The 54,952-nt window shown below is 56.0% G+C and carries 62 protein-coding genes (2 of these 62 only partly in view); 10 read left to right on the forward strand and 52 right to left on the reverse strand.

The window, feature by feature from the left end:
* From der to RBB63_RS04335, 4 genes are all read right to left on the reverse strand, one after another.
* On the reverse strand, positions 1–901 hold the 5' portion of the coding sequence (gene der / locus RBB63_RS04320) for a ribosome biogenesis GTPase Der (RefSeq protein WP_309381448.1). Its footprint begins 578 nt before the window's first position; 901 of the gene's 1,479 nt are visible here — the first part of the coding sequence; it begins with the start codon at positions 899–901; the stop codon falls past the left edge of the window.
* Between the two features lie 94 nt (positions 902–995).
* Complete coding sequence (locus tag RBB63_RS04325; RefSeq protein WP_309381450.1) at positions 996–1,424, reverse strand: GxxExxY protein; 429 nt, start codon at positions 1,422–1,424, stop codon at positions 996–998.
* 31 nt (positions 1,425–1,455) lie between these two features.
* Entirely contained in the window at positions 1,456–2,646 is a 1,191-nt protein-coding gene (locus RBB63_RS04330; RefSeq protein ID WP_309381452.1) for an aminotransferase class I/II-fold pyridoxal phosphate-dependent enzyme, read from the reverse strand.
* Between the two features lie 116 nt (positions 2,647–2,762).
* Positions 2,763–3,245 (reverse strand): Lrp/AsnC family transcriptional regulator, encoded by a 483-nt coding sequence (locus RBB63_RS04335; protein ID WP_309381454.1) that lies wholly within the window; start codon positions 3,243–3,245, stop codon positions 2,763–2,765.
* A 152-nt stretch (positions 3,246–3,397) separates the two neighbouring features.
* Between RBB63_RS04335 and RBB63_RS04340 the strand changes: the two genes are divergently transcribed.
* Entirely contained in the window at positions 3,398–3,970 is a 573-nt protein-coding gene (locus RBB63_RS04340; RefSeq protein ID WP_309381456.1) for a hypothetical protein, read from the forward strand.
* Between the two features lie 5 nt (positions 3,971–3,975).
* On the opposite strand, the gene RBB63_RS04345 is transcribed toward RBB63_RS04340, so the two are convergent.
* Both RBB63_RS04345 and RBB63_RS04350 read right to left on the reverse strand, forming a co-directional pair.
* Positions 3,976–4,890, reverse strand: a complete 915-nt coding sequence (locus RBB63_RS04345; RefSeq protein WP_309381457.1) for a TerB family tellurite resistance protein — start codon at positions 4,888–4,890, stop codon at positions 3,976–3,978.
* A 240-nt stretch (positions 4,891–5,130) separates the two neighbouring features.
* Entirely contained in the window at positions 5,131–5,418 is a 288-nt protein-coding gene (locus tag RBB63_RS04350; RefSeq protein ID WP_343219119.1) for a cupin domain-containing protein, read from the reverse strand.
* A 181-nt stretch (positions 5,419–5,599) separates the two neighbouring features.
* Between RBB63_RS04350 and RBB63_RS04355 the strand changes: the two genes are divergently transcribed.
* The 3 genes from RBB63_RS04355 to RBB63_RS04365 all read left to right on the forward strand — a co-directional run bounded on the left by RBB63_RS04355 (position 5,600) and on the right by RBB63_RS04365 (position 9,198).
* Positions 5,600–7,738, forward strand: a complete 2,139-nt coding sequence (locus tag RBB63_RS04355) for an LPS-assembly protein LptD (protein WP_309381461.1) — start codon at positions 5,600–5,602, stop codon at positions 7,736–7,738.
* A gap of 87 nt (positions 7,739–7,825) precedes the next feature.
* A complete protein-coding gene (locus RBB63_RS04360) occupies positions 7,826–8,287 on the forward strand; it encodes a type II secretion system protein (RefSeq protein WP_309381463.1) in 462 nt (153 codons plus the stop codon).
* 47 nt (positions 8,288–8,334) lie between these two features.
* Positions 8,335–9,198, forward strand: a complete 864-nt coding sequence (locus RBB63_RS04365) for a segregation and condensation protein A (RefSeq protein WP_309381465.1) — start codon at positions 8,335–8,337, stop codon at positions 9,196–9,198.
* Positions 9,199–9,533: 335 nt separating this feature from the next.
* Here the strand turns inward: RBB63_RS04365 and proB are convergent, their stop codons facing one another.
* From proB to RBB63_RS04400, 7 genes are all read right to left on the reverse strand, one after another.
* Positions 9,534–10,676 (reverse strand): glutamate 5-kinase, encoded by a 1,143-nt coding sequence (gene proB, locus RBB63_RS04370; protein WP_309381467.1) that lies wholly within the window; start codon positions 10,674–10,676, stop codon positions 9,534–9,536.
* A 113-nt stretch (positions 10,677–10,789) separates the two neighbouring features.
* Positions 10,790–11,350 carry a ribosome recycling factor gene (gene frr / locus RBB63_RS04375; RefSeq protein ID WP_309381469.1) on the reverse strand — a complete coding sequence of 187 codons (561 nt, stop codon included), beginning with the start codon at positions 11,348–11,350 and terminating at the stop codon, positions 10,790–10,792.
* A gap of 86 nt (positions 11,351–11,436) precedes the next feature.
* Positions 11,437–12,186, reverse strand: coding sequence for a UMP kinase (gene pyrH, locus RBB63_RS04380; RefSeq protein ID WP_309381471.1), 750 nt, complete (start codon positions 12,184–12,186; stop codon positions 11,437–11,439).
* Between the two features lie 63 nt (positions 12,187–12,249).
* A complete protein-coding gene (locus RBB63_RS04385; RefSeq protein WP_309381473.1) occupies positions 12,250–13,344 on the reverse strand; it encodes an ATP-binding protein in 1,095 nt (364 codons plus the stop codon).
* On the reverse strand, positions 13,344–13,805 hold the full coding sequence (locus RBB63_RS04390) for a response regulator (protein ID WP_309381475.1): 462 nt from the start codon (positions 13,803–13,805) through the stop codon (positions 13,344–13,346). Before RBB63_RS04390 ends, RBB63_RS04385 begins: the two co-directional genes overlap by 1 nt.
* The gene (locus RBB63_RS04395) at positions 13,798–16,005 is read right to left on the reverse strand and encodes an ATP-binding protein (protein ID WP_309381477.1); all 2,208 of its coding nucleotides are present in this window, start codon (positions 16,003–16,005) and stop codon (positions 13,798–13,800) included. Before RBB63_RS04395 ends, RBB63_RS04390 begins: the two co-directional genes overlap by 8 nt.
* Positions 16,006–16,007: 2 nt before the next feature.
* Positions 16,008–16,604 (reverse strand): biliverdin-producing heme oxygenase, encoded by a 597-nt coding sequence (locus RBB63_RS04400; protein WP_309381478.1) that lies wholly within the window; start codon positions 16,602–16,604, stop codon positions 16,008–16,010.
* Between the two features lie 277 nt (positions 16,605–16,881).
* Between RBB63_RS04400 and RBB63_RS04405 the strand changes: the two genes are divergently transcribed.
* Positions 16,882–17,304: a hypothetical protein gene (locus tag RBB63_RS04405; RefSeq protein ID WP_309381480.1), complete on the forward strand. Its 423-nt coding sequence runs from the start codon at positions 16,882–16,884 to the stop codon at positions 17,302–17,304.
* A 60-nt stretch (positions 17,305–17,364) separates the two neighbouring features.
* On the opposite strand, the gene guaA is transcribed toward RBB63_RS04405, so the two are convergent.
* The 32 genes from guaA to rpsL form a co-directional block, all read right to left on the reverse strand.
* A complete protein-coding gene (gene guaA, locus RBB63_RS04410) occupies positions 17,365–18,906 on the reverse strand; it encodes a glutamine-hydrolyzing GMP synthase (RefSeq protein ID WP_309381482.1) in 1,542 nt (513 codons plus the stop codon).
* A 370-nt stretch (positions 18,907–19,276) separates the two neighbouring features.
* Positions 19,277–19,846: a 50S ribosomal protein L17 gene (gene rplQ, locus RBB63_RS04415; RefSeq protein WP_309381485.1), complete on the reverse strand. Its 570-nt coding sequence runs from the start codon at positions 19,844–19,846 to the stop codon at positions 19,277–19,279.
* Positions 19,847–19,886: 40 nt separating this feature from the next.
* Complete coding sequence (locus RBB63_RS04420) at positions 19,887–20,933, reverse strand: DNA-directed RNA polymerase subunit alpha (protein ID WP_309381488.1); 1,047 nt, start codon at positions 20,931–20,933, stop codon at positions 19,887–19,889.
* 82 nt (positions 20,934–21,015) lie between these two features.
* Entirely contained in the window at positions 21,016–21,624 is a 609-nt protein-coding gene (gene rpsD, locus RBB63_RS04425) for a 30S ribosomal protein S4 (RefSeq protein ID WP_309381490.1), read from the reverse strand.
* 82 nt (positions 21,625–21,706) lie between these two features.
* Positions 21,707–22,246: a 30S ribosomal protein S11 gene (rpsK, locus tag RBB63_RS04430; RefSeq protein ID WP_343219116.1), complete on the reverse strand. Its 540-nt coding sequence runs from the start codon at positions 22,244–22,246 to the stop codon at positions 21,707–21,709.
* Positions 22,247–22,264: 18 nt separating this feature from the next.
* Positions 22,265–22,636 (reverse strand): 30S ribosomal protein S13, encoded by a 372-nt coding sequence (rpsM, locus tag RBB63_RS04435; RefSeq protein ID WP_309381492.1) that lies wholly within the window; start codon positions 22,634–22,636, stop codon positions 22,265–22,267.
* A 73-nt stretch (positions 22,637–22,709) separates the two neighbouring features.
* Positions 22,710–23,495 carry a type I methionyl aminopeptidase gene (gene map, locus RBB63_RS04440; protein ID WP_309381494.1) on the reverse strand — a complete coding sequence of 262 codons (786 nt, stop codon included), beginning with the start codon at positions 23,493–23,495 and terminating at the stop codon, positions 22,710–22,712.
* A 30-nt stretch (positions 23,496–23,525) separates the two neighbouring features.
* The gene (gene secY / locus RBB63_RS04445) at positions 23,526–25,034 is read right to left on the reverse strand and encodes a preprotein translocase subunit SecY (protein WP_309381496.1); all 1,509 of its coding nucleotides are present in this window, start codon (positions 25,032–25,034) and stop codon (positions 23,526–23,528) included.
* A gap of 159 nt (positions 25,035–25,193) precedes the next feature.
* Positions 25,194–25,670, reverse strand: a complete 477-nt coding sequence (rplO, locus tag RBB63_RS04450; protein ID WP_309381498.1) for a 50S ribosomal protein L15 — start codon at positions 25,668–25,670, stop codon at positions 25,194–25,196.
* Between the two features lie 52 nt (positions 25,671–25,722).
* Positions 25,723–26,346, reverse strand: a complete 624-nt coding sequence (rpsE, locus tag RBB63_RS04455; protein WP_343219120.1) for a 30S ribosomal protein S5 — start codon at positions 26,344–26,346, stop codon at positions 25,723–25,725.
* A 21-nt stretch (positions 26,347–26,367) separates the two neighbouring features.
* Positions 26,368–26,733, reverse strand: coding sequence for a 50S ribosomal protein L18 (gene rplR / locus RBB63_RS04460; protein ID WP_309381502.1), 366 nt, complete (start codon positions 26,731–26,733; stop codon positions 26,368–26,370).
* A gap of 62 nt (positions 26,734–26,795) precedes the next feature.
* A complete protein-coding gene (gene rplF, locus RBB63_RS04465) occupies positions 26,796–27,335 on the reverse strand; it encodes a 50S ribosomal protein L6 (RefSeq protein WP_309381504.1) in 540 nt (179 codons plus the stop codon).
* Between the two features lie 25 nt (positions 27,336–27,360).
* A complete protein-coding gene (gene rpsH, locus RBB63_RS04470) occupies positions 27,361–27,759 on the reverse strand; it encodes a 30S ribosomal protein S8 (protein WP_309381506.1) in 399 nt (132 codons plus the stop codon).
* Between the two features lie 121 nt (positions 27,760–27,880).
* Positions 27,881–28,186 (reverse strand): 30S ribosomal protein S14, encoded by a 306-nt coding sequence (gene rpsN, locus RBB63_RS04475; RefSeq protein ID WP_309381508.1) that lies wholly within the window; start codon positions 28,184–28,186, stop codon positions 27,881–27,883.
* Positions 28,187–28,223: 37 nt separating this feature from the next.
* The gene (rplE, locus tag RBB63_RS04480; protein WP_309381510.1) at positions 28,224–28,808 is read right to left on the reverse strand and encodes a 50S ribosomal protein L5; all 585 of its coding nucleotides are present in this window, start codon (positions 28,806–28,808) and stop codon (positions 28,224–28,226) included.
* Between the two features lie 163 nt (positions 28,809–28,971).
* Positions 28,972–29,217 carry a 50S ribosomal protein L24 gene (rplX, locus tag RBB63_RS04485; protein ID WP_309381512.1) on the reverse strand — a complete coding sequence of 82 codons (246 nt, stop codon included), beginning with the start codon at positions 29,215–29,217 and terminating at the stop codon, positions 28,972–28,974.
* 20 nt (positions 29,218–29,237) lie between these two features.
* Positions 29,238–29,603, reverse strand: a complete 366-nt coding sequence (gene rplN / locus RBB63_RS04490) for a 50S ribosomal protein L14 (protein ID WP_309381514.1) — start codon at positions 29,601–29,603, stop codon at positions 29,238–29,240.
* A 44-nt stretch (positions 29,604–29,647) separates the two neighbouring features.
* A complete protein-coding gene (gene rpsQ, locus RBB63_RS04495) occupies positions 29,648–29,938 on the reverse strand; it encodes a 30S ribosomal protein S17 (RefSeq protein ID WP_309381516.1) in 291 nt (96 codons plus the stop codon).
* A 19-nt stretch (positions 29,939–29,957) separates the two neighbouring features.
* A complete protein-coding gene (gene rpmC, locus RBB63_RS04500) occupies positions 29,958–30,155 on the reverse strand; it encodes a 50S ribosomal protein L29 (protein ID WP_309381518.1) in 198 nt (65 codons plus the stop codon).
* Between the two features lie 36 nt (positions 30,156–30,191).
* Entirely contained in the window at positions 30,192–30,620 is a 429-nt protein-coding gene (gene rplP / locus RBB63_RS04505; RefSeq protein ID WP_309381520.1) for a 50S ribosomal protein L16, read from the reverse strand.
* Between the two features lie 89 nt (positions 30,621–30,709).
* A complete protein-coding gene (rpsC, locus tag RBB63_RS04510) occupies positions 30,710–31,345 on the reverse strand; it encodes a 30S ribosomal protein S3 (protein WP_309381522.1) in 636 nt (211 codons plus the stop codon).
* Positions 31,346–31,366: 21 nt separating this feature from the next.
* Positions 31,367–31,720 carry a 50S ribosomal protein L22 gene (gene rplV, locus RBB63_RS04515; RefSeq protein WP_269541537.1) on the reverse strand — a complete coding sequence of 118 codons (354 nt, stop codon included), beginning with the start codon at positions 31,718–31,720 and terminating at the stop codon, positions 31,367–31,369.
* Between the two features lie 13 nt (positions 31,721–31,733).
* Positions 31,734–32,297, reverse strand: coding sequence for a hypothetical protein (locus RBB63_RS04520; RefSeq protein ID WP_309381524.1), 564 nt, complete (start codon positions 32,295–32,297; stop codon positions 31,734–31,736).
* Between the two features lie 29 nt (positions 32,298–32,326).
* Positions 32,327–32,596: a 30S ribosomal protein S19 gene (rpsS, locus tag RBB63_RS04525; RefSeq protein ID WP_309381526.1), complete on the reverse strand. Its 270-nt coding sequence runs from the start codon at positions 32,594–32,596 to the stop codon at positions 32,327–32,329.
* A 40-nt stretch (positions 32,597–32,636) separates the two neighbouring features.
* Complete coding sequence (gene rplB, locus RBB63_RS04530) at positions 32,637–33,494, reverse strand: 50S ribosomal protein L2 (protein WP_309381527.1); 858 nt, start codon at positions 33,492–33,494, stop codon at positions 32,637–32,639.
* 117 nt (positions 33,495–33,611) lie between these two features.
* A complete protein-coding gene (gene rplW, locus RBB63_RS04535) occupies positions 33,612–33,902 on the reverse strand; it encodes a 50S ribosomal protein L23 (protein ID WP_309381530.1) in 291 nt (96 codons plus the stop codon).
* Positions 33,903–33,933: 31 nt separating this feature from the next.
* A complete protein-coding gene (gene rplD, locus RBB63_RS04540; protein WP_309381532.1) occupies positions 33,934–34,563 on the reverse strand; it encodes a 50S ribosomal protein L4 in 630 nt (209 codons plus the stop codon).
* A 29-nt stretch (positions 34,564–34,592) separates the two neighbouring features.
* Positions 34,593–35,234, reverse strand: coding sequence for a 50S ribosomal protein L3 (gene rplC / locus RBB63_RS04545; RefSeq protein WP_309381534.1), 642 nt, complete (start codon positions 35,232–35,234; stop codon positions 34,593–34,595).
* A gap of 197 nt (positions 35,235–35,431) precedes the next feature.
* A complete protein-coding gene (gene rpsJ / locus RBB63_RS04550) occupies positions 35,432–35,740 on the reverse strand; it encodes a 30S ribosomal protein S10 (protein ID WP_269541527.1) in 309 nt (102 codons plus the stop codon).
* Positions 35,741–35,781: 41 nt separating this feature from the next.
* Positions 35,782–37,947, reverse strand: coding sequence for an elongation factor G (gene fusA, locus RBB63_RS04555; RefSeq protein ID WP_309381536.1), 2,166 nt, complete (start codon positions 37,945–37,947; stop codon positions 35,782–35,784).
* 51 nt (positions 37,948–37,998) lie between these two features.
* A complete protein-coding gene (rpsG, locus tag RBB63_RS04560) occupies positions 37,999–38,472 on the reverse strand; it encodes a 30S ribosomal protein S7 (protein WP_309381538.1) in 474 nt (157 codons plus the stop codon).
* Positions 38,473–38,492: 20 nt separating this feature from the next.
* Positions 38,493–38,873 carry a 30S ribosomal protein S12 gene (gene rpsL / locus RBB63_RS04565; RefSeq protein WP_309381540.1) on the reverse strand — a complete coding sequence of 127 codons (381 nt, stop codon included), beginning with the start codon at positions 38,871–38,873 and terminating at the stop codon, positions 38,493–38,495.
* A gap of 381 nt (positions 38,874–39,254) precedes the next feature.
* On the opposite strand from rpsL, the gene RBB63_RS04570 reads away from it, so the two are divergent.
* Positions 39,255–39,479 (forward strand): hypothetical protein, encoded by a 225-nt coding sequence (locus RBB63_RS04570; protein ID WP_309381542.1) that lies wholly within the window; start codon positions 39,255–39,257, stop codon positions 39,477–39,479.
* Positions 39,480–39,592: 113 nt separating this feature from the next.
* Positions 39,593–40,921 (forward strand): arylsulfotransferase family protein, encoded by a 1,329-nt coding sequence (locus tag RBB63_RS04575; protein ID WP_309381544.1) that lies wholly within the window; start codon positions 39,593–39,595, stop codon positions 40,919–40,921.
* 5 nt (positions 40,922–40,926) lie between these two features.
* Here the strand turns inward: RBB63_RS04575 and RBB63_RS04580 are convergent, their stop codons facing one another.
* The 5 genes from RBB63_RS04580 to RBB63_RS04600 form a co-directional block, all read right to left on the reverse strand.
* Positions 40,927–41,217 (reverse strand): hypothetical protein, encoded by a 291-nt coding sequence (locus RBB63_RS04580; protein WP_309381547.1) that lies wholly within the window; start codon positions 41,215–41,217, stop codon positions 40,927–40,929.
* Complete coding sequence (locus tag RBB63_RS04585) at positions 41,214–42,620, reverse strand: radical SAM protein (protein ID WP_309381549.1); 1,407 nt, start codon at positions 42,618–42,620, stop codon at positions 41,214–41,216. The genes RBB63_RS04580 and RBB63_RS04585 overlap by 4 nt, the downstream gene beginning before the upstream one ends.
* Positions 42,590–43,378, reverse strand: a complete 789-nt coding sequence (locus RBB63_RS04590) for a prolipoprotein diacylglyceryl transferase (protein ID WP_309381551.1) — start codon at positions 43,376–43,378, stop codon at positions 42,590–42,592. Before RBB63_RS04590 ends, RBB63_RS04585 begins: the two co-directional genes overlap by 31 nt.
* 185 nt (positions 43,379–43,563) lie before the next feature.
* A complete protein-coding gene (locus RBB63_RS04595) occupies positions 43,564–45,987 on the reverse strand; it encodes an HzsA-related protein (RefSeq protein ID WP_309381553.1) in 2,424 nt (807 codons plus the stop codon).
* A gap of 205 nt (positions 45,988–46,192) precedes the next feature.
* Positions 46,193–46,693, reverse strand: coding sequence for a DUF3859 domain-containing protein (locus tag RBB63_RS04600; protein ID WP_309381555.1), 501 nt, complete (start codon positions 46,691–46,693; stop codon positions 46,193–46,195).
* A gap of 262 nt (positions 46,694–46,955) precedes the next feature.
* Between RBB63_RS04600 and rho the strand changes: the two genes are divergently transcribed.
* Both rho and RBB63_RS04610 read left to right on the forward strand, forming a co-directional pair.
* Positions 46,956–48,113, forward strand: a complete 1,158-nt coding sequence (gene rho, locus RBB63_RS04605; RefSeq protein ID WP_309381557.1) for a transcription termination factor Rho — start codon at positions 46,956–46,958, stop codon at positions 48,111–48,113.
* Positions 48,114–48,164: 51 nt separating this feature from the next.
* The gene (locus RBB63_RS04610) at positions 48,165–48,629 is read left to right on the forward strand and encodes a hypothetical protein (protein WP_309381559.1); all 465 of its coding nucleotides are present in this window, start codon (positions 48,165–48,167) and stop codon (positions 48,627–48,629) included.
* Positions 48,630–48,726: 97 nt separating this feature from the next.
* Here the strand turns inward: RBB63_RS04610 and RBB63_RS04615 are convergent, their stop codons facing one another.
* A complete protein-coding gene (locus tag RBB63_RS04615) occupies positions 48,727–51,879 on the reverse strand; it encodes an SUMF1/EgtB/PvdO family nonheme iron enzyme (RefSeq protein WP_309381561.1) in 3,153 nt (1,050 codons plus the stop codon).
* Between the two features lie 28 nt (positions 51,880–51,907).
* Positions 51,908–52,222, reverse strand: coding sequence for an FmdB family zinc ribbon protein (locus RBB63_RS04620; protein WP_309381563.1), 315 nt, complete (start codon positions 52,220–52,222; stop codon positions 51,908–51,910).
* 141 nt (positions 52,223–52,363) lie between these two features.
* Between RBB63_RS04620 and RBB63_RS04625 the strand changes: the two genes are divergently transcribed.
* A protein-coding gene (locus RBB63_RS04625; RefSeq protein ID WP_309381565.1) for an ATP-binding protein crosses the window boundary here: on the forward strand, positions 52,364–54,952 show its 5' portion. The gene runs 459 nt beyond the window's last position; 2,589 of the gene's 3,048 nt are visible here — the first part of the coding sequence; the start codon lies at positions 52,364–52,366; the stop codon falls past the right edge of the window.

Below are 54,952 nucleotides of genomic sequence, written 5' to 3' on the forward strand. Positions count from 1 at the left end.
CCACGACCACGAGGCCGACGCCGGCTTCGGCGATGTCGCCCGCAATCTTCTTGTCGTGCTTGGCCACGCCAGTCAGCGCATCGAGGACCAGGAATGCCACGTCGGTCCGCTCAATGGCGCCTGAGCTGCGCAGATTGGAAAAGTAATCCAGCGACGAGCCCAGCTTGCGATTCGGCTTCATGCCAGCGGTGTCGATCAGGCGGAAATTCCATTTTTCCCCGGTTCGTGATGTGTAGTCCAGCTCGTGCTCGATCGCGTCGCGCGTCGTGCCCGCAATATCGCTGACGATCAGGCGTGGGGCCTTCAGCAAAGCATTACCGAGCGAGGACTTGCCTACATTGGGGCGACCGCAGAGGCAAATTTTGATGCGGCGCCCTTCATCGACCACTTCCTTCTCCGGCTTGGGGCCAAGAAACTCGCAGATTGAGTCAAAGAGTTCGCGCGCGCCCTGCCCGTGCTCAGCGGAGACGCCCATCACGTCGCGAAAGCCCAACTTGTGGAAGTCCGCGTAGCTGTGCTCGCGCATGTTGTCGATCTTGTTGACGACGGTCATCACCTGCTTGCCGGAGCGGCGAAGCTTGTCTGCGATGTCGATGTCGATCGCGGTAACGCCCTCCGGCCCTTCCAGGACAAACAGCACTAGCTCGGCGGCCTCAATGGCGAGGTCAACCTGCTCTTCGGTGGCGTCGTGGATGGCGGCGGGGGTCATCTCCGGCTTGATGCCGATGCCACCGGTGTCGATGAGCAGGAAATTCTCGTCCACCTCGGCCATGGCAAGGTCGCGCGTCACGCCGGGCATGTCGTGCACGATGGCAATGCGTTTGCCGAGGATCCGGTTAAACAACCGGCTCTTGCCAACGTTAGGACGGCCGACGAGGGCCACGGTGCGGGTGGGATGCATGGGAACTGTGATCGATTAAATGTTATTTAGCCGCGGATTGACGCGGATAAAACGCGGATGCCAGCAGGATGATACGGATGGAAATAAGAATACGTTAGGGTTTTTGCGAACGAACGAAACGCTTAAATTCTACCTTGGATTTTCCAAAATTGATCAGGAGACCGACTGAAATTCCGGTAGCTTTGAGTTCATTCAATAGCTGAGGTTCGTCATTGGGATTGTATTTTTGCGCCACTTTCAGCTCAACGACAACGGATTCATTCACGAATAAATCTGCGAAATATTCACCAATAATTTCTCCTTTGTAATGGACCGTAATGGGAGCTTCAGCCGCCACCTTCACACTGCGTTTTTCGAGTTCCACCAGCATTGCACGCTGGTAGACCTTCTCCAGGAAACCATAGCCAAGCTCATTGTACACCTCGAATGCGGCTCCAATAATTTCCTTGGTAATCTCTTCAAGTTCCAGCTCCACAATACTCCTTAAATAACCCGAATTCGCCTCGCTGGCATCCGTGTTCAATCCGCGTTCATCCGCGGCTAAAAACAGCGTCCTATTTCGCCGCGGCCTCCGCGGGCTTCAGCGTGCCGACGAAGCGCTCGATGGCGTCGCTGGCCTTGATGAGTTGCTCGTAGCTGTTGGAGAAACTGGCGCGGAAGAAGCCTTCGCCGCTGGGACCAAACGCAGTGCCCGGGACGACGGCCACCTTCTCGGCTTTGAGCAGTTGCTGGCAGAAATCCATCGACTTCAGGCCCGTGCCTTGCAGCGAGGGGAACGCGTAGAACGTCGCGTTCGGCACGTGGCACTTCAGGCCAATTTCGTTGAAGCGGCGGGTAATGAAGTCGCGGCGCTGCTGATACTTTTCCTTCATCATCAGCACGGACTCTTCGCCGTTTTTCAAAGCTTCAATCGCGGCCTCCTGCGAAAGGATCGGCGCACACATCATGGCGTATTGGTGGACCTTCATCATCGCCTCAACCAGCTCCGGCGTGGAGCAGGCGTAGCCAATGCGGAATCCCGTCATCGCAAAAGCCTTGGAGAAACCGTGGAGGAAAATCGTGCGCTCCTTCATGCCCGGGAAGGACGCGATGGAGACGTGTTCGCCGTCGTAAGTGAGCTCGGCGTAAATTTCGTCGGCCAGGACAACGATGTCCTTCTCGGCGGCAAACTTAGCGATGCGCTCCAGCTTGGCGCGCTCGGTGACGCCGCCTGTCGGATTCGTCGGGAAGTTGAGCAGGATCGCCTTCACCCCCGGCTCCCAAGCGGCAATGAGCTTGTCCGGGTCGATGGCGAAATCGTCCTCTGCGCTGGTGGCGACGGGAATCGCCTCAGCGTGGCAGAGCTTGATGCTCGGGCTGTAGCTCACGTAGCACGGCTCGTGGTAGATGACCTTTTCGCCGGGATTCAGGATCGCGCGCAGGGCGATGTCCAGCGCTTCACTCACGCCCACGGCGACGAGGATTTCATTCTCCGGATTGTAGCCAATGCCGAAAAAGCGTTCGACATATTTGGAGATCTCGCGGCGGAGGGTGATGAGGCCCTTATTGTCCGTGTAAGACGTTTTGCCCTTCTCCAACGCGTAAATCGCCGCTTCCCGGATGTGCCATGGGGTCACAAAATCCGGTTCGCCAATCCCGAGGGAAATGGCGTCCTTCATCTGTGATACGATCGCAAAGAAATCACGGATACCGGACTTCGGCAGCCCGGCCACGTGATTGGCGACGAATCTTTGGGAGGAGGACATAATGTTTTCTAAAAATTAAGAATGTCGAATGATGAATTACGAAATGAAAAAGGCTGGTCGGAATCAGTAACGTTCTTCGCCAGCCCTTTTTCCTTTAATCTTTTTCCTTTAATCTTCTACGGGCTAACCGCCGGCTTGGCGTCGATTTCTTCGGGGCGCGCGATCAAGTGGCCCTGCTCTTTGTAGGCGCGCAGCATGAAGTGCGTCGCCGTGGAGTTGACGCCTGCGACTGTCGCCAGCTTTTCAAAGACAAACGAAGCCACGCGCTGCAAGCTCTGGGCCTTGATGACGACCAGCAAATCGTAGGCGCCGCTCATCAGGTAGCAGCTTTCCACGCGGTCAAATTGGCTGATGCGGTCGGCAATGCGGTCGAAGCCGCCATCGCGCTCAGGGGAAATTTTCACTTCGATGACCGCGCGCACGCAATCTTCCCCGTCGAAATCGGGGTTGAGCACCGGGCGCCAGCCCAGCAACACGCCCTCGGCGCGCAGCTTCTCCAGCTCGGCGTCGATTTCGTCGCGGGACATGCCCAGCACTTCGCCCATTTGCGCGGTGGTCAAGGGCTCGCCTTCGAGGATCAGTTTGAGTACGGGATTCATGAAAACGGGAAACGCTAGCAGTCTCCGCGCGAATGTCCATTGCAATTATGGGCCTTCCAGCGCCTCAGTCAGAAATCCGTGTTAAACCTTTATGCCGAAGACTGAGCGCAGCAAAAAATTGCCATTTCGCAACGGCCAGCTAGCCTCGCACTATGAAACAACTCCAAGTCATCGCCATGGCCGCCAGCGCGGCGCTCATTTTCACTGCTCCCCTCTTCGCCGACAAACCTACTGACAAAGGCAAACCAGCAGATGTCGGCAATGCAGCCAACGAATCCAGCTATCAGTACGTTGAGCAGGAAATCGCTAAAGAGCAGCAACTCCTGAACGAGGAAGACGCCAACGAGAAGGCGAAGTTGCAAAAGGAACTCGCCAAGGAAATGCAGAAAAAGGATGGTTTTGACGCCAAGTCCAAGGGCATCCTCGATACTTACCTCAAGGAAAATAAAGGCAGTTGGAAAAACAAAAGCTCGCTGCCACCTGGCTTACAGAAGAAGGTTGCCCGAGGCGGAGACTTGCCACCCGGCTGGCAGAAGAAACTGGGGTTAGGCGACGTCATCCCCAACGACATCTTTGACCACGCACGCCCATTACCCAAGGACATTGCCGAGAAGATCCCTCACCCAGCCGGCACTGAAGATGTGCAAATCGAAGACGAGATTTACCGAGTCACGAAAAAGACACGCCAGATCATCGATATCATCAGCGCGCCAGTCAGCCAGTAAGCGCCTTAAACAGCTTCTCCCAGTCGCTCGGTGGCGTATTCCAGGTAGCGCTGAAAATCCAAATGATCCAGCCGTAAGTTGGCGCATATTTGCATGATTTCGTCAACTTCGCTGGCGGTTAATTCACCATCGCAGATCGCAACTTCGAACAGCAGTTGCAGGAAACGGCGGCGCTCTCTCAACGTGGTTTCCTCGAACAGCCAACGGCTAACCCGCAAGGAGTCCATTTCGCTGATCGAGTCAGAGAGCGAAACGATCATGATGAACTCCCCCTGCTCGCGCTCCAGTTTCCACTGGTCCATCAGGAACTCAATCGCCAGCGCCAGCTCCCGCTCGTCAATGACTTCATCGGCATGAATCACACGCGCCAGCAGAATGCCCGCGAGGCATAGCCGCCGTAACTCGCATGAAGTGCGGTCTTCGAGGCCAAAATCGCCGTCAATCCACCCCTCGATGCGGTCAGCAATGATCGCATCCATTGGCGCAAACTCACGCTCAGCCCACTGGGCGGCGCGGCTGCGACGTTCCATAGGTTGCTCCAAAACTTGCTGAAGGAGCGTCAACGCATCCAATGGAAAAACGCCCACTTTCTCAACAAACTCACGGACCAATGTGCGCTCGCTATCGACGATGAAGCCATCGGCCTCGACCATACGCTCAATCGCATACAACGCAAAAAGTTTGGAATCATCCGAATCGACTAACCTCACCAGTTCATTAACATAGCGTGTGCGCCACGAAGGGCTGATTGGCTGATCGAGCAACTTTTGTATTTTTCGCCAATCCTGCAGGGTCAGCCCCGGTAATTGATACAGCAAATCCATTAAACAATCACGCTCTTCAGGCGTGACCTTAGAGTCAGCCCAAGCAGCGACAGCGACAACTTTCGCCAGCGCCAGGGATAATGACGATTCTTGCATTAGCAGGTTGGTAAAGGGTGGGGGAAATTGCTAACGTGTGACTTGGTAAACCAAAGGCTACCGTTGCCAAACTAGAGTTAAAGCAAAAAAGCGACGACTACACCATCAACCCTACCCACATCCAAGGACCTTGCTCACTCATAAACACTTACACTCAGTACCTCGTTCCAGGTAAGCGCTCAAAATACCCCAGCCAAGGCCTCCCCTCCTGATCCAAGACAAAGCCCAGCAATAAATGATTTACCTGCCAGCAGGCCACCAAACGGCCAACCAAACCGTCGGCTGAGCCGGATCAGTCCAGTCAACCCGATGTCGGCGATGAGCAGGCAGGTAACAGTGATCCCCCACGCCCAGCGCTACCGTGCGGCGCTCCCCGCCTTCCCATTCGATTTCCAGGCGCGCGGCGCCTGCCAGGAGCAGCACCCATTCGTTTTCATCCTGGTCATACCAGTCATCTGGCGCAGAGCACTGGCCGGTGGAGACGATTCGCTCAATGCGCACGCCATCCGCGCAAACGAGGTCTTCCATGAGCTCGTCCGGGAGGGAATTTGGGAGATCGGCAAGCAGGTTTTTAGGCGTCACTTGGAAATAGCTAGGCAGTTGGCGGTTAAGTTGCAACAAATAGCCTTGTGAAACGTAACGCGCCTGCCCTATCGTCGCACGCGTGCTGCATATTTTCAGAGGTGCCTGCCCCCTACTGATGGGCGTAATGATAACGAGCAGCCTTGGCGCGCAATTGCCCAAGGTTGAGGCGGAGCTGCCGCAGCTGGAGTCCGACAGCCAGGAATACGACGCGGACACCAACTCCATGGTCGCCAAGGGCAACGCCGAGCTCAGCCACGGCAACATCGTCCTCAAAAGCGAAGAAATTATTTTTGAGCAGGACACCTCAACGCTCAAGGCCAACGACAACGTCCAGTTGACCCGCGGCGCCTTCCGCATTCTGAGCGACACGGCGACTTACGACTACTTTCACAGCAGCTTTTCCGCCGGAGACTTTCGCATGGGCCGGCATCCGCTCTTTCTCGAAGGCGATCAGATCGAGGGTGGCCGCGACGAGATCGAGGTGCTCAACGGCGCTATTTACTTTCAGGAGCCCGATGAATACGCCTTCAACGTAAAGGCGGATCGCTACCTGGTCAAAGACAACGAAGTCCTCGAAGTTTATGACGCGACTTTCCGCATCGGCGAAACACCCTTCTTTTACCTGCCCTACTTCGAGCAGAATATTGAGGAAGACTCGCCCATCGATTACCGCGGCGACATTGGGTACCAAAAGAGCCTCGGCGCATTCGTCCAAAACACCGCCCTCGTGCGGCTCTACCCCGAAGTGAAGCTTGGCGCCAACTTCGACGGCTACACCGAGCGCGGTTTCCTGGGCGGCCCGGTGACCAAGTACAACTGGTTTAAAGAAAAAGGCACGCCCGGGAATTACCAGTCAGGCTACGTCGACACCGGTTTCATCTACGACTTGGGCAGCAGCAGCGACCTCGGCGTCGACACGCTTGGCCAGCCCATCAACCGCAGCCGTAACTTCATCGAGTGGCGCCACCTTGGCGAGATAAACGGCAATATCGACCTCGCCAACACCACCAGTTGGTGGTCGGACTCCGAGGTAACCCGCGACTTCCGCGACGGCCTTTTTTACGACAACCAAATCCCGGATAACTGGGCGTCCGCCAGTTACCGTGGTGAGAACTACGTGTTCGGCGGTTTCATCCGCTACCAGCCCAACGCCTGGGAAGACGTCGCCCAGCGCATGCCGGAAATCAGCTTCAACCTGCTGCCAACCGAAGTCTTCGAAACCGGCGTTTACCAGCGAGCCGACGTCGATTTCGTCTCCCTCGTGGAAAAGTCCCCCACTGGCCTCTTTGAAGAAACCACCTCCAACCGCTTCAATGCCTACTACGGACTCAAGCGCCCCACCAAACTCACCGAATGGGCCACGGCGACGCCAGTCATCGGCGGCATGCTGACGAATTACTGGGACACCTACAACCACAGTGGCTCCTACACCCGCGTCCTCGGCGAAGTCGGCATCGACCTGGAGGCGCTCATCACCGGTCACTGGAACGTGAAAAACGATTTCTGGGAAATTGACGGCCTGCGTCACATCATGAAGCCGGTCGTCCAGTATCGCTACATCCCCGGCGCAGACGCGGGCAATACGCTCATCCCCAAGGTCGATGTGAGTTCGCCGTTCGAAACCTACCTCGATCCCCTGGGCCTCGCCAACAAGCGCAACATCGACGACCTCTACGCCGAGAATACCATTCGCTACGGTCTGGAAAACTCCCTGCAAACCCGCGCCAAAGGCTACGGTTCCTACGATCTGGCGGAGTTCAATATTTACCACGAATTCCGCTTCGACCAACGCCCGAACGAAGTCATCCTCAACGCCCCGTACCGCCCATTCATTCGCCAGGGAGAACGCTTTGCCTCCGACATTTACACCGAGCTAACCGTCCGCCCGGCCTACTGGCTGGCCTCGTCGATCTTCATCCGGGTCGACCCGAACTCGCCCAGCCTCGCCCAGCTCAGCACCCGCACCACGATTGTTGACGGCGAAGAATGGCAATTCTATGGCGGCACCAACATGGTGAAGGACATTGGCAACGACATTGAGCAATACCTGCTGGGCGGCGAATACCGAATCAACGAACGCAACACGCTGCGCGCTGAATGGCGCGTCGACGCCGAGATCAGCGAACTGGTTGAGCAATACTACAGCTGGCAGACGCGATTTGCGAACTCCTGGGACATTGAGTTCATCATCGGCTACCTGCAAGGCGCCACTCGTGAAGATGGTTTTCAGGCCAAGGTTAGAGTCCGCTTGTTAACGTTTTAAGCACTGTTAATAACTCCCCGGGGATTTTACTGGACAAACCTACAGAAATCACCTTAGATGGCAGCTGATAAGTCTGTGTAGTTTGCCATGAAAATCTCCTCAACGTCACGCCGCCAGGGGTTCACCCTTCTCGAAATCATGATCGTGGTGATCATCATTGGTGTGATGCTTGCCATGGCAATTCCTGGCTTCAAGGCAGTTCGGGAACGCACGCGAGTTGCGACCTTCCTAAACGACTTCCGTGCAGTCAAAGAAGCCATCAACCGCTACAGTCTTGAAGAAGGCCACTACCCAATTGGTGAAGGCGGCGGTCCGGCCGCAGACTTCTATGACTATATCCGTGGCGATGTCATTGATGGCCGTACTGTCATTGGCGGAAACTGGGCCGTAGACGCAACCAATTACCTATTCGCGATCGGCGTTGCCAACTACGAAGTGGATGACAGCCTGATTCAGCAAATTGACTCTGGCGTGGACGATGGGGACACATCCACCGGGCAGATGTTCATTCAAGGTGAAAAGACCTTCTACTTCATCATCGAAGAATAGAAGTCTTTCACATTGTGTTTTAGGCGGCATTTCTATCCACTGCCTGCGTGATTGACGCCAGTGCACAAGTTCAGGATGGAGCCTTGGGACCTGCCTCGGAGCTAGCGATACGCCTGCCCGTATTCGAGGGCCCGCTGGATCTGCTCTTGTTCCTGATTCGTAAGAACGAAATCGATATCTACGATATCCCCATCGAGCGAGTCACAAAGCAATACCTGGATGTGTTGAAGTCCATGGAGCAGCTCAATCTCGAGGTCGCGGGCGACTTCTTTGTCATGGCTGCCACGCTGATGTACATTAAGAGCCGCATGCTTCTGCCCACCAACGAGCAGATCAAGCAAGCTGTCGAAGAGGAAGAAGAGGCCGACCCACGCTGGGAACTGGTTCAACAGCTCCTCGAATACAAGAAGTTCAAGGAAGCCTCCTACCAACTGCAGGACCTTGTGGAGCAACAGCAGGACTTGATACCGCGCATTTACCGGGAGTCCAACGACCAAAAGGAATCGCGCCCCCTCAAGCCCACTGATAAAATCGAGCTCTGGAACTCCTTCAACATGGTCCTTCGCCGGTTGGCCGAGGGCATGAAATCCGGCGAAATCAATGACGAACAAGTCTCCGTCGCGGATCGGATGGAATACATCCTCACGTTGATCGAGACCAAAGACGACTTCAAGTTTACCGAGCTTTTCGAGGGCAAATCTTACGGCATCAACATGCTCGTTTCGACCTTCCTTGCGGTATTGGAGCTCACCCGCTTGAAGAAGCTGATCGTCTTTCAGGACAACAATTACGGTGAAATCCGCTGTGAAAAGCGCATCCTGACGCCTGAAGACGACGAGGTCTTCGAAGATGAAGAAGCGATCGTCAGCGAGTTCGACGCCGATAGTGACGGCAACACAGCCAACGCTTAGATAGTGTTTTCAACGACTGGCGACGCCCGTCATCCTGAACGGACAGCATTTCCGCCCCCCCTACTGGCGCAAGTTCGGCCGTCCGGCACTGCTGGCGGTGATAATTACCCGGCCGCCAATCCAGCTATTCCCAAAAGCCTTATGCTATGTTTTGAAAAAGCCTACTCGGTTGTTTTCAAAAAGCCTTATGCTATGTTTTGGAAAAGCCTTATGCTGTGTTAGCAAAACAACCGCTCGGTTGTTTCCCCAACATAGCATGCTTTGTTGCCCGAACATAGCAGCGGTTGTTGCGCTGACATAGCCTCGGTTGTTTTCACCAAGACGCCTAAGCCTTTTTAACGCCGAATCAGCACCAGCTCGTCGCGGTGGATCACTTCCAGCCGGGTCAACTCTGGGTGGGCTTGGGCGATCTCCGCGTTGCTCTTGCCCAAGAGCGGCAGCAAAGTCGCTTGATCAAAGTGGGCCACGCCCCGTGCAAAGACCACGCCCTCCGGGTCGGCAACACTGACCACGTCGCCTGAATCAAAGTCGCCCTCTGCCCGCACCACTCCCTTGGCCAACAGACTGCTGCCCTTTTCCCGCAAAGCTTTCGCCGCGCCAACGTCCACCGTGAGCAGTCCGTGGGATTCCTGAAAATGCGCAATCCAGCGATGCCTTGCATTGAGCGCTTGTTCGCCCGGCGCAAAAATGGTCCCGCTCGCCTTGCCATCCAGCAGCTTCAGCAAAATATTCGGTTCTTTGCCGTAGCCAATGAACACGGCGGCCCCCGACATCGTTGCGATGCGCGCGGCCTCAAGCTTAGTCACCATGCCGCCGGTGCCAGTCACGCTCTCCGACCCACCAGCCAGCGCCTCAATGTCCGCCGTAATCCGCTCAATAAACGGAATCACTTCACCCGTGCCCGCCCGATCAATCACGCCGGGCGCAGTGGAAAGTATCGAGAGCAAATCAGCCTTCACCAAGCTGGCGACCAGCGACGAGAGCACGTCATTGTCGCCAAAGCCCAGCAGCTCCAGCTCCGCCTTGCTGACCGAGTCATTCTCATTGATGATCGGCACGATGCCTTGGCTGATCAGCTCTTCGAGCAAATCGCGGACTGCCACATGACGACGGCGTCCGCGCACGTCATCGCGCGTCAAAAGTAACTGCGCCACGATGATGCCATGCGGCGTGAAGGCGCCCTGCCAAGTCTCCGTCAGGATGCTCTGCCCAACCGCCGCGCAGGCCTGCTGCTCCGCCAAGCGACTGGGACGCTGCGTCAAACCAAGGCGCCCCATGCCCAAGCCCACCGCGCCCGAGCTGACCACGATGACCTCCAGTCCACGCTGCCGCATCTCGGCAATCTGCGCGGCAATCTGCTCCAAACACGCAGCATCCAGACGCCCCACGGTGGACGTCAATATACCCGTGCCGAGCTTAACGACGACCCGCTTAACGTTGCGGATTGCGGAATGCGGATTGCGGAATGGTTCAGACATGGAAAGAAGCAGCTTGGCGATGAAACCCACCAAGCTGCAATAAATAACCGGTGCGGAAATGCGATGAGTAGGCGGCGATTAATCCGCACTCGGCATTCCACGCTCCACATTCGCTACACCTTGAGAAGCTCGGCTTCCTTGCTCTTCAGGTGCTCTTCGATTTCCTTGGTGAACTTGTCGGTCTCGGACTGGATTTCCTTTTCGTAAAGCTTGCGGTCGTCTTCGGAAATTTCCTTGTCCTTCTCCGACTGCTTCACGGCGTCCATCGCGTCACGACGGGCCGAACGAACACCCACTTTCCCCTGCTCTGCAAGGTTGTGGCACATCTTCACGAGGTCCTTGCGACGCTCCTTGGAAAGCTCGGGCAACGGGCAGAAAATCTTGTCGCCCATGATGTTGGGCGTAAAGCCGAGGTTCGCCTTCAGCAATGCGGCCTCAACACTCTTGATGACCGATTTATCCCAAGGCTGAACGCTGATCGTGCGCGCGTCCGGCGTGGTGATCGCAGCGACTTCCTTGAGCGCCATCATGCTGCCGTAGGCGTCCACTTGCACGGTTTCCACCATGGCGGGCGAGGCCTTGCCGGTGTGAATCGTGCTGAATTCGTGCAGGGTGTGATCGACAGCCTTCTTCATGCCGTCAGTCGCGATCATTAAAATTTCATCAGGGTCCATGCCGAGGATTTCAATCCGGTTTACTCACGGTGTAAAGCGCAGAAGCGCGACCGAACTCAACTAGACGCGAGTTTCGCAACGTGCAGTTAGCTCACCAGCGTGCCGATCGCCTCGCCACTGACTGCGCGCAGAATGCTATCTTTTTCGTTCATGTCGAAGACGATGATCGGCATCTCGTTGTCCAGACAGAGCGAGAACGCCGTCGAATCCATGACCGCATATTGATTCTTCAACGCATCGATAAAGGTAATGTTATCGAACTTCTTGGCGTCTGGATTCTTCACCGGGTCGGAGTCATAAATGCCGTCAACCTTGGTCGCCTTCATGATGACATCGGCGCCGATTTCACTCGCGCGCAACGCGGCAGTGGTGTCGGTGGAGAAATACGGATTCCCGGTGCCCGCCACAAAGATGACCACGCGGCCTTTTTCCAAGTGACGAATCGCACGACGCAAAATGAATGGCTCGGCGACTTCCTCGATGTGCAACGCGCTTTGCACGCGGACGGGTACGCCGTTCTTTTCGAGGCAGTCCATCAGCGCGAGCCCATTGATCATCGTCGCCATCATGCCCATGAAGTCGCCCGTGGTGCGGTCGACCTTTTGGTCACTCGCCGCGCCAAGCTTGCCGCGGAAAATGTTGCCGCCGCCCACAACGAGGCAGACTTGCACGCCGAGGTCGTGAACTTTTTTAATTTCAAGCGCGATGCGCTGGAGGATTTCCCCGCTGATCGTATCGCCAGAAGCACGATCGCCTAACGCCTCGCCGCTCAGTTTTAAGACGATGCGTTGATATTTCGGGGAGGAGGGAGTTTCACCAGTGGATGCGTCAGCCATTGCAGGGCATGTTTAAGCCACCAACCAGGGAGGCCGTCAATCACTTTGCCAAAATGATGGGATTTATGTCATCTCCAAAACCGGCTCGTCATGCTTTTGGGGAAGCGAGAAGCAGAAGGTGCTGCCAGCGCCGACCTCCGACTCCACCCAGAGCTTACCTCCGTGCTTCTCCAGCACGCGACGGCAAAAGCCCAAGCCAATGCCCTTGCCGACGCTGGAGTGATGGCGGTAGAACATGCTGAAAATCTTTTCCTGATCCTCACGTGCGATGCCCTGCCCGTTGTCACTGATGAAGATCCGGTGCTCGCCATCGTGCAATTCTCCGTAAATCTTGATCTCCAGAAACGCATCCCGTCGATAGCGAATGGCGTTGACCAACAGGTTTTGCAGGACCTGCTTAATGATCGTTTCACTCGCGACGACACGCGGCAGGTCGCCCATGATTTCGATGCTGTAGTCCTTGCTTGGATGCAGGAGCAGGCAATATTGAATAACCTCAGTGGCAACCTGATTTAAATCGACCCAACTGATGCGCTCCAAGCTGTCTTCTGTCGTCAGCTTCAGCAAGTCACTGATTAACTGGCGGAGGTGTTCGCCGGATTTAACGCCCAGTTGGATGGCGTCCCGAATGTCTGGATTGGCTTCCGCCGGCAGTGCGTCCTGCGCCAGCCAAAGCGCCGTCGCCATCGTCTGCACGGGATTGGCGATCTCGTGCGCCAACAGGCTTCCAAAGCGCTCCAACTCCTGATTTTTATGCGCCAACTGACAGAGGATGCGCTTTCGCTCAACGGCGTGGGTAATGGATTTCTCCAGCGTGTTGCTGTCCAGGGAGTATTTGTCGATGTAGTCCTGAGCCCCGGCGGCAAGAGCGCGCTCAATCAAGTCGTCTTCCGAGAGTGAAGTCAGGACAATGATCGCGGTGTTCGGCGCATAAGCCGTGGCCAAGTCGATGGTTTCCATCGGCGAGCTGTCGGGAAGACTCAGGTCCAGCAGGATCACGTCGAAATTGTTTTCCTTCAACAGGCGATCCGCCTCGGCTGAAGACTGAGCACGAACCAGGGACTTCACATTCATCTGGTTTGCCGAGAGCAGCCCTCTGATGATGTCGAAATGGTCGTCATTGTCCTCGACGACAAACACGTTGTATTTGCTTCTCATTACTCTGTTGAATCGAATGGCGTGGCTTGGTTCCAGACTCCCCAATACACACAAAGCACGCTAACCATCTGCCGGAAATCAGCAAATTCCATGGGCTTTTTCAGGTATGAATTGGCGCCCAGTTGATAGGCGCGCTCGACATCGTGCCGGGCGTTGGACGTTGAAAAAACGACGGTGGGCAACGCCGCAAAACGTGGCGTCTCACGGATCTCCTCCAGTAGTTCGAACCCGCTCATGCCGGGCAGCTTCAAATCTAGCAGCAGGAGGTCTGGCGTCTCAGCGTTGGCAAAGTCCCCTCGCTTGAACAGGCAATCCAGCGCCTCGGCCCCATCGCGCACCCGCGTCAGTTGCACAGAAATTGGCGCACTTTCCAGACTGCGTTCGACGAGGCAGACGTGGTCATCCTCATCTTCGGCCAGCAGCAGCTTGAACCGGACTTCTTCTGTATTCGGCTCACTCATTGATTACGGGTAGCTTGATCCAAAACTCAGCGCCTTCTCCGGGTTCGGAGATCACCCCGCAACTGCCGCCATGCCGCTGCGCAATCTTCAACACGGACGCCAGCCCAACGCCCGAGCCGCGCGTTTTTGAATCAAGCCGTTGGAACAGGCGGAAAATCCGCTGATGATACTTCGGTTTTATCCCGGCCCCGTTATCCCGAACACGGTAGACGCAGTGGTCCGCATCCACCTCGCCCAGAATCTCAATGCGCGGCTTTTCGGCGGTGCAACCATACTTCAAAGCGTTGTCCACGAGGTTCTGAAACAAGCGCGAAATCTCCCCATAGCAACCGTGGCAATCGGGCAAATCTGGCTGACAGACGATCTCAGCGCCCGCCTCCCGGATCTTGATTTCCAGGTCGACCAAGATGTCTGAGACAAGTTCATCCAAGTTGATGGCGGTAACTTTTCCCTTGGCCCCGATACGCGAAAACGCCAGCAGCTCCTCGATAAACTCCGCCATGCGATCACTGGCGCGCTGAATGCGCTGCAGGTTGTCCTGCGCGCTCTCAAACTGCCCTTTGGCGACGTCTTCCATCAACGCGCCCGAAAACGCCTTGATCGTCACCAAAGGCGATTTCAAGTCGTGCGAAACAGAATACGTAAACTGCTCGATCTCTTCATTCTTCGCGAGTAGCTGGTCATTCAGGCGGTTTAATTCGTCGTTGCGCTTGATGACAAAAGCCATGAGCCATGACTGCAAATCCTCGACGATCGACACATCCGCCTCTGTCCAGGCCTCAGACTGCCCCTTGACCATTTCCTTCCACTCCTCAAACGAATTGCGCGGAGTCAGCGGCTTGACCGCACCCTCCTCCTCCGGGCGCCCGGCCCAACGGATTTCCTGTACGCGCTCCACCCGATAAAAGGTCAGCTTCCAATCCGCGCCAAGCGGCAGCATCGCCAGCCCGGCGCAACTACCCGACCGCTGCGCCGCCACCGGGAAGTCCGCCTGAATACTTTGGGAAAACTTTGCCGCGCCTTCCAAATGCCCCCACTTCAAGGCTTCGAAAAATCCGTCCTCCGGCGTGGTCCCAACCGAGAGCGTCGCACCATCCGCCCAGAGGGTGAAGCCATCCGCGCGCACCGCCTTGAGCAGCGGCGTGGCGTTCGCCTGCAACGCTTCCGCCAGGGAATCGCAGTCGGATATTGCTTTACCCAACGCGATCAGGCTGTGCCGACGTTGAGCAACCTGCTCCGACTCCTCGTGCTTGAGCTTGGTCGCCATCTGGGCGGAAACGAGTTGCCCCAGGTAAACGCACGATAGGCGCGTGGTGTACGGCACAAACATCGGGCCTGAATAGTGGTGACAGGCAATTAGGCCCCACAGCTCCGGCCCATTCATGAGAGACACCGACATCGAGGCCGTGACATCCATGTTCTTCAAGTATTGAATGTGCACCGGAGACACCGAGCGGAGCACGCAATCACTCATGTCCATGATTGGCAGGTCGGCAGGCAGCAACGCTGCGGGCTCGGCGTGTATGTCGTAGATGAGGCGGATCCAGTTGCGCTGATAAAGTTTGCGGGCCTGCCTCGGAATATCGGTTGCCGGATAATGCAGCCCCAAAAAAGCCTCCAGGTCACCCCGCTTAGCCTCGCCGACCACTTCGCCATGTCCTTCCGGCTCAAAGCGATAAAACATGACACGATCGAAGCCCGTGGCCTCCCTCACCTGCTCGCAGATGAAGTGCGCCGCATTGACCATCGAATCGCAACCAGTAATGTAGGAAAGGCACTTCTGCGTCAGCTCATAGTGCTCGGAAAAACCTTGTGCGTAGTAGTGGGCGCGCTCGCCGGGATTCTCGAATTCCAGCACGATGTCCCCATCATTAAAATGCCCGATGCAATCGAACGGCGCTTTGCCGCGTGGCAGATTGAGCGTAATCCCCATCGGGTTCGCATAGTTGCGAGCGGCATTCGACAGACGATAAATTAAGTCATCGCGATTGGCGTCTTCCACATAACGGAGCACGCACTGGCCCAGCAAGGTGTCGGGCTCGATGCCAAAGACGTCCGCAACATTCGCAGATACCCGGAGGATGCGGTAGTCCTTCGCATCCAGCACCATCATGACACCATGCGGCTGCACGCCGCCCAGCAAATGGATTGGTTCCTTGTCGCAATCAGTCAGTAGTTTGGGGTCCAGTTCCGATTCCATCCCTAGGGGCGTTGATACCAATCGAGGAAAATTTGATAAGTTTGCTGGGCGGATTCCACCGCAGACGACGCCTCAACTGCAGATAGATTTTCGTCTAACCAGCCATAGAAACGCATCAGGGCCGCGCGGCAGGCTTGGGGATCATCCAACATGAAAAAACTTCCGCCAGTGGACGCCGTCAAACTCAAGCCATTGCGCAAACGCTGCGCCAATACCTGAGCGCCATGGATTGAGCCAGCCCACACGTAGGCCAGCCCATAGAGCGATGCTGGCGTTGACTTGATTTCAGAAAAATCAGCATACCGCACACCCTCAGCCTTAAAGTCATCGCCAAAGAGCACGCCCAAATCTTCCTGCAAGCGCTCCGATCTTAACAGCAGTTTCAGATACGGGTGCTCGGAAAATAAACTGGAATCATGCAAACACTGCTCCAAAGGGGCCCAGACTGAGAACAACTCAAGCAGCCACTGCCGATAGACAGTCAACTCGGAGCAACTCAGTCGAGCAGACATGATATGCTCCAGTTCATCATGCGACTTACGTGTCCGCTGGCGGACGAGTTGGGTGAATTGGTCGGAGGCAGACTGAGTGATTGGCATCAGGAAAATAGGCGGTCGCTGAAAATCTGATCAAAGGAAGTTAACGCTATCATACCAGAGCCAAAAAGCAAATTCTGCAAAAAAACCGCCCGCTGAAATGCAAGATGCCTCTCAATCAGGCAAATCATAGTGCATTTTGCACGGCCTTAGCGATCGCTCAAATAAGTATATCACTCATAATGAATAGCTTACAAAACACCTATATCTAGGGTCCAAAAAATGCAATGCCTAAGGCATGCTACCAAAAATCAATACACACACGCTCATAAACGAAATCATGTCACTGTATTCACTTGAATGCAGTTTAATAAAACTCGACGAACTGACTGACGACACGCCTCACTGTCGCGATGCCTGGGAAACCTTTATCGACAACGGCCGTGCACGCCGGGAAATCCTGCACTACGCAATTCGTGAAGCCAAGGAGTCCCTTGAAGAACGGAGTTTGGAGACGGTCATCAACCACTTTCCGGAAGAGAAATTTCTGAGCATCGACCGCAATAAGACGATCTCACGGTTCCACATGGTTTACAGCGAAGTCTTGAAGGATTGCGAAGCTCTTGGAGATCAGCGGATGGCCCGTAAAATAAACTTGGCCGAATCCTTCATCCCACGAACTGAGACTACCGCAACGCAAATGACAGCAACCCCGGAAGGAAAGCAGCGAAAGCAGTCTTCGCCCAAGCTGAAAATAGCCTGAAAGGCAGACGGCGAGAGATAACAGCCTGGTCGAGCAATTGCTCAACCAGGAAACCAGCGACTATTCCCACTCGATGGTGCTGGGCGGCTTGGAGCTAATGTCCAATACGACGCGGTTCACTCCTTCGACTTCGTTGATGATGCGATTGGAGATGAGCCCGAGGACATCGTGCGGGATGTGCGCCCAGTCGGCAGTCATCGCGTCCTGGGATTCCACCACGCGCAATGCGATGACGTAGTCGTAGGTGCGCTCATCGCCCATGACGCCCACCGTCTGCACCGGTAGGAAGACGCAGAACGCCTGCCAAACCTTGTCGTAGTAGCCCGTGCGCTTCATTTCTTCGAGGAAGATGGCGTCGGACTCCTTGAGGATGGTCAGGTACTTGCGCTTGATCTCGCCCATGACGCGCACGCCGAGGCCGGGCCCGGGGAACGGGTGGCGCCAGATCATTTCCTTCGGCAAGCCGAGCTCTTCGCCCAGCTTGCGCACTTCGTCCTTAAAGAGTTCACGTAGCGGCTCAAGCAGCTTGAGCTTCATGCGCTTGGGCAGACCACCAACGTTGTGGTGGCTCTTGATGAGCGCTGCGGGGTTGCCGTCGATCGCGACGCTCTCGATAACGTCCGGATAAAGCGTGCCCTGCGCCAGGAAGTCCACTTCGCCAATCTTCTTCACCGCATCGTCGAAGACGTCGATGAACACCTTGCCGATGATCTTGCGCTTCTTCTCGGGGTCGGTGACGCCCTTGAGCTTATTGAGGAAGAGATTGCCCGCCTTGACGGTCCGCAGGTCGATGTGGAAGTGTCCCTTGAACAGGTCTTCCACTTTCTCGCGTTCATTTTTGCGCAGCAGGCCGTTGTCCACAAAAACGCAGGTCAGCTGGTCGCCAATCGCGCGGTGAATCAGCGCTGCGGCAACGGATGAATCCACGCCGCCGGACAAGCCTAAAATCACACGCTTGTCGCCGACTTGCTTACGGATTTCTTCCGTGGCCATCTCAATGTAGTTGGCCATCTTCCAGTCGTCCTTGCACTTACAGACGCCAAAGAGGAAGTTTTGCAAGATCTCCACGCCGCGCTCACTGTGGTGCACCTCGGGGTGGAATTGGATGCCGTAAAAGTTGCGTTTCTCGTCCGCGATGACGGAGTTTTCGCTATTCTCGGTATAGGCAATGACTTCGAAACCGTCCGGGATCTTGGTCAGTTTGTCGCCGTGAGAATTCCAGACCTTAAGCGTCTTCGGCAGGCCTTTTAGGAGCTTGCCCTTCTTCTTCACGGTCATTGCGCCACGACCGTATTCGCGACGGTCACTGCGGGCCACTTCGCCGCCGAGGAGCTTGCCCATCAACTGAACGCCGTAGCAAATACCAAGCACCGGAACGCCCAACTCGAACAGCTTCTTGTCTGGCAACGGGGCATTTTTAGCCAACACGCTGCTTGGACCACCCGACAGGATGATGCCGCATACACCGTCCTTTTTAAGCTCGGCCGCCGTCACGGAATACGGATAGATGCGCGAGTAGACATTGCACTCGCGGATGCGGCGGGCAATGACCTGAGTGTATTGGGAACCAAAATCAAGAACGGCAAGCGTCTGCTGGGACATAACGGAAAAACAGTAAGGTAGTTGGAGTTAAGGGATTTAAAATTTCAGTTTTTGGTTTTCGTAACCGCAAGTAGGACAACTGGCTACTTCCGCCCGCTTACGCGCAGAGTAAACTTGGCCACACTTGATGCAGTGAAACGCCACGCGTGCGCGGTCGCGGTCATAAAGATGTTTGTCTCGCCAATCATAGTATAGCCAAAGTCCGAATACCGTAAGCAATCCTGCTGCCACATAGAGCAAAGAGAACCAGGAAAATCCTATATCGATCATGTAGTGCGGGACGCATCAACGGGAATTCAAACAAGATGGCGCGCCCTGCTGGCAGGTGCGCGCCGATCCGTAAAAAACTCGAGTCTCTTGCGAGCTGGAATTAGTCCTTCTTCTCCTCTTCGGTCGACGCTTCGCCTTCCGCTGCAGATGCCTCGGGTTCGGCGGCGGCTTCTTCCGCAGCAGGAGCTTCTTCCACTGCAACTGCGGCTTCGGCGGGCTGCTCAGCGGCCTTTTCCTTCTTGGCGGCTGGCTTCTTACCGGAGCGCTTCGGCTTGGAGTAGCCTTCGTCGCTGCCATCGATAAGCTCAATGATGCCCATGTGAGCGCCATCGCTTTCGCGCTGGATCAGCTTGTAAATGCGGATGTAGCCACCCTTGCGGTTGACAAACTCGTTAACGCGCTCGTCGAAAAGAGCCTTAACGGCAGCCTTGTCGCGCACCTTGGCAATGGCCTGGCGACGGTAGTGCAGCTTACGTGCAGCGTCGTCGGTGGCGGCAGCCTTCTTGGCGAGGGTGATGATCTTTTCGGCGAACGGACGCAGGGCCTTGGCCTTGGCCAGGGTGGTCTCGATACGGCCATGACGGAAAAGCGCAGCGGCGAGGTTGGCCATGAGAGCTTCACGGTGCTCCTTCTTGACGCCGAGGCTGTGACGATGTGAACGGTGACGCATTGGTCTAAAGAATTACAATGGTTAAAAACAAGGGGGGGACTTACTCGCCAATGTTTTCGAGCAAGCGCTCGTCGAGCTTCATTCCCAGGGACAGGCCGAGCTGCTCGAGCTTTGCCTTAATTTCGTTGAGCGACTTCTTACCGAAGTTGCGGTATTTGAGCATTTCCTGCTCGGTCTTCATTGCCAGCTCGCCAACAGTCGTGATGTTCGCGTTGTTCAGGCAGTTTGCGGCGCGGACGGAAAGTTCGATTTCGTTCACGGACATGTTCAGCAGCTTGCGCAGACGGTTCTGCTCTTCGCTGATTTCCTTGGTTTCGTGGTCGAACTCAACAGTTTCCTTGCTGACCTGGTCGAACACGTCGAGGTGGTGACGCAGGATTGCGGCGGATTCCTTCAACGCATCGTCCGGAGTGACGCGACCATCCGTGGTGACCTCGAGGATCAACTTGTCATAATCGGTCATTTGGCCAACACGGGTCTGCTCCACGTGATACTTCACGAGGCGAACCGGGCTGAAAAGGGAGTCAATCGGGATCAGGCCAATGACTTGCTCTTCCGGCTTGTTTTGCTCGGCGGTGGCGTAACCGCGACCCACGCGAACTTCAAACTCGGCCAGGAAACGCATCGGCTTGTCGAGCGTGCAGATGACTTGGTCCGGGTTGAGGACTTCGACATTGCTGTCCGGCTTGATGTCGCCAGCGGTAACAGCGCCTTCCTTGTTCACATCGAGCAGCAGCTTGACGGGCTCGCGCTTATGGGAAACGAGGAGAACCTTCTTGAGGTTAAGGACGATGTCCGTGATGTCCTCGACGACGCCTTCGAGGCTTTGGAATTCGTGGTCAACATTGTCGATCTTGACTGAGCTAAAGGCGGCGCCTTCGATGGAGCTCAGGAGGATGCGACGCAGGCTGTTGCCAATCGTGTGGCCGTAGCCGGTTTCAAACGGCTCTGCGGTGAACAGGGCGTACGTGTCAGTTGCCGTCGACTCGTCTTTGACGAGGCGCTTTGGCAGCTCGAACTTGCCCAGGCGCTTGGTGCGCGAGGTGAAATTAGTGTCGGTGGCTGGTGCTTCTTCGACAGTGCTCATTACTTCCGATTTAATTGATTGATAGTGGCCGCGGGCGAAAATGGGGAAAGGGGAACGATGCGTTCCCCTGTTTAACTAAATTTTATCGGCTGTAGTATTCAACGATGATCTGCAGGTTAATGTCCTGCTCCATCTCGTCAACTGCCGGTTCGCGACTGACGGTGCCGCGAATCGCATCGCGCTCCATCGCCATCCACGCAGGGACGGTGCGGAACTGCGTTTCTTCCAGGCAGCGAGTGGCCAACTGGCGCGAAGAGGTGCGGTCGCGCACTTCGATTACGTCGCCGGGACTCACGGAGTAGCTGGGGATGTCCACCTTGTGGCCATTCACCTTAATGTGACCGTGGTTGACAAACTGACGGGCCGCACGGCGGGTCTTAGCCAAACCGAGGCGGTAAATAACATTGTCCAAACGCATTTCAAGCATGCGCAGGAAGATTTCACCCGTAACGCCGCGCTGATTCTTCGCCTTAGCGAAGGTGAGACGGAATTGCTTTTCCGTCAGGCCGAACATAAAGCGAAGCTTCTGCTTCTCATTCAGACCGATTGCGTAATCGGAGGACTTGCGGCGCAGGCGTGGGCCATGCTGGCCGGGAAGGTACGGCTTGCGCTCGAATGCCTTGTTCGGGGCGAAGATCGCCTGCGCGAAGCGGCGGTTGATGCGTGTGGTTGGTCCGGTATAACGAGCCATGATAGTTTAATGATGGGTGGCAGTCTCGTATATTAACGCTTTCCGGATTGCCATCACCGGGAAGCTAGAAAGTGAATTTAGATTAAACGCGGCGACGCTTTGGTGGGCGGCAGCCGTTGTGCGGAACTGGAGTTGCGTCGGTGATGCCAGTGACGATCAAACCGAGGCTCTGCAATGCGCGGATTGCGGAGTCACGGCCCATGCCCGGGCCCTTAACCTTGACGGAAACTTCCTTCATGCCGTGAGACAAGGCAACCTTGCCAGCGTCCTGAGTCACCACCTGAGCCGCATAAGCGGTGGACTTGCGGGAACCACGGAAGTTCATCTTACCGGCGCTGGACCAGGAGATAACGTTGCCATTGGTGTCCGTAAAGGTGACCTTGGTATTGTTAAAAGTAGCCAGGATGTGAACAACGCCGCTGTGGATGTTCTTGCTGCCCTTAGCTTTACGAATCTTACCAATGCCGAGGTCTTCGGTCAACAGATCCTTGGCGCTGGGCTGGCCGGACTTCTTTTCTTCTTCGCCTTCAGCGGAAGCTTCACCCTCAACTGCGGCTGGGGCTTCTTCGTCCTTGGTGGCGACGGCGGCTTCCGCCGCTTTCTTTTGTTCTTCTTCGCTCATTAGATAGTGACTAAAAGGTTACTTCTTCTTGCCAGCAACGGTCTTGCGACCGCCCTTGCGAGTGCGGGCGTTAGTCTGAGTGCGCTGACCGCGAACTGGCAAACCGCGCTGGTGGCGGAGGCCGCGGTAGCAGCGAACTGCCTGCAAGCGCTTCAGGTTGGCGATGACATCGCGACGGAGGTCACCCTCAACCGGATAGCCGTCTTCCTGGATTTGCACGGCGAACTTGTTCAGCTCTTCTTCGCTGAGTTCGTGGGCGCGGCGGTTCGGATCGATGCCGGTCTGTTCGCACAGCTTCTTGGCGCGGGTCGGTCCGACGCCATAGATGTATTGCAGCGAGTATTCGATCTTCTTACCGCTGGGGATGTCGACTCCAAGTAAACGTGGCATTTCGTGTTAAAAGTGTTAGGTGTGTAAACAGGGAAAAGCGGAGAAAATAGCAAATTCAGCCGCTTTGGAAAGCTTATTTTTTCGGAATTGTTAAAATTTCTGGTTCGTCCTCCGTAACCAGAACCGTGTGTTCAAAATGGGCCGCCGGCTTACCATCTTTGGTGCGGGCAGTCCATTGGTCCTCATCTTCCACCAAATCGTAGCTTCCGGCGACCACCATCGGCTCGATGGCGAGCGTCATGCCCGGATAAAGCTTCGCGCCGGACTTGGGGCGACCGAAGTTGGGGATTTGAGGGTCTTCGTGCATCGTGCGGCCCACGCCATGTCCCACAAAGTTGCGGACCACGTTGTAGCCGAAGCTTTCGACGTAGGACTGAACCGCGTGGGAAATGTCCCCCACCCGATTGCCAGCCTTCGCCTGAGCAATGCCGAGCTTGAGCGCTTCTTGAGTGCGCTCGACGAGCAACTTCATATCGTCACTGACGTTCCCCACGAGAACCGTGCGCGCATTATCGCCCACGAAACCGTTGTAAGTCACGCACACATCGACAGTGATGTTGTCGCCTTCTTTGAGCGTAACGCCCATTTTGCCGATGCCATGCACCACCTCGTCGTTGACCGACAGGCAGGTATGGCCCGGATAAATTTTCTCGCCGACGCGGTAGTTGTAGCAAGCGCTCTCGGCGCCCATCTCCGCGATCAGCTTTTTGCCTTCCTGGTCGATATCGTAAGTCGTCACGCCGGCTTTAACCATTTGGCAAAGCTTATCCAACACCGTCGCCGCAATGACGCACGACTCACGCACAGCCTCGACTTCTTCGTCGGGTCGGATGGATCGGTAACTGCGTTTGCGAAGCATGGTGAAGGAAGGACGCGACAGAAAGGCGTCTTATTGAACGATGTTAAATTGGAGGAGCACCCAGGATACCAAGCCGATGACCAACAGTGCGCCACAGGCAGTCCATAGAATGCCGACGTTCATCGTCTTCACTTCGGCAACATCCACCATCTGGCGGGTCCGGGACTTGGAGCGGTTGCGCGCCTTCCCCTTCTTGAGGAAGCCGTCGTAGTGACGGTTCAAGAGGTAAGTCTCGATTTGACGCATCGTGTCCAAAGTAACGCCAACGGCGATCAGCGTGCCGGTGCCGCCAAAGAATTGAGTAACCTTCCACGGGATCTGCAACCATTGGCCCAGGATGAGCGGCAGAATTGCGATCAAAGTCAGGAATAGCGCGCCAGCTAAAGTCAGGCGGGTCATGACGAAGTCGAGGAACTTGGCCGTCGGTTCGCCAGGGCGAACGCCAGGAATGTAGCCGCCGTTGCGCTTCAATTCGTCCGCAATTTGAATCGGTTTGAACATGATCGACACCCAGAAATAGGAGAAGCCCATGATCAACATCGAATAGAAGATGTAGTAAAACCAGTGGTCAGGGCTGAGCCAAGCGCCGATGTCACGGAAGAAATCCTGCCCAGTCGCGCCCGCGAGCGCGCCCAGCAGATAAGTCGGGAACATCAAAATAGCACTCGCGAAGATGACCGGCATCACGCCTGCGTAGTTTACTTTGAGCGGGAGGAATGAGCTTTGGCCGCCCATCACTCGCCGCCCCACCATACGCTTGGCGTACTGGACCGGGATTTTGCGCGTCGCCTGCGTCACCGCCACGATACCGGCAATCACCGCCACCAGGAAGATGAGCATCGCTGCGAACTGGCCAATCGAAATACTGTAAGCCGCGCCAGCGCCAGCAGTCAGGCCTTCGTAGGCGAAGCTGACGGCGGAGGGCAAGTCGGCCAAAATACCGATCGTAATCAAAAGGGAAATACCGTTGCCGATGCCACGCTGGGTGATCTGCTCACCGATCCACATCAGCAGGACGGTGCCCGCGGTCAGGAAGATCGTCGAGGTGATCAAGAACCACGTCGGGTCGATCAAAACGATGCTGCCATATTGCTCAACAGAGAAGCCCTGGAAGAACTCGCCCGGATTACGGAGCAGCGTGAGGTTCAGCAGAACCGACTGCACCAAAGCAATCGCGATCGTCAGGTAACGGGTGTACTGCGTGATCTTCTGGCGACCGGTTTCACCCTCCTGCTGGAGTCGGGCGAGACTGGGCACCACTGCGCCCATCAACTGGAGAATAATCGATGCGCTGATGTACGGCATGATGCCGAGCGCAAAGACCGCACCATTCAACAGCGCGCCCCCCGTGAACATGTTGTACAAGCCAAATAGACCGGCGTCGGCAGCTTCCTCGAAGAACCGCTGAAGCGGTCGCGGGTCGATGCCAGGCAACGGAATATTTGCCCCAACACGGGCAATGAAGATCATCCCGAACGTAAAGAGGATTTTGCTCCTCAGCTCGGGGATTTTAAAGCAGTTGACGAAAGCGTTGGTCATTTGGATGACAGCGGGTGGGTTTCAAAAGAGAGAAGGCAGAAGGCAGATGGCAGAAGTGTCGAGATATTAATCTTCGATAACCAGGGTAAAAATTCTGACGAACATCACCCCTTCTGCCCTCTTCCTACTGCCTTCTCCCTCGATAAGTGCTGTTTGGCGCTATTCGGCTGATTCCTGGGTTGCAGCTTCGGCTTTACCCGAAACGATCACCTTGCCGCCAGCGGCTTCGATCTTGCTCTGGGCCGAACCGGAGAACTTGTCAGCGGTCACGGTCAACGCGCGGGAGATTTCGCCATCGCCGAGCACCTTGATGAGTTTCGCCTTGGCGCGGATCAGACCAGCCTTGACCAAGGTGGTGCGGTCCACGACGTCGCCTTCCACGCGCTCGAGGTCGCTGAGGTTGACGATGGCGTAATCAGTGCGGAACTTGTAGTTGTTGAAACCACGGTGCGGCAGACGACGATACAGCGGGATGTGACCGGACTCAAAGCCGATGCGAACGCTACCGCCAGCGCGGGCCTTTTGACCCTTTTGACCGTGGGTGGAGGTTTTACCACGACCGGAGCCTTCACCGATACCGACGCGTTTGCGACGGCTGCGGGCGCCCGGGACGTTTTTCAGATTATGAAGTTTCATGACGTTGCTTGCTGGGAGGTGTGACCTGCCAATTTAGCAGTTGTTCAAAGAGTTAAACGATGGACTCTGCGGGAGCCGTTTCGGTTTCCTTAGCCTTGAGGCGGGAGATTTGTTCGGCCGAGCGCAGTTGACGCAGTGCGTCGAGCGTGGCGTTGACCATGGCAAAGGGCGTGTTGGAGCCCAGGTTCTTGGAAAGCACGTTGTGGATGCCAACGGCTTCGAGGACCGCGCGAACACCGCCGCCAGCGATAACGCCAGTACCGTCGGTGGCCGGGCGAAGCAGCACGCGACCGCCATCCTTAACGCCGAAGCATTCGTGCGGGATCGTGGTGCCCTTCAGGCGAACGGATTCCATGTTGGCGCGTGCGCGCTCAGTGCCCTTGCGGATTGCTTCCGGCACTTCCTTGGCCTTACCGTAACCGAGGCCGACTTGGCCCTTGCCGTCGCCAACGACGACGAGCGCCGCAAAGCTGAAGCGACGACCGCCCTTAACGACCTTGGCGCAACGGTTGATGTGAACGACCTTTTCGATCAGTTCCGGACCCTCTTGCTCTTGCTGTTGGCCGCGGTTGCGGTCATTACGATCACGACGGCGTCCGCCGCGTTCGCCGCCTTGGCGATTGCCGCCGCCTTGGCGATTTCCGCCACCGGGGCGTGATTGCTGAGTGTTTGGCATGTTGCTCATATCGTGATCCGATTAGAAGTTAAGGCCAGCTTCACGAGCGGCGTCGGCGAAAGCCTTGACGCAACCGTGATAACGGCGACCAGCGCGGTCAAATACAATGGTCTCAACGCCTGCAGCCTTGGCCTTCTCTCCCAGGTTCTTACCCAGAGCGGTGGCGCCGGCGACATTCGGCTTGAGGTTTTCCTCGCGAACATCCTTAGCCAAAGTCGATGCGGATACGATCGTCTTTTGCTCAACGTCATTGATGAGCTGGGCATGGATGTGCTGGTTGGTGAAGGTAACCGTCAAGCGCGGACGGGCGGCTGTGCCCACAACGCGCTTGCGAATGCGCCAACGGCGCTTCTGGCGGTTTTGACGAAGTTTTTCTGCAAGTTTCATGACTTATCCAGTCTTACAAATTTTCAATAATTAAGAATAACGCGATCCAACTAAACGTTGGCTTAGCCGGTCTTCTTACCTTCCTTGCGACGGACGTAGCGGCCAACAATGCGGACGCCCTTGCCCTTGTAAGGTTCTACCGGGTAGTAGCCGAAGATATCGGCTGCGACTTGGCCAACAGCTTGTTTGTCGGCGCCTTCGACTTCGAGCTTCGTGCCGGACTTGTCAACCGTGACGGTGACGCCGGATGGCACGGGATACTTGATGTCGTGCGAATAGCCAAGGGCGAGGTCGAGAATGTTGCCCTGGAGGTTGGCCTTGAAACCAACGCCTTCGATTTCGAGCTGCTTCTTGTAAGGCTCGATGACGCCGGCGATCATGCCGTTAATGATGGAGCGCGCGGTGCCCCACATGGCCTTGGCCTGGCGGGAGCTGTTGCTCGGCTCGATGACAACTTCGTTGTCGTTAACGGTGATCTTGACGTCGCTGTCGAAAGTCTTGCTCAGCTTGCCCTTAGGGCCCTCAACATTCACGGTCTGGCCATTGACGGCGACCTTGACCTTTTCGGCGATCTGAACGGGAAGTTTACCAATTCTGCTCATTGTAATGATCTCCTAATAAATGGGCTTACCAGACCTTGCAGATCACCTCGCCGCCAACTTTTTGACGACGGGCGTCGCGATCCTTCAGGATGCCCTTGGAAGTGGTGAGAATGGAGATGCCGAGACCGCCGAGAACCTTGGGGATCTCTTCGTATCCGGAATAGAGGCGACGACCGGGCTTCGAGAAACGCTCGATGCCGACAATCGCGGGTTGGCCATCAACATACTTCAACGTGATGTCGATGAATTTGTGTCCGGGTCCTTCTTCACGGATGCCGAAATCCTGAATGTAGCCTTCATCCTTGAGGATGGCGGCGACGCCACCCTTCAGCTTGGAGAAGCGTGTCGAGCAGGATTCCTGACCAGCGATGCTGGCGTTACGCAGCAACGTGAGGAAATCACCTATAGTATCGTGGGATGCCATGACTTGTAGGTTTTGTTAGTTTAAAAATTAAAGATTAAAATAAAGCTAGATGTTAAAGTGAGAATCGAAAAATGGTATAACTGCCACTCTTTAATTTGCTCACTTTAATTTGTTTACTCCCTTACCAAGACGACTTCGTGACGCCCGGGATATGACCTGCCAAGGCCAATTCACGGAAGGTAATACGGCTCAGGCCATACTTGCGGATGTGAGCGCGGGGACGGCCGGTGACCGAGCAGCGATTGCGCAAACGGGTCGGAGCGGAGTTGCGGGGAAGCAGCGTGAGTTGACGCTGCGCCTGGAAGAACTCTTCGTCGGAGCTTTCCGGATTCTTGATGATTGCCTTGAGCTCGGCGCGCTTGGCGGCATATTTTTCCACCATGCGTTCGCGCTTCTTGTTGCGGGCTACTGCGCTTTTCTTGGCCATAACTTATAGAAGATTATAAAAGTGAGTGATCGTTAGCTTAGGCAGCCTGTGTTTCTTCAGGCTTCGGATTGGTTGGCTTGCGGAAGGGCATGCCCATGAGTTGGAGGAGTTCACGGCCTTCATCATCCGATTCGGCAGTGGTGACGATGGTAATGTCCATACCGATGGCTTCACGGCCGCCGGTGTCTGCCGGAATTTCCGGGAAGATGGTGCTGTCGGTGATGCCGAGGGTGTAGTTACCTTGGCCGTCGAGCTTGCGGGACACGCCGCGGAAGTCACGGATATTCGGCAGGGCCACTGCGAGGAAGCGGAACAGGAAGTCATACATGCGCTCGCCACGGAGAGTGACCTTCACGCCGATCGGCATGCCTTCGCGCAGTTTGAAGTTCGAAACACTCTTGCTGGCCTTGGTCAGAACAGCGTGCTGGCCGGCGATGGAGGAGATCTCCTTCTGCACTTCGGCAGCCCAGTTCTTGTCCTTGGTGGCGTTGAAGCCGGAGTTGATAACGACCTTAGTGATCTTCGGCACCATGTGTGCGTTGGCGTAGCCACGAGTCTTCTTCAACTCGGGAACAACGACGTCATTATAGTGCTTTTTCAGGTATGCGATTTCTTGGCTCATTGGTTTTTTACGCCTGGGGATTTCCGACCCCACAGGTCTTGGCTAAGATTAATTAATTATGAATTGTGAATTATGAAGTATGAAAGGTCGTGTCGATGTGAACTACTTTCGCTGCATCTTGATCGTTTCATCATTCTGCATTCATAATTCAGCATTTAAATAGTTACGCGCTCTTCTTGTCGTAGCGCTCGGCGAGCATCACGTTCGAGTAGTGAACGGTGCCTTCGCGTTCGATGATGGCGCCTTCAGGGGATTCCTGAGTGGCCTTCTGGTGCTTCTTGATCATGTTAACGCCTTCGACAATCACGCGCTCTTTGTCACGGAGGACTTGGAGCACCTTGCCGCGCTGGCCCTTGTGGGCGCCGGCGATTACGACGACTTCGTCACCTGCCTTGATTTTAAATTTCATGACTAACTATAACTGGTGGGTTACAAGACTTCCGGTGCGAGCGAGATGATCTTCATGAACTTCTTGGAACGGAGTTCACGAGCCACCGGCCCGAAGATACGGGTGCCGCGCGGGTTGCTGTTGGCGTCGAGAACGACGCATGCGTTTTTGTCGAAACGAAGGTAGCTGCCATCGGCGCGGCGAATCGGCGCCTTGGTGCGCACGACTACGGCCTTGACCACAGAGCCCTTCTTAACGGAGGCCTCGGGGCTGCTTTCCTTAACGGTGCAAACGATAATGTCGCCGACGGAGGCGGTTACCTTTGCTTGGCCAAGACGACGAATCATGAGCACTTCCTTAGCGCCCGTGTTGTCGGCTACTTCTAATCTGCTTTCCGGCTGAATCATTGGAACGGGTTCCCTTTAATGGTTAAAGCGGCTTCCGCTCGGCGTTAGCCGACGATCGGGGCCTTTTCTAAAATCTTCACGACACGCCAACGCTTCAGCTTGCTGAGCGGACGGGTTTCCATAATTTCCACCTTGTCGCCGACGGCGCATTCGTTGCTTTCGTCGTGAGCGTGGACTACAGTCTTACGCTTAATTTCCTTCTTATAGAGAGGGTGCGGAGTCTTGTAGAAGAAAGTTACCTTGATGGACTTGTCTCCAGTGCGGCTGGTGACAACGCCTACGAGGTCCTTACGGTGGCTGCTGCGAGCCGGTGCCTGTGTTTCTGTTTCGGACATTTTCGTAATGAGTTAGCGGTTAGGCGGCGGATGCAGCCTTCTGCTTCAGGATGGTTTCGATGCGGGCGATGTCGCGGCGGATCGTGCGCAGCTGGGCCGGGTTTTCCACTTGGCCGACTTGCTTGCGCACACGGAGATTGACGAGCTCTTCGCGGGACTCGCGGAGCTTCTTGTTGAGTTCCTCAGGGGAAAGTTCGCGTATATCTTTTGCTTTCATGGCAAGCGTATATTGTCGGCGCTATTCGAGCGGAGTTTAATAGGTTTCGAGTTCTTCGCGGCTAACGAAACGGCACGGGAACGGCAGCTTGCCGTCGGCGCGACGCATGGCTTCGCGAGCAGCTTGGGAGCCACAGCCTGCTACTTCAAAAAGCATGGTGCCGGGCTTGACGATGGCGCACCAGTATTCAACCGGGCCCTTACCTTTACCCTGACGGGTTTCCTGGGGCTTCTTGGTGACAGGCTTGTGCGGGAAAACGCGGATCCAGAGCTTACCGCGACGCTTGAGGTAGCGGTTGATCGCGACACGGGCTGCTTCGAGCTGAGCGGCGGTCAGACGGCCACGGCCGAGGGCCTGGATGCCGAACTCACCGAAAGCGAGGGTGTCGCCGCCCTTGGCGCGTCCGCGAATGCGACCCTTGTGCACCTTGCGGTACTTGGTCTTGGATGGAAGGAGTTTAGCCATTGGTCTAAAAAGTTAAAATTATAAATTCAAAATGATAAAAATTCGGAATCCGTTTTTTGAATTTTGAATTCTGAATTTCGCCTTTAATTTTACAGGCTTTCTTCGGAGCTAGGGTTACAGATCCAGCACTTAATGCCAATGATGCCATACACGGTGCGGGCTTCGGTGAAACCGTAGTCGATGTTTTCACGCAGGGTGTGTAGGGGCACGCGGCCTTGACGCTGTTGCTCGGTGCGGGCGATTTCCGCGCCACCAAGACGACCGGAGCACTGAATACGAATGCCGTCAGCGCCCATTTGCATAGTCGTTTGCACGGCCTTCTTCATCGCTCGGCGGAAAGAAATGCGGCGCTCAAGCTGCAGTGCTACGTTCTCGGCGACGAGTTGGGCCACGAGGTCGGGCTTCTTCACTTCGGCGATGTCGAGCAATACGTCGCGATCAACCAACTTGGAAAGGTCAGCCTTGAGCTTGTCCAGCTCGGCGCCCTTGCGGCCGATCACGATACCGGGACGTGCAGTGAAGATCTTGACGCGCACACGCTGGCCAGCGCGCTCGATGTAAATCTTGGGCACGGAGGCGAAGCGCAGACGCTCGTTGAGGAACGTGCGGATCTTGTTGTCCTCGTGGATGAACTCGGGGAATTGCTTCTTGTCGGCGAACCAACGGCTATCCCAGTTGCGACGGACTGCGAGGCGGAAGCCAATAGGATTTACTTTCTGACCCATAATGGAATTGCGATAAAGGTTTTAGCTGGCGGCCGCTTCCTTCACTTCGTCAGTGAGGATAATGCGGATGTGCGAGGTGCGTTTACGGATTGGGTGAGCGGAACCGCGGGCTACCGGCTGGAAACGGCGGAAGGCGGGACCTTCTTCGATGATCGCGCTCTTGATCACGAGATCGTCGGACGAAAGGTTGTGGTTGTTTTCCGCATTGGCGATGGCGCTGGCCAGCGTCTTGCTGAGCAGGCGTGCGGATTTGCGCGGGATGAACTTCAAAAGGTCCATCGCTTCGTTGGCGGGAAGGCCCTGGATTTCGCGGGCGACTTCACGAACCTTCTTGGGCGACATGCGCGCGTATTTGGTTAATGCCAAAACTTCCATGATGACTATGCTGTTAAGAAAATTGAACGGTCTTGATGCGGGCCAGGTCGCCAAATACGATTGTGCGGCCCGGTTGGAGATTAACAATGAGGCCGGCGGAGCGATCTGCTTCGACTGCCACTAAGATGATGGTTCCGATGACGGCGTCGTTGCGAAGCACTTCGCAAAGCATGCCAACCCGGAATCCCTGGTCGAGGCCGTCGTCGAGAATGACGATGTCTGCGGCCTTGTTTTCAGTGACCCCAAACACGACCGCCTGGCCGGAGGGGTAAATGCTGCTGGAGGCAAACTCCGGGCCAGTGACTTCCTCGTCGCGGCCCGTGTAGCGTAACGCGGCCGATTCAGCGGGAGTCAGAGCGGTGTAAACCACGACTTCCTCTTTCTCAGCGGCGATTGCCTGCGGCGTAATTGGCCCAACTGGCTTTTCTGCTTCCACTTCAATCTCCGCCCATTTGCCTTCGAAGTCCGGAGCAATGTAGCTCAGGTCGAAGCGGGCGTCCGTCTGCACCTCGGCATGCGCCAGCCCGCCGATCAATAGACCGGTTGCGAGGAGCGCTTGTGTGAGGATGCGGAACATTGGATTAATGTGGAATCGAGGTTGCGGGTTTACTTCTTGCCGACGCCTTGGTGCCCCTTGAAGGTGCGCGTAGGAGCGAACTCACCCAGCTTGTGGCCAACCATGTTTTCCGTGACGTAGACGGGCATGAAGCCCTTGCCATTGTGTACGGACAGGTTGAGACCAACGAACTCAGGAGTGATCGTCGAACGGCGCGACCAGGTCTTGATGGGCTTGTTGGAGCCAGCGCTTTGCGCGGCTTCAATCTTGTCCATCAGCTTCGGGTCAACGAAGAAGCCTTTTTTGATCGAACGTGCCATGTGTAATTAATTCAGGATTAAATTCTCGGATGATGGGTGCTTAGCGCTTCTTGACCTTGCGGCCATTGCGGCGAACAACGATGAGCGCATTGGAAGTCTTGGACTTCTTGCGGGTCGGGAAGCCCTTGGCGAGCTGACCCCATGGCGAGCATGGGTGCTGGCGACCACCACCGGACTTGGAGCGGCCTTCACCACCACCATTTGGGTGGTCGACCGGGTTCATCGCCATACCGCGGACCTTCGGGCGCTTGCCCTTCCAGCGATTGCGACCAGCCTTGCCGATAACTTCGTCACCGTGCTCTTCGTTGCCAACGCGGCCAATGGTGGCGCGGCAGTTGGAGTTCACCTTGCGGATTTCGCCGGAAGGCATCTTCAAAGTAGCATAGTCCTTGTCGATCGAGATCAACTGGGCGTGCTGACCAGCGCTGCGAGCGATCTTGGCGCCCTGCCCTGGCAACATTTCAATGCAGTGAATGAAGGTGGCGGGGGGGATGTCCTTGAGGCGGAGGCAAAGACCGGGAGTGAATTCTTCCACCTTTTCGTTGGTGTTCAGAATCTTGTCTCCGACCTTCATGCCACGGCAGGCAATGACGTAACGCTTTTCGCCATCGGTGTATTGCACCAGAGCGATGTTGGCCGAGCGATAAGGATCGTATTCGATCGTCAGCACTTCAGCTTCCATCTCAAGCTTCTCGCGCTTGAAGTCGATGAGGCGGTAAAGGCGCTTGTGGCCACCACCACGGTGACGCGAAGTGATGCGGCCGTAGCAGTTGCGCCCCTTCTTGTCGTGGAGGGACTGCGTCAGGCTCTTCTCCGGATTATTCGGCGCGACCTGTTGCTTGTTTTGAACGCGGAAACGCTGACTCGGAGTGACTGGTTTGGTTTTAACTAAAGCCATGGTATTTAAATTATGAATTCAGAATTATGAATTATGAAAGATGAGTTGTTAGGTGAGGTTGGTTAACTGCGTCCTGATGGTTTCATCATTCAGCATTCATAATTCATCATTAATTAGTTAGACCAGTTCGATGCTTTCGCCCTCGGCGAGAGTGACGATAGCCTTCTTCATAGCGGAGGTTGAGCCGGAACGACCGCGAACCATACGGTTGCGCTTAGCCTTGCTACGCTGGTTAATGATGTTCACGCGCACCACTTTCACGTCGAAAAGTTTTTCAACGGCGGAAGCGACTTCGCGACGATTGGCAGTTGGGAATACTTCGAACGTGTACTTGTTGGTGTTAGCGGTCAGATCGGCCGCCTTTTCCGTCACGCGGTATTCCTTGATGATGTTGCTGGGTGAAAACATGATTTCGCCTTATCTATTTCGTAGATTGCGGTTACTTGCCTTCGCCGGTGCGAGCGAGCACGGCTTCAATGCCCTTCTCGCTGATGACGACGTTGTCGAAGCGAACGAGGTCGTAGGCGTTGAGGGAGGCGGAGTCGGTGATGTAGACGCGTGCTACGTTGCGCGCGGAAAGTGCGGTGTTGTCGTCGAACTGCTGATCAACGATCAGAATTTTGCCCTCGGGCTTGATCTGGCTGATGATCTTATCGAAGTCTTTGGTCTTCGGTGCAGACATTTCGAACTTTTCGATAACGGACAGTTCGCCGTCAGTCGCCTTGTCGAAGAGCGCGCGGCGCATGGCCAGTTGCTTAACCTTCTTGTTGGCATGCTTGGTCCAGTCGCGGAGCTTCGGGCCGTGGGCCACGCCGCCACCAACGTAGATGGGGGACTGGCGGTCGCCGTGACGGGCGTTACCGGTGCCCTTCTGGCGGTAAACCTTCTTGCCGGAGCCAGACACTTCTGCGCGGCTCTTAGCCTTGGCGTTACCCTGGCGCAGGTTGGACTGGTAAGCAACGACGACATCCTTCAGGGCTTGCAGGCCCTTGTCGCCTTCGAAAGTCGGGATGGCAAACTCCTTATCCGTGCTGGAGGCGCCGTCGGCAGTAAATACTTTGAGCTTCATGATGATGATTTCCTCTCAGACGTTAATAGTTATGCGGAGCGCTTCTTCTTGACCGCAGTGCGAACATAAACGGTGCCGCCATTGGCGCCGTGGACGCTGCCCTTGATCAGGAGCAAATTCTTGTCTTCAATGACCTTGATGACCTTCAGGTTCTGGGTGGTGCGACGCACGTTGCCATCATGGCCCGGCATCTTCTTGCCCTTCCAGACTTCACCTGGCCACTGGCACTGACCGTAGGAACCACCACGACGGTGGAACATCGAACCGTGTGCAGCAGGACCGCCGCCGAACTCCCAGCGCTTAACGACGCCTTGGAAGCCCTTACCTTTGGTGGTGCCAATGATGTCCACCTTTTGGCCCGCTTCGAACTTGGATACGGTCAGCACGTCGCCAACGTTGTATTCAGCGTCGTGGTCGCCAGTGCGGAATTCGCGCAGCTCCTTAACGGCGCCAACCTTCGCCTTGGCGAAGTGACCCTGGAGTTGCTTGGAGACGCGTTGCTCCTTCTGTGCGCCGTAGCCAATCTGTACGGCTTCGTAGCCATCCGTGTCGGATGACTTCACTTGAATGACTGGGCATGGGCCAGCTTCAACAACGGTCACGGGCACTAGCTCGTTGCCGTCGAAAATCTGGGTCATCCCAATTTTCTTACCAATTAGGGTAAAGCTCATAATGACAGAGGCAGGTGGAAAGTTGGCGTTGGGCCGCGTCTCCGTTTTCGAGAGACCTGCGTGAAGGTTTAGACTGTGAGTTGGTTAAACTTAGCGAAAAGTGTGCAAAATTATAAAAAGGAAGCCGCGTAGTATCGGGATTTTTTTCGATTTGAAAAGAAATCTTTTCTATAATTTTGATTTTTTTTCGAGAGAACTTAAACAGTGATGTTAATGTCCACGCCAGCGGGCAGATTGAGCTTCTTCAGCTCGTCCACGGTCTGGGCGGTAGGCTCGATGATGTCGATGAGGCGCTTATGGGTGCGCAGCTCGAATTGATCCATCGACTTCTTGTCAACGTGCGGAGAGCGGTTGACGGTTACTTTTTCAATGCGCGTGGGCATGGGGACGGGACCGCTGACGCGAGCGCCGGAGCGCTTTGCGGTGTCCACAATGTCAGCTGCAGACTGATCGATGATGCGATAGTCGTAACCGCGGAGTTTGATGCGAATTTTAGGACCTGCCATGATAGTGAAAGGTTAGAGGATGATTGGTAAAGGGATTGGTGTTAGGCGCGGGCTGGCTTGTATCCGCTGCCCTCGGTGATCGCCTTGAGCACGCTATTCGGAACCTGCTCAAAACAAAGTGGTTGCATACTGTAGTCTGCACGCCCCTTGGAAAGGGAACGCACATCGGTGGCGTATCCGAACATCGTTTCCAGCGGCACCTTCGCGTCAATGACGGCCAGGTTGGTCTTGGATTCAATGCCTTGGATCTGACCGCGACGACGGTTGATGTCGCCCACGATATCGCCTTGGTATTCGTCCGGCACATTCACTTCCACTTCCATGATGGGTTCGAGCAGAACGGGTCCTGCCTTATCCATCGCGTCGCGGAAGGCGAAAATGCCAGCCATTTTAAATGCCATTTCGGAAGAATCGACTTCGTGGAACGAGCCGTCCACAATCGTCGCCTTCCAATCCACCACCGGATAACCGGCGATGGTGCCCGATTGAGCTGCTTCCTTAATGCCATCGCTGAAGGGCTTGATGTATTCCTTCGGGATGGTTCCGCCAACGATCGCATTAACGACTTCAATGCCCTTGCCCTGCTCTTGGGGCTCAAGCTTGATGATGCCGTGGCCGTATTGGCCCTTACCACCCGACTGGCGGACAAACTTGCCCTCGCCGTCAGCGGCATGCGTAATCGTTTCGCGGTAGGAAATCTGCGGTTTGCCAGCTTCGGCTTCGACCTTGAACTCGCGGAATAAACGGTCGCGAATAATTTCGAGGTGGAGCTCGCCCATGCCAGAAATGATCGTCTGGCCGGTTTCTTCGTTGCTGGAAACCTTGAAAGTCGGGTCTTCGTCAGCGAGGCGCTGGAGCCCCATGGAAAGTTTTTCCTGGTCGGCCTTGGTGTTCGGCTCGATGGACATCGAGATAACTGGGTCCGGGAACGAGGGCGGCTCAAGCACGAGGGGGGAGTCCTTGGCGCAAAGCGTGTCACCTGTGACGACTTCCTTGACGCCAACCAGAGCGCAAATATCGCCTGAGTAAGCCACATCGATGTCTTCACGGGCGTCAGCCTTCATCACCATGAGGCGGGAAATACGCTCAGACTTGCGGGTGCGCGGATTGTAAAGCTGGTCGCCCTTGCGAAGCGCACCGCGATACATGCGGAAGAAAACCAGTTTGCCGCCCGTAAACTTGTCGTTCATCAGCTTGAACGCGAGACCGGCGGGCTTGCCAGCGTCATCAGCCTTGATGGCTTCGATTTCGCGTTCGCCATCTTCGTCGTGCGCCGGCATGGGCTTCACGTCAAGCGGGCTGGGAAGGTAGTCCACCACGGCGTCCATGAGCATTTGCACGCCCTTGTTCTTGAACGCAGAACCGGGGATGACCGCCATGAAATCGAGGCTCATTGTCGCTTTGCGGATGGCAGAACGGATGAGATTCGGGCTAATAGCCTCGCCTTCGAGATACTTCTCGGCGAGCGCGTCGTCGAAATCGCACAGGGCCTCGATCAGCTTTTCGCGATGGGCTTCAGCCTGTTCGATTTCTTCGGCGGAAATTTCTTCCCAGTTGAAAGTGATGCCAGTTTCGTCAGACGGATCATAAACCGCCGCTTTCATGCGGACGAGGTCGATCAGGCCGCGAAGTTGGTCTTCAGCGCCGATTGGCAGACAGATCGGGTGGGCATTGCCACCGAGCTTTTCGCGAATGGAGTCAACCGCCGCAAAAAAGTCGGCCCCCGTCCGGTCCATCTTATTGACGAACGCGATGCGGGGGACGTGGTATTTGTCCATCTGACGCCAAACGGTCTCGGACTGTGGCTGGACGCCTGCGACTGCGCAAAATACACCGACGGCGCCATCGAGCACGCGGAGGGAACGCTCGACTTCTGCGGTGAAGTCCACGTGCCCGGGGGTGTCGATGATATTAATCTGCTGCTCAATGCCAGCAAAGTCACCGTCCTTGGTGGTCCAATGACAGGAAATAGCGGCGGAGGTGATCGTGATGCCACGCTCGCGCTCCTGCTCCATCCAGTCCGTTACGGCCGTGCCGTCATGAACTTCGCCCGCCTTGTGCACCACGCCCGAGTAGAGCAAGATGCGTTCAGTGGTGGTCGTCTTCCCTGCGTCGATGTGCGCAGCGATGCCAATGTTCCGCGTATACTCAAGCGCGTACTTCCGATCGGAAGCATTCGCTGGAGACAACTGGAGCGTGGTGGACATTGCTGGAAAAGGTCAAAGAACAGGGAAAAAGTGGGCCGAAAAGCCGCAAGATCACCAACGAAGGTGAGCAAAGGCGCGGTTAGCCTGCGCCATCTTGTGGGTCTCTTCTTTCTTCTTCACAACGCCACCAGTGTTATTGTAGGCGTCGATAATTTCTTGAGCGAGGGCTTCGCGCATCGGCACGCCCTTGCGCTTCTTGGCGGCGTCAACCATCCAACGGAAAGCGAGGCTCTGCTGGCGCTCGTAAGTAATTTCAACCGGCACCTGATAGGTGGCGCCGCCAACACGGCGGGACTTGACTTCAAGCTTCGGGCGGACGTTTTCCAAGGCGCCAAGCAGCAGATCAATCGGGTCGCCCTTTTCGAGCTTTTCCGAGACGCGCTCAAAGGCACTGTAAACGATGCGCTCAGCAACGGACTTCTTACCGCGCTGCATAACGAGGTTGATCAGGCCGGCAACCAGCTGGCTTTGATAACGGGGATCGACGGGGACATCCCGCTTTACGGCTCTACGACGACGTGACATGGTGGTTTCTTAAAAAGGGTTTACTTCTTTTCCTTAGGACGCTTCACGCCATACTTGGAGCGGCTGCGGCGACGCTTCTCAACGCCTTGGCAGTCCAGAGCGCCACGGACGATGTGGTAGCGGACGCCGGGAAGGTCCTTAACACGACCGCCACGAACAAGCACAACACTGTGCTCCTGAAGGCTGTGACCTTCGTCCGGGATGTAGGCGATGACTTCGTAGCCGTTGGTGAGGCGAACCTTCGCAACCTTACGGATAGCGGAGTTCGGTTTCTTCGGGGTGCGGGTCATGACCTGCACGCATACGCCACGACGAAACGGATTGCTGGCCATGGCCGGCGATTTCGACTTGGTCTTCTGCAGAACGCGTGGGTTCCGGACGAGCTGATTAATTGTAGGCATTGAAAAAAGGTGGTTTTCCAGGAAAAGAAAAGACCCGCCGAAGCCAAAACACACATGTGCCTGAACCAGCGGGATTTCAGGGAAAGGGGGCGAGACTACGCTTCGCATGCTGCAATGCAAGCGCTTTTTTTGAAAAATTTATGGTTTTTCAGGGGTTTTCTGTCGCCACCCGAATGTAGGCTATATCCCTACCTCAACTCGCCGCTGAGGCAAGCGTGAAACTGGGCAAAGTAGACGTAAACTGCCCGGGATTACCTTAACCAAGCGATTTTTTGCCTAAAATCGCGAATAAACCGTAAATTAGGAGCGTTAAACGCATATATAAACTTAGAGAATGAACTTTTAGGCCGATCACTTTACTAAGAGAGATAAAGCACCCCAATGTCACCCCACCGCAACAGTTCAGCCAAGCAGCGCAACGACTCTTCGTTCGACATCAGTCGCTCCAGCTTTTTCCAGTTTCTGAAAGAAGAACGCGACGAAATCCGCCGACTCCACGCAGATGAATGCGCGCGCGCCGGCGAGGAAGTCGACATCCATGCAGCCCTGCACACTTGGTTCCAGCGTCGCCGCTGGGAATGGGCAGACCGCAAGAGCCGATCCTAGAGATAGCCTGCGCCACCCCATTCGTGGAAACGGAAAGCTTACCCGTTGACCACCCGTAGTTTCCCTGAATACTGAGCGCCCATGCAACGAATCATCGGGGGAAGGGCCGAACAATGAAACTCGTGCAGTGGCTTGCCATCTGTTTTCTAATTGGGCTAATCGCGTTTCTGACCGGCATCGTGATTATGGAGACCAAAAGCTGGCCATACAGCGTCGTGCAGGAGATTACCACCTGGGCCGACGGCCACGCCGAAGAAGAATCCTCCATTCTGGAGAAAGTGGTCAACGACCTCGACATCGAGCCAGCGCGACTCATCACCGAGGTCGACTGGGCGCCCTACGAAAACCTCGATTTTAAGGAAGTTACCATCCCCAACCGACGCTCACGAGCCGAGAAGCCATTGGTCTATGTGTCGCCCAACGCCCCCAAGGGCTACCGCATCATCCATGGTTCGTTTGACTTCGAAAACGGCTTGCATGGAGCCATCCTGCTCGACGCCGAGGGCAACTGCATCCACCAATGGACGATCAACCTCAAGGAGCTGGACCACCGCTCGATCTCTGCCGACTCCACTTTTCCTCACGGCTTCGCCATCCTCCCCGACGGCTCAATCATCACCGCTTTCGACAGTCTCTACCACGGCATCCTGCGCCTGGACAAGGACAGCAACATCGTTTGGGCCAATCCCGGCAATTATCACCACACCATCTCCCCCGATGACGAGGGGGGCCTCTGGACATTTAAAGTTTACGACCTAGTGCGGCTTTCAGCTGATACTGGTGAGGTGCTGGAACAAATCGAGTATCGCAAGGAAATGCTCCCAGCCAATATGAGCGATACGGACCTGTTTGGCGTGCCCACGGTCGATTCACCCCGCGGCTCCGCCATGCCCCAGGGAGACCCCCTGCATCCTAACGACGTGGAGCCCCTCCCCCCCGAGTTGGCCGAAGCCTTCCCCATGTTTCAGGCTGGCGACCTCCTCGTGAGCTACCGGGACTTGAATCTCGTCTGCGTCTTCGACCGCGAAACCCACGAAATCAAGTGGTGGCGCGTGGGGTTCGCCCGTCGCCAGCATGATCCCGACTGGCAGCCCGATGGGCTGATCTCTGTCTTCGACAACAACATGCACCGCGGACCGGCGCGCATTGTCACCATCGATCCGGAGACTTATGACGTCGAAACGCTGGTCGACGGTGAGGAGATTCAATTCAAGAGCTGGCACCGAGGCAAACACCAGATCACAGAAGCAGGCAACGTGCTCGTCACCTCCTCCGTGCAAGGGCGAGTTTTCGAAATAACGCCCGATGGTGAAATCGTATTTGAATTCCTCAATCGCTACGAAGACAACCGCATGCTGTCCGTTTCCGAAGCCATTTGGCTGCCCTCAGATTACTTCGACGCGGGCGTGTTTCCACCCGCCGCGCCAGAGACTGCGGAGTAGCTGCTTTAAGCATTCGCTATCGCCACGAAGCAGACACCGACCCCTACAAGAAACAGCGCCAGGGGAGCCAGAATTGCAGAAGCCACCCAGGCGCCCGCTACGCAGAAATGGCCTTTAACCCCCTGAACGATGCTGATAATAATCGCCACAATGGCCGGACCGGCGATGAAGACCCAGAATAGATCCTGATTCCCCAAGATCAGGCCCAGCAGCGTCGCGACAAATTGCATGCCAAAAACGGTGAAAAAAATCGGCCAGAAATAGGCCTTTTCGTCTGTATCTGAGTCCTGATTCATGACAAACTACCGATGTGGCGGGCGTTCAGAGCGTCTAGGTCGACGCCACACCCTTCGCGGTAAAAGAGGTTCATGGTTTCAAACGGGATGATTCTGCCGTCGGGATGGGCAATATGCACGCACGATTTTTTAATCCCGCGCACATCGAAATTAAACGCGTCCATGAATTCCATAATGATCACCCGGAACACATTGCGGTAGCTCAAATCCGCCGAATCACGAATCATCGGCAAGCAACACAGTAGCTGCCGCAAATGGCCACTAGCCGACTCCGAGCTGGCTCCTGTACTAAGCATTTTCATGGCCGTCTGTCGCAGTGCTGGGTCTCGCTCAAAGATGATCGTGTTCGCAGTTTCGTCCAGCAGACTGCCAGGGTCTATGTGCCGCGTGAGCGGTTGAAACGCTCCCCTTCCCTTCAGCCCGTATGCCATGCAGAGGTAATCAGGATTACACGGCACCGGGATCAAATCGTCCGCATTAAACAGATCTGTCTGCTGAAGAATCTTGCGCCTTACCGCAGAAAGCGACAGCCGCTCCGTCGACGATTGCCCAGCGTCGTTGCGCCCAGCGAATTGCACAGGCTGAAACGTAACCCCACGCACACAGGGCTGTTCCACGGCAAATTCCAAGATAGCGCCCAGCTCATCATCGTTTAAATCACGTCTCACCGTCGCAACCAACGTCGTTGAGATATCGTGCTCATTCAGATGGTCCAGCGCCCGGCGCCTCACGTCAGACAATGCCACGCCGCGCAGTGTTTTGATCGGCCCCTCACGCAAGGAGTCAAACTGCAGGTAGACCTCGAAATTCTCCTTGTAGCTCGCAAGCTGGGCTACAAATTCAGGTTCGCGCGCCAAGCGCAAGCCATTGGTATTCAGCATTAGGTGCTTGATAGGTCGCGCTTTAGCGGCGTCCAGAATGGCGAAGAAATCCGGGTGAATCGTCGGCTCGCCGCCACTGATTTGGATCACATCAGGCTCCCCTTCACTGGCGACAACGTTGTCCAGCATTTGCTCGATTTCCGCCAGCGAACGGTGCCTCCCCACAGTTGGTCCCGAACCAGCGTAGCAAGTTGGGCACTGGAGGTTACAACGATCAGTCACCTCGATAATCGTCAGGCAGAAGTGCTGCTCATGGTCTGGGCAAAGCCCGCAATCATATGGGCAGCCTGCCTTGATCGGCGTTTGCCACTGCATCGGCATTTCGCTGGGCTTCACATAGCTGCGACAACGCAAGAAATACGCGATGTCGTCGGAGATCAACACCTCCTCCACACCATGCTCAGCACAGTGCTTGCGGAGGTAGACGCGGTCGTCGCGAAATATGATTTTGGCCGGGGTGCGCACCAGACAGTTCGAGCAAATGCTGATCGTCAGGTCGTAATACGTATAACTTCGTTGCATGATCGGTAGTGGTTCAATTTTGGCAGGCAAAAAGCCAACAGTCCGACTAGGCAGGCCCATTGGATCGCGGTTAAGCCCAATGCCATTGGAGGCGCAGGCTTGAGAAAATCAACGCCCAGACGGAATGCCAGGTAGGCGCTTAAAAACACCACGAACTGCAGACCTGATCGGCGCAAAAGCCGTTCCTCAGTCACCCAAAGCGTCGCACCCAAGAGCATCAGAAAGGCAATCTCATAGAGCGCCGTAGGATGCCGTAAAACGCCGTCGCCCTGATCCATCGCCCATGGCAATGTCGCAGGGAGGCCCGCCGTGTGGTCCGCAACCCCCGTCAGGAAGCACCCGATTCGGCCGACGATGATGCCCGCAATCAGCGGGTAGACAAACGCGTCACCCGTCGAGCGACGCTCGCCCATTGCCAACTTCGCCAGTTCCACCGCCACCGTTGCGCCCAAGATGGCGCCCACAATCGTCTTGGTATTGTAAAGTTGCATCCAACTGGCATGCGCCCAAAGGGCTTCGACATGCTCGAGCCAGGCTAGCACTCGGGAACCAACTAAGGCCCCCGCTGCTGCCGCGAAAATGACAGCAAATCGCCTGCGATCCGCGATGACATCTGCTCGACGGCGGCGGTTCAAGTAGTAGACCCAAGCCGCCGTCTGAAATGCCAGTAACTCGAAGAGAAAATGCGCCGACACCTCATTCCCATTCAGACGAAAGGTCAGCGGGTAATCGAAGGCGATGATAGGCAAAGTTAACATAAGTGATGTGCTATTTGGTGATAACACATCACATGCCAATTCAATTCAATAAAATCCTAAAACATTAATTAACAGAATCTTAAGGAATTAAAAATCTTTCAACACACCAAAAAGCACTCTGTCACCCAGCCATTTAATGATGGCTAATCAGCCTTCATGGACAATTAATGCACAATCGCCCTGTATCATTCGACACTTGCGGGACGCGCCAGCCGGTAAAACACTGTCGGTGCCGGAACGTCCTCTGCGGGAATGTCGTAGACATCTGAATCGTCGGCCAGGATGATGGTCTCGACGTCGTCCCACTCAGACAGATTCGTGGAACGCTGAAGGACCACCTGCTGCCCCTGATAACCACGTATATAGATGCGGTAGCCCCCCTCCGGCAAAGGCATGGATGCGATTTCGGCGTCCACTGGCGGCGACTCAACCCAAGCAGTCAGGATTTCGTCCATGGCTGCCGGGATATTTTGAGGCGTCGTAGCGGCAGCGTGATCCAGACGATTCAGACCATGGCAACTCGTGCAACTACGGACCTCGCCGGGCTGAAAACTGAGCCAATAGCGCTCGCGGACAACGCCCTCGCCCGCCGCGTCGGTCAACTGCCAGGATAACGCGCGCCGGGCTGGCACAACCGCCACGGCCGAGCCATCGGCCCCAATCAACACCGATCCCGGAGGCGCGCCTGCGTCGGTGCGGTTAAGCTGATTGCTCACGCGCATTGGGCGGGCCAGCACCCGGCGGCCCTGGCGGATGTTGGTGTCGTCTTCACTGGTCATGCCAATGCCACGCACTTGGTCGCCCTGGAAAAACTGCAGGTATTTCACATCGTAAATTTTGTCCGACCCCGCCTCGGGAATCGGATTCTCGTCGCCGTGCACCCGCAGCCAGTACGGCTGCTGCTCGTCGGCGTCATCGCGGGTGGTCACGTCGCGCATGACGACCATCGCCAAGCCCTGGCTGCGCAAGTAAGACTTCAGGTTTTGCAGGCTCTCCCCCACCCCGGCGATCAACTGCGCCTCCTGGTCAGGCAGCTCGATGGGATCGCGGTCCGGGATCGCGCGGGCGCGGAGTTCAACGGGTTGCAATTCCCACAACGGGCCGGTGTAGCTCATCAGCGAGTCCGGGCTCCACCAGGTGTGGGTTTCGACAATGCCGCCGCCACCGGTCAATTCAGAGGTCGGTTCATAGTAGCCGTTGCTGGCGACGCCGAGCACCTTGATGCGGAAATCGTAGCGCGACACCAAGGCGCCGCCAGAGCCCTCGTTGGAGTCTCCGCGTGTTTCGCTGGTGTGCGCAGCGATCAGCAAGCCGTCACTGGTCGGCAGCGGGTCGCGGTAAAGTCCGCTGTGGTCATCACTGGGTTCATTGGACGTATTGCCGGTGTCCGGGTGCGTCAGGTAAGTGACGAGCATATCGTCTGGATTGTCCGTTGGCGCGCCATTGAGCGAGAAGATCAGGCCGCCGGAATGCGTGTCAAACTCCGGTGCATCGACGCCGATGAACAGCCCAGGGGTGACCGGACTTTCCTCGATCATGAACATATTTTCGACCGAGTTCGGGTTCGTGCGGCCATTGGGCGCAATAAACTCCGTGAGCGCCGGATCGTCGTTGATGGCGGTGTTGAAATACTGGTGCAGCTCATGGCGCCCAATGTGATTGAGCGTTTCCATCTCCGTGCCGTCCTCCTCGATCATCCACGGGAAAAAGTGGTTGAAACGATTGCCATTGAGATTCGTGCCCGCCAACAGGTCCGTGCGCTGCGCGCGCGGCTCGGGGAAATATTCCACGCGGGTGTCAAAGAGCCACTCTGCGTCGGCGGATTCGTCAGAGAAATCAAACGTGCCGTAAATGCCGCCCGGGTTCCCGTTGAGCTCATCGCCGTCGGCCTGTTGGTCACGCTGGAGGTGATCCCAGCGAGTGAAAATCACGCGACCATAGCTGTCTATCATCGGCGAAAAGGAGCCCGAGGGCGCGTGCTCCATCAGGAAGAGGTCGCCGGTGGCTGGATCGAGGCTCCAGAGGCCGGTGACGGTTGGCGCCTCCTCGTATTCGTCGAGCTGTGGGTAGAGGTGCGCCTCGCCGCCGCGTGGACGGTCCGTCGTAAAAATGATGCGCCCGTCCGTACCGTAAACCGGCGAAATGTTATTATAATCCTCCGGTTGGTTGGCGACCTTGGTGATGACTGGCGTGTCAAACTTCCCCAGCCCAGTAATCTCATAGAGCTGCCAGCGAAACTCGGTGTAATCATATTGCTTGTAGGGGGCGCCGACGATCATGCTGAAGATGACCGACTGGCCATCCCAGCTCACGCTCGGGTCACGCACAGCGATCGCGGTTGCGCCCTGATGCTCGGTTTGCTCACCGTAGCCTGCGGCTTCAGTGAGGTTTTTTAAATCACCATCCGCATAGCGGATCCACAAGTCGCCCCCGCGTGGTGCGGAGAACATTGTGGCGCGGTGATTGCCAAAGGTAGACCCAATGGTGGTGAAATCCGCCGGCTGCGGCACCTGAGTGACGAAGACGATCGGATTCGTTTGTGCGGACAGTAGAGATGCGGCCAGCAAGCTGGCCGCAGTGGCGAGAGGTTGGCGAATAGCTAGAAACATGTCAGGCGAGTGTTTTCCTTAGAAAAGCCAGAGCTACTTAGACCCATTCTAGGGGTTATCAACGCCAATCACACTCAGGCAATCTATGGAGCTATTTCTTACAAATCCTTCATTGTGGACTTACTTCGTTTTCACAAATGTTACAACACAGGCCCAACCGACAGATTGCACAGCACGTAGTGAAACCAAGTGAGAATTCGAGGCCCTACCCTTCGCAGCTCACCACGGTGAAGGCCTGATCGTACAGGAGTTTATCCCCATTAAACAGGCGAAAACGCCACTCACCGAGCCCGCGCTCGTATTCCTCATCGAAGAAGTAATAGAACTCAAACCAGCCAAAACCATCCTCCGCAAAGATCGGTTGCACGCGCTCAAGCTGGGTGGTGACCTCGCCAGAAGGCAGTGTCATCGGCGGATAGTCCACCACCAGGCGCAGCTCTTCCACGCCCTCCGGCACGTTAAGGATGCCGATTTCGATGCCCAGACCGTGCTTGAGGCAATTGGGCACGGTCCAGGTATTTTCCTCGATGATGATCCAGTCGCTATCCATGCCCAGCCCGTTGGGTGAGTCCGGCGCGACATACGTTTCGCCTTCGTTGGTGCGCATCACGTGGCCATAGAACAACGGCACGACCTCGTAGGGCTTCTCGTGCAGAAGCGCCGCCAGTAACAGAAAGGCAAGTCCAGCTAGACTGTAAATACGCATAGTTTGGTCAACGACTCACTGGCAGCATAGCCCGGGCCCAAGCCAAGCCAACTGGAAAATCTGCCATAAAAATAAGGCTTGCCCCCCGCCCGTGGCTGCTTCATGAAATGAGATACGATAGCGAAAGCGGCGCCGCACTGTAGCACTCTGGCCAAGTTTGCCCGATCAAGTCTTCGCCCGTTACCGCTGCCTAAGACCAAGTTTGGTCATTTGCTAAAAATTCCCTCCCCGGGCGCTGCCTATCGTATTCCCTTGTCTCACTATGAGCGAAACTGAAGCGACAACCAACGCCGCCACCGAAAAAGCGGATAACTCCGTCATCGTCGAAGGCGTCTTCGAACCGTCTAATAACAAGACCGGGCAACTGCTCGACCCCGCGAAAAACGGGCGCACCCGCAAGACGGACCCCTTTGTCCCGCGCGAGATGATCCGCCGCTTCAAGCTGAAGCGCGGCAACTGGATCACCGCCAGCGCTCACCACGACGACCGCTTCCCCAACCCCAAGGTCAAATACATTGAGAAGGTCGACGGGCTGCCAGTCGACAAGCGCAAGGACTGCTATCCATTCCAACAGCTCACCACCATTGCGCCGGACGAGCAGATCAAGCTTGAGTGCAAGGACGGACGCCTGACCACCCGCGTGCTCGACCTGTTTTGCCCCGTCGGCAAAGGACAGCGCGGCCTCATCGTCGCCCCCCCCCGCACCGGTAAAACCACCCTGCTCAAAGACATCGCTGAGGGCGCCCACGAGAACCAGCCGGACATGCTCGTGATGGTTCTCCTCGTCGATGAGCGCCCAGAAGAAGTCACCGACTTCAAGCGCGACCTGCCCTGGGCCGAAATTTACGCGTCGTCCAACGACGAAAACATCGAGAACCACATCCGCGTGGCCGAAATCGCGATTGAGCGCGCCAAGCGCCAAGTGGAAGTCGGCCAGGATGTCATCCTCCTACTCGACAGCATTACCCGCCTTTCCCGCGCGCACAACTCCGCCAAAGGCGGCGGCGGTAGGACGATGACTGGCGGCCTCGACATCCGCGCGCTCGAAAAGCCGCGCCAGCTCTTTTCCTCCGCCCGCAACACCGAAGAAGGCGGCAGCCTGACGATCATTGCCTCGGCGCTGATCGAAACCGGCTCCCGCATGGACGACCTGATTTTCCAGGAGTTCAAGGGCACCGGCAACATGGAAATGGTCCTCGACCGCAAGGCCGCCGAGCTCCGCCTCTGGCCCGCGATCAACATCAACGCCTCGGGCACCCGCAAGGAAGAACTCCTGCTCAACAAGGACGTTCTCGACAAGGTCGGCTTCTTCCGCCGCGCCCTGTCTCCCATGAAGCCCCTCGACGCCACCGAGACTTTGGTCGAGCGCATGGGCACCACGAAGAACAATTCCGAGTTTCTCCGTCTGCTCGACATGTAATGCCAGGCGGATGAACCGGCGAACGGACATTTCGTAAGCGATGCAAAAGCCATGAAATCCATCGCCAAAACGATCATCACTGTTTTGGCATTAGCCGTTCCTCTCTCAGCCGCGAAAATTGAGAACACTTCACTCAAAGAGCTTTGCAGTGTAGACTATCCAGCAAGGACCCAAGCTGGAGATATGAAAGGAACTTTATCCGTTTGTGCTTTGGAGTCAGCTCTGGGCCGTGATGCCTCTCTCTACATTGTTTCATCTTTCGAGAAAGAATACCCATCAGGCATTGATCACATACTCGAGCATTCCATTGGACCAATAATCGAAAAAAGAGGAGAAGAAATTGCTATTCTTTACACATCAGGAACGAATAGCACTTGCGTTGCAATCTACACGATTGAATCAGGGACCGCAGAATTCGTGAAAGTCGAGGTGATAGCCTGGTATGACGAAGGGGTATACCGTAAGAGTGAAGACTTCGAAAAATACGAAAGCCTGCTGAACAAACGAGATGCATAACCAAGCGGCGGACTCGATTCAGCGATGAGTTCCGCGCTTCGTTACCGGCCGCTGCTCAACACTGGCGCACCAGCAGGCAATGAGAGCACTCGTCTGGCTATTCCTGAATAATCGGCGCCAGGACGATGCGAAAACCAGTGCTCGCGTTGCGAGATTGTTCGCTCACTCCTTCACTACGAGACGCTGCGCGTGAGCGGATGGCGAAATCCTCCCAACTACCACCGCGAACCGGGCGACGGCTCGAATCTTCCACGCGCACCCAGTCGGTCACCGAATCGCCGGGCAACCGGGAGTTGTAGTGGTCGAAACACCATTCGCGAACGTTGCCATGGACGTCATATAGACCCCACGCATTCGGTTCATAGCTGCCAACATCTTTAGCCCCGTATTGGTCTTCAACGTTCACTTCGCCTGAGTTGAAATCACGCGGGTAAGAGCCTTGGAAATTTGCGTTCTTATTGGTGGCGGTATCCCCCCAATGGAATGGCCCCCTGGAGCCAGCACGAGCCGCATATTCCCACTCCGCTTCCGTGGGCAAACGGTATTCGTAACCGGCAGGAATGCGTCCAGAGGCGGCTTCACGCTCATTGAGCTTACGGCAATAGGTCATCGCCTCTTTCCAGTTAATGTATTCCACTGGACGCTGCTTCCCCTGCAACCGTGAGGGGTTAAAGCCGATCAACTCAGCGTACTGCTGCTGGGTGATCTCATGCGCTCCAATCCAATAGCCCTGCGACAAGGTAACGGACGTGCTCGGCCCTTCTTCCGGCAGACGAGACGGCTCCGAGAGCGGGCTGCCCATCGTGAAGCTGCCGGGGTTCACCCAAACCAGCGGGATATCGAGAAACGGAACATCATAGGCAGACTGCTTTTTGGGCCCCGGAATGAGCTCCAACGTTGGCGCCCATGTCAGCTTTTCATTCGGCTTAGGCGTGAAGGCCTTACTAACCGCGAAGTAATCTGCATTGCCGATGCTCAGTGTCTGTTCGACGCCAGGCTTGAGCGCCAATTTCATTTCCTCCAACTTCACCTTTTGGCCGTCCAAACGAATGATCCATTCAATATTGGCCGGCGTAGGCTCTAGCGTGAGCGTTGCCGACAGTGGCTTGAGATCGTAAATAACTTTGATCCGCTGACTGTCGATGAGGGCGAACTTCTTGCTGGTGTCCGCGTAGTCAGGATGTGACACATCCAGGGTGATTTCACCTGCTTCGATGTCAGTGATGCTGAATGCTCCGTTTTCGAGATTGCCCGCATCGGCGGAGAACTTCTTCACCCCATGCAAACTGCTGGCGCTGCTTCCGACAATGCTGACGCCCCGCAATAGCTCAGGCGTCGCATCCTTACCGTCAAACTTGACGACAACCGCGATCTCTCCGGATAGCGGCGTCAAATCGCCAAAATCCAGAATCGCCTTGGTTTGTGGGCGGATTGTAACGGCGAGCGTTTTTTCCCGGTATCCATTCAGCTTCGTGGTGAGGAAAAACTCTTCGTTAACCGGCAAATCCTGCAGGGTGATGTTCGTTTTGCCCAGCATGCGATCGCCAAAATAGATGTCCGCATCCTGCGGCTCTGACTTCACGCGCAACACGCCAAGAATCGCTTCAATCGGAATTTCCACGCTATTGGGCTCCTTGGCTGCAAAGGTGTAAGGCCCCGAGGTGGTTGGCGTATAGCCCTGCTTATCGGCGATGATGGTGTATTCTCCCGCATTGAGCGCCTGCGTGGTCGCCAGTTGGCCAGATTCATCGGTTTCGCCAAGCTTGATCTCTTCGCCATCGGCGTCAACGGCGGTCAATTGCACGTTGGGCTGACTGGTGAAGAGGACGTCTGTCAGCGCTGGCTTGAGCTTGATCGTTACCGCTTGCGAGTCTTCAGCAACCTGGATGAGCCTTGAATCAGAAATGTAGCCCGGCGCGTCGAGGACAAAGCGATATGAGCCTGGCAGGATATTTAAGTCCAACTTGCCATCGCGAAGTATGAAATTGTGGTTTGTGCCGCCAATTTTCACGCTAACATTGCTCGGGCTAATGCGGAAGGACAGCCGCGGCTCCTGGCCAGCAGGCGTCTTGATCGCCACCGCACCATCCGGGAATGAGTCTTCCACCAACAGATTGATCGCCGAAAAGACTAACAAAGAAATCACCAGTAACACGACCCCGACGACCGCCAGACGAAATGCGCTGGCGCCCTTACCGCCCTTTTCCTGAAGCTTCTTTGGAACAGGAATAAAATCCAAGTGCCGGAAAATCGTCTTCGTATCGGTGGTGCCAATGGCGGACTTTTGCGCATTGCTGCGCAGGGGCCGAATGCTCTCGAAATTCTCAAAATCTGCCTTGGCTTTGGCGATGCTTTGGTAGCGTCGGTCTGGGTCCCGGTCGAGGCAGTTGGCGATGAAGACGTCCCACTTTTCGTCCAATCCATGCACCACCTCACTCGGCGCCACATAGTCTGCGGTGGGCTTGCGGCCAGTGAGCAACCAGTAGGCCGTGATGCCGAGCGCATAAACATCGGATCGCGCATCCGAGGCTTTGCCCTGCCGCGCCTCGGGCGAGAGGATGTCCACCGTGTTGATGCGAATCGCCCGCCCACCGAGGGCAATCGGGGGAATGCCGGCCGAGACGATTTCCTCGAAACGCTCCTGCCCGATGAGGGTCATTAACCCGAAACCCGCCACTTTGACTGAGCCATCCTTGGCGCGCAGGATGTTGGTCGGGTTCAGGTTAAAATGCTGGATTTTCTTTTCCGCCAGGTAATTCAACCCTTCAAGGGTCTGGCTGAGAATGCTGCGAACCTCGTCCGTCGGCAATCCCATCGGCATGTCTGAGACCAACTCGCGCGGCTCATCCTGATCTGCCTTGCGTTCCTTGATCTGCTTATTGACGTAGTTCTGCAGGTAGTCCGCGAGGTTTTCGCCCTCGAAGGCGCCTCCCGTGAAGGTAAACCGGTCTTTGACCTCGGCCGCCTCTTCAAACGAAAAAATGTTGTCGTGCTCGAGCTTACAAAGCTTGGGCGCAACCTGGGCAAAGCGCGTCTTAAACTCCGGCGTCGGCTCGATGATCGGCGGCATGACGAACACCGTCTTCTCCTCTTTGGCGCGCGGGCGGCGCACACGGTACAGGCTGCCCAACAAGTCGTAGGAGACGCAGCGTAAAACCTGGTAGTCTCCAAATTTTTCGCCAGGCGTCAGGACTTCATAGGCGCGACCGGGCGGGGCCGATGGCGGGGGGGCGGTGGGTTCGTCAGTCATGTCAGCAGCTCAGGATCGTTAGCAGTAGTTACTTCAGTTGGCTTGGGTTGATTACATCAGGCGCTCGTTTATCCTTTCCTGCCGTCCGATGATAATTCCCGGTGAGCTTGTCTCGCTCGTACTTGGTGAACCCGGCCTTCTCGACATTTTTCGTGTCCAGCTTGCTCTTGGTGGCGGCTGGTGTGTATTTCGTGGCAAGATTGGGGGGCAGGAAAACCCGACGCACGGGTTCTCCCGTGCGGGGATGCTTCGTCAGTGGCGCATCGTTCATCGATTGTTCGACCTCGAAAGATTCGCCTTCACTGCCATCCGGGTTGATCACCTGGTATACGTAAATCGGCATGAGTCACCTATTTCGCGAATTCTACGCCTCGGGGCAAGCAGGAATAGCGCCGGTACGCGTCTGAGGCGCCATTCTCAAAAAAAGTGAATCCAAGGGCGCCACTTAGCTTGTAATTTTTCCGTACCGAATAAAACTCAAGGCATGGACATCGCGGCTACTGTGGCTCAAAGGCCGGGCTTACCCGAGTCGGAAGCCACCAAGAAGACTATTCCTTGGTGGGCGTTGATACTGCGATATTTAGGCGCAATCCTGATCTATTTGCTCTTGATGGAAATCGGCGCCTGGATGCCCATTGGTCATTCCATCAACGAAAGCAGCGTCTTTCTCCTTTGGCCAGCTACCGGGTTTGCCCTGGCGATCACCGTGCGTGGCGGGTATGCTTACCTTGGTGTTTTCGGGTTAACGGCTTTTGCCTGGCACCTGTGCTGCTTGCCATTTGGGGCGTTATTCGCTGCGGAGCGAGCGCTATCCATTGTCATCTCGGTTGGCCTGACCACCTTCCTGCTGCGGCGTTTTTTGAAGGACTATGCCCTGGAGGCAATCCGTGACGTATTCGTATTCCTGGCGTTGGGGCCATTTCTGTGTGGGCTGATTCTCGCCGCGCTGACCTCAGCCATACTCTGTGGGCACATCGATGATATCCCCTGGTTTGAATTTTCCCGACTGCTGACGCCCTGGTGGCTGGCCGAAGCAGTCGGCATTCTGATCCTGGCGCCATTTTCCCTTGTCTGGACGGGGCGAACGAAGATCAATTGGCGCAACCGCCAAATATTTGAAGTGTTTATCTGGCTGGTCGTTCTGCTTGGGCTGGCTTTTGCCGTATTCGACAGCTGGGCTCCCACCGACACGCTGAAGTATCCGCTGGAGCTTGCCATGTTCCCGGTGGTTTTCTGGGGCGGCATCCGCTTTGGCCAACGTGGCGCAACGGCGGGCGTGATCATCATCGCGATCATGGCGATCTGGGAAATCCTGCAGGTGCTCGGGCCCACTCAGAAATACATTTCCACCCCGCCGGAGTTCATCTGGGTCTTCGTAGGCATTCTCAGCGCCACGACGTTCTTCCTGGCGGCGATTATCACGGAGGTGCTCCGCAGCGAGGAAAAAGCCGCCTCCAACGAGCAGCATTTGCAGGCGTTCATCGACGCATTGCCCGATGCGGCGTTCATCGTCTCGTCCATCGGTCAGTTTAAGGAAGTCTTCGCATCCCAGCGAAGCGGCGTTTACCAGGACATCGACACGTGGCAGGGCAAGTTCATTTCCGACTACTGGGACGAGGATCGGACCCAGGTCTTCATGAGTGCGATTCAAAAAGTGCTCAGCACCGGCGAGGCCGAAAGCATCGAATACCCGCTGCCGCACAAGGGAGAAGAATTCTGGTTTGAGGGACGGCTTGCGCCCATGCGTGAAAAGGGCGAATCCCATTCACCGGACAGCATCATCTGGGTCGCCTACGAAATCACCGCGCGCAAACGCGCACAACAAGACTTGGAACTGCGCGACCGCGTCTTGCAAGGCGTCGCCGAAGCCACGAACGCGCTGCTCGCCAGCAAGGACATGAACGAAGGCGTGGGCCGCGCCCTGGACAGCATTGGCCGCTATGCGCAGGTCGATTCCATCCGTCTGGTCGCCAGTGATCCCGATCGCGAGCAACGACGCTCCACCGACGCAACGCCTTGGCGCTGGACGAATGCCCCCTTCGCCACGATGACCCGCAGCTCGGATCCCTCCCTGAACTGGAGCGAATTACCCGTATCGTGGACCAATCGCCTGGAGGCGGGCGAGGTCGTCCAATGCTCCGCCGAGAGAGCGGGCGATCTGCGCAAGCTCATGGACGAGCGCAAAATCAAATCTGTGCTCTTGGCGCCAGTTTTTGTCGAAGGAGAATTTTGGGGCGCTTTTGAGCTCTGTGACGACTGCCCCCGCGCCTGGAATGAGTCCGAAATCGCCTCCCTCAGCGTGGCTGCTGGCAGCTTGGGCAGCTTCATCCAAAGCCGTCGCGGCGAAGAGCAATTACGCATGGCCAAGGAAGCCGCGGACCGCGCAAACATGGCCAAAGGCGAATTCCTCGCCATGATGAGCCACGAAATCCGCACGCCGATGAACGCCGTTCTGGGGTACACCGATCTTCTGGCGCAAACCCCGGTCGATGACCAACAACGCGAATGGCTCGGCATCGTCAACCGCAGTGGCAAGGCCCTCCTGGAACTGATCAACAACATCCTCGATTACTCGAAAATCGAGTCTCGCGGAGTCGAGTTGGAATACGTCGAGTTCAGCCTCGAACAATGCGTCATGGAGGCCTTGGAATTGATTTTGGTGAAGGCCAATCAAAAGGGCATCAAAATCAATTATGAGTTTTCCGAAGCCGATCCGGGCAATTTCCTGGGCGATTCGCACCGCTTAAGACAGATCCTGCTCAACCTCGTCAACAACGCAGTGAAGTTCACTGAAAAGGGCAGTGTAGACGTGAAAGTGAAGATCACTGACACCAGACAGCTCGGACGTTGCCGCATCGATGTGCAGGTGATCGATTCGGGCGTGGGCATTCCGCAGGACAAACTCGACAACCTGTTCCAACCATTCTCGCAGGCGGACTCCTCCACCACACGGCGTTTTGGCGGCACCGGCCTCGGCCTGGTGATCAGTAAGCGATTGATCGAAAAAATGGAGGGAGATGTCTACGTGGAAAGCACAGAGGGCAAAGGCTCGACTTTCGCCTTTCACGTCTTC

The sequence above is a fragment of the Cerasicoccus frondis genome (assembly GCA_031296915.1).
GTDB classification, from domain to species: domain Bacteria; phylum Verrucomicrobiota; class Verrucomicrobiia; order Opitutales; family Cerasicoccaceae; genus Cerasicoccus; species Cerasicoccus frondis.

What these genes read in the sequence shown, in the direction of transcription:
- rplN (WP_309381514.1), bottom strand. Translation starts at nt 29,603, where the DNA reads ATGATTCAGCCGGAAAGCAGATTAGAAGTAGCCGACAACACGGGCGCT.
- rplV (WP_269541537.1), bottom strand. Translation starts at nt 31,720, where the DNA reads ATGGAAGTTTTGGCATTAACCAAATACGCGCGCATGTCGCCCAAGAAG.
- guaA (WP_309381482.1), bottom strand. Translation starts at nt 18,906, where the DNA reads ATGTCCCAGCAGACGCTTGCCGTTCTTGATTTTGGTTCCCAATACACT.
- RBB63_RS04360 (WP_309381463.1), top strand. Translation starts at nt 7,826, where the DNA reads ATGAAAATCTCCTCAACGTCACGCCGCCAGGGGTTCACCCTTCTCGAA.
- pyrH (WP_309381471.1), bottom strand. Translation starts at nt 12,186, where the DNA reads ATGGCTGACGCATCCACTGGTGAAACTCCCTCCTCCCCGAAATATCAA.
- RBB63_RS04350 (WP_343219119.1), bottom strand. Translation starts at nt 5,418, where the DNA reads ATGGAAGACCTCGTTTGCGCGGATGGCGTGCGCATTGAGCGAATCGTC.
- secY (WP_309381496.1), bottom strand. Translation starts at nt 25,034, where the DNA reads ATGACCAACGCTTTCGTCAACTGCTTTAAAATCCCCGAGCTGAGGAGC.
- rpsG (WP_309381538.1), bottom strand. Translation starts at nt 38,472, where the DNA reads ATGTCACGTCGTCGTAGAGCCGTAAAGCGGGATGTCCCCGTCGATCCC.
- rplO (WP_309381498.1), bottom strand. Translation starts at nt 25,670, where the DNA reads ATGAAACTTCATAATCTGAAAAACGTCCCGGGCGCCCGCAGCCGTCGC.
- rplD (WP_309381532.1), bottom strand. Translation starts at nt 34,563, where the DNA reads ATGAAGCTCAAAGTATTTACTGCCGACGGCGCCTCCAGCACGGATAAG.
- frr (WP_309381469.1), bottom strand. Translation starts at nt 11,350, where the DNA reads ATGGACCCTGATGAAATTTTAATGATCGCGACTGACGGCATGAAGAAG.
- rplF (WP_309381504.1), bottom strand. Translation starts at nt 27,335, where the DNA reads ATGAGCAGAATTGGTAAACTTCCCGTTCAGATCGCCGAAAAGGTCAAG.
- RBB63_RS04345 (WP_309381457.1), bottom strand. Translation starts at nt 4,890, where the DNA reads ATGCAAGAATCGTCATTATCCCTGGCGCTGGCGAAAGTTGTCGCTGTC.
- rpsQ (WP_309381516.1), bottom strand. Translation starts at nt 29,938, where the DNA reads ATGTCCGAAACAGAAACACAGGCACCGGCTCGCAGCAGCCACCGTAAG.
- RBB63_RS04610 (WP_309381559.1), top strand. Translation starts at nt 48,165, where the DNA reads ATGAAATCCATCGCCAAAACGATCATCACTGTTTTGGCATTAGCCGTT.
- RBB63_RS04385 (WP_309381473.1), bottom strand. Translation starts at nt 13,344, where the DNA reads ATGAGAAGCAAATACAACGTGTTTGTCGTCGAGGACAATGACGACCAT.
- rplC (WP_309381534.1), bottom strand. Translation starts at nt 35,234, where the DNA reads ATGAGCTTTACCCTAATTGGTAAGAAAATTGGGATGACCCAGATTTTC.
- rplQ (WP_309381485.1), bottom strand. Translation starts at nt 19,846, where the DNA reads ATGCGTCACCGTTCACATCGTCACAGCCTCGGCGTCAAGAAGGAGCAC.
- rpsK (WP_343219116.1), bottom strand. Translation starts at nt 22,246, where the DNA reads ATGAGCGAAGAAGAACAAAAGAAAGCGGCGGAAGCCGCCGTCGCCACC.
- rpsC (WP_309381522.1), bottom strand. Translation starts at nt 31,345, where the DNA reads ATGGGTCAGAAAGTAAATCCTATTGGCTTCCGCCTCGCAGTCCGTCGC.
- rplB (WP_309381527.1), bottom strand. Translation starts at nt 33,494, where the DNA reads ATGGCTTTAGTTAAAACCAAACCAGTCACTCCGAGTCAGCGTTTCCGC.
- rpsD (WP_309381490.1), bottom strand. Translation starts at nt 21,624, where the DNA reads ATGGCTCGTTATACCGGACCAACCACACGCATCAACCGCCGCTTCGCG.
- RBB63_RS04570 (WP_309381542.1), top strand. Translation starts at nt 39,255, where the DNA reads ATGTCACCCCACCGCAACAGTTCAGCCAAGCAGCGCAACGACTCTTCG.
- proB (WP_309381467.1), bottom strand. Translation starts at nt 10,676, where the DNA reads ATGTCTGAACCATTCCGCAATCCGCATTCCGCAATCCGCAACGTTAAG.
- rplX (WP_309381512.1), bottom strand. Translation starts at nt 29,217, where the DNA reads ATGAAATTTAAAATCAAGGCAGGTGACGAAGTCGTCGTAATCGCCGGC.
- RBB63_RS04390 (WP_309381475.1), bottom strand. Translation starts at nt 13,805, where the DNA reads ATGAGTGAGCCGAATACAGAAGAAGTCCGGTTCAAGCTGCTGCTGGCC.
- RBB63_RS04355 (WP_309381461.1), top strand. Translation starts at nt 5,600, where the DNA reads ATGATAACGAGCAGCCTTGGCGCGCAATTGCCCAAGGTTGAGGCGGAG.
- RBB63_RS04595 (WP_309381553.1), bottom strand. Translation starts at nt 45,987, where the DNA reads ATGTTTCTAGCTATTCGCCAACCTCTCGCCACTGCGGCCAGCTTGCTG.
- RBB63_RS04615 (WP_309381561.1), bottom strand. Translation starts at nt 51,879, where the DNA reads ATGACTGACGAACCCACCGCCCCCCCGCCATCGGCCCCGCCCGGTCGC.
- RBB63_RS04335 (WP_309381454.1), bottom strand. Translation starts at nt 3,245, where the DNA reads ATGAATCCCGTACTCAAACTGATCCTCGAAGGCGAGCCCTTGACCACC.
- fusA (WP_309381536.1), bottom strand. Translation starts at nt 37,947, where the DNA reads ATGTCCACCACGCTCCAGTTGTCTCCAGCGAATGCTTCCGATCGGAAG.
- RBB63_RS04420 (WP_309381488.1), bottom strand. Translation starts at nt 20,933, where the DNA reads ATGAGCACTGTCGAAGAAGCACCAGCCACCGACACTAATTTCACCTCG.
- rpsS (WP_309381526.1), bottom strand. Translation starts at nt 32,596, where the DNA reads ATGGCACGTTCGATCAAAAAAGGCTTCTTCGTTGACCCGAAGCTGATG.
- RBB63_RS04330 (WP_309381452.1), bottom strand. Translation starts at nt 2,646, where the DNA reads ATGTCCTCCTCCCAAAGATTCGTCGCCAATCACGTGGCCGGGCTGCCG.
- RBB63_RS04395 (WP_309381477.1), bottom strand. Translation starts at nt 16,005, where the DNA reads ATGGAATCGGAACTGGACCCCAAACTACTGACTGATTGCGACAAGGAA.
- RBB63_RS04580 (WP_309381547.1), bottom strand. Translation starts at nt 41,217, where the DNA reads ATGAATCAGGACTCAGATACAGACGAAAAGGCCTATTTCTGGCCGATT.
- rpsJ (WP_269541527.1), bottom strand. Translation starts at nt 35,740, where the DNA reads ATGGCAGGTCCTAAAATTCGCATCAAACTCCGCGGTTACGACTATCGC.
- RBB63_RS04590 (WP_309381551.1), bottom strand. Translation starts at nt 43,378, where the DNA reads ATGTTAACTTTGCCTATCATCGCCTTCGATTACCCGCTGACCTTTCGT.
- rpsE (WP_343219120.1), bottom strand. Translation starts at nt 26,346, where the DNA reads ATGCCAAACACTCAGCAATCACGCCCCGGTGGCGGAAATCGCCAAGGC.
- map (WP_309381494.1), bottom strand. Translation starts at nt 23,495, where the DNA reads ATGCTTCGCAAACGCAGTTACCGATCCATCCGACCCGACGAAGAAGTC.
- RBB63_RS04520 (WP_309381524.1), bottom strand. Translation starts at nt 32,297, where the DNA reads ATGTTCCGCATCCTCACACAAGCGCTCCTCGCAACCGGTCTATTGATC.
- rpsL (WP_309381540.1), bottom strand. Translation starts at nt 38,873, where the DNA reads ATGCCTACAATTAATCAGCTCGTCCGGAACCCACGCGTTCTGCAGAAG.
- RBB63_RS04600 (WP_309381555.1), bottom strand. Translation starts at nt 46,693, where the DNA reads ATGCGTATTTACAGTCTAGCTGGACTTGCCTTTCTGTTACTGGCGGCG.
- rpsN (WP_309381508.1), bottom strand. Translation starts at nt 28,186, where the DNA reads ATGGCCAAGAAAAGCGCAGTAGCCCGCAACAAGAAGCGCGAACGCATG.
- RBB63_RS04405 (WP_309381480.1), top strand. Translation starts at nt 16,882, where the DNA reads ATGTCACTGTATTCACTTGAATGCAGTTTAATAAAACTCGACGAACTG.
- rpsM (WP_309381492.1), bottom strand. Translation starts at nt 22,636, where the DNA reads ATGCCACGTTTACTTGGAGTCGACATCCCCAGCGGTAAGAAGATCGAA.
- RBB63_RS04585 (WP_309381549.1), bottom strand. Translation starts at nt 42,620, where the DNA reads ATGCAACGAAGTTATACGTATTACGACCTGACGATCAGCATTTGCTCG.
- rplW (WP_309381530.1), bottom strand. Translation starts at nt 33,902, where the DNA reads ATGTTTTCACCCAGCAACATCATCAAGGAATACCGCGTGACGGAAAAG.
- RBB63_RS04620 (WP_309381563.1), bottom strand. Translation starts at nt 52,222, where the DNA reads ATGCCGATTTACGTATACCAGGTGATCAACCCGGATGGCAGTGAAGGC.
- RBB63_RS04575 (WP_309381544.1), top strand. Translation starts at nt 39,593, where the DNA reads ATGAAACTCGTGCAGTGGCTTGCCATCTGTTTTCTAATTGGGCTAATC.
- rho (WP_309381557.1), top strand. Translation starts at nt 46,956, where the DNA reads ATGAGCGAAACTGAAGCGACAACCAACGCCGCCACCGAAAAAGCGGAT.
- rpmC (WP_309381518.1), bottom strand. Translation starts at nt 30,155, where the DNA reads ATGAAAGCAAAAGATATACGCGAACTTTCCCCTGAGGAACTCAACAAG.
- RBB63_RS04340 (WP_309381456.1), top strand. Translation starts at nt 3,398, where the DNA reads ATGAAACAACTCCAAGTCATCGCCATGGCCGCCAGCGCGGCGCTCATT.
- rpsH (WP_309381506.1), bottom strand. Translation starts at nt 27,759, where the DNA reads ATGGCATCCCACGATACTATAGGTGATTTCCTCACGTTGCTGCGTAAC.
- RBB63_RS04400 (WP_309381478.1), bottom strand. Translation starts at nt 16,604, where the DNA reads ATGCCAATCACTCAGTCTGCCTCCGACCAATTCACCCAACTCGTCCGC.
- rplR (WP_309381502.1), bottom strand. Translation starts at nt 26,733, where the DNA reads ATGAAACTTGCAGAAAAACTTCGTCAAAACCGCCAGAAGCGCCGTTGG.
- rplE (WP_309381510.1), bottom strand. Translation starts at nt 28,808, where the DNA reads ATGAGCCAAGAAATCGCATACCTGAAAAAGCACTATAATGACGTCGTT.
- rplP (WP_309381520.1), bottom strand. Translation starts at nt 30,620, where the DNA reads ATGGCTAAACTCCTTCCATCCAAGACCAAGTACCGCAAGGTGCACAAG.